Source organism: Acinetobacter sp. YH01010, from assembly GCF_013420775.1.
Taxonomy (GTDB): Bacteria; Pseudomonadota; Gammaproteobacteria; order Pseudomonadales; family Moraxellaceae; genus Acinetobacter; species Acinetobacter amyesii.
This window is the reverse complement of record NZ_VOYF01000001.1, coordinates 114,105-171,775: the sequence shown is the minus strand read 5'-3', so window position 1 is coordinate 171,775 and position 57,671 is coordinate 114,105. Positions and strand designations below refer to the sequence as shown.

General features: G+C 40.7%; 60 protein-coding genes and 1 pseudogene (1 of these 61 only partly in view). 47 read left to right on the top strand and 14 right to left on the bottom strand.

The annotated features are described in order from the left end of the window. The first annotated feature begins 4 nt into the window (after positions 1-4). Positions 5-577 carry an FxsA family protein gene (locus tag FTT77_RS00910; protein ID WP_180042143.1) on the top strand — a complete coding sequence of 191 codons (573 nt, stop codon included), beginning with the start codon at positions 5-7 and terminating at the stop codon, positions 575-577. Between the two features lie 145 nt (positions 578-722). Next, a complete protein-coding gene (locus FTT77_RS00905; RefSeq protein WP_180003124.1) occupies positions 723-1,370 on the top strand; it encodes a LysE family transporter in 648 nt (215 codons plus the stop codon). A gap of 69 nt (positions 1,371-1,439) precedes the next feature. On the opposite strand, the gene FTT77_RS00900 is transcribed toward FTT77_RS00905, so the two are convergent. The 3 genes from FTT77_RS00900 to ahpF form a co-directional block, all read right to left on the bottom strand. Next, positions 1,440-1,634, bottom strand: a complete 195-nt coding sequence (locus FTT77_RS00900) for a hypothetical protein (RefSeq protein ID WP_168379657.1) — start codon at positions 1,632-1,634, stop codon at positions 1,440-1,442. 234 nt (positions 1,635-1,868) lie between these two features. Beyond that, positions 1,869-2,111: a hypothetical protein gene (locus FTT77_RS00895; protein WP_078192893.1), complete on the bottom strand. Its 243-nt coding sequence runs from the start codon at positions 2,109-2,111 to the stop codon at positions 1,869-1,871. 266 nt (positions 2,112-2,377) lie between these two features. Continuing rightward, complete coding sequence (ahpF, locus tag FTT77_RS00890; RefSeq protein ID WP_180108753.1) at positions 2,378-3,943, bottom strand: alkyl hydroperoxide reductase subunit F; 1,566 nt, start codon at positions 3,941-3,943, stop codon at positions 2,378-2,380. 283 nt (positions 3,944-4,226) lie between these two features. On the opposite strand from ahpF, the gene FTT77_RS00885 reads away from it, so the two are divergent. After that, the gene (locus FTT77_RS00885) at positions 4,227-4,445 is read left to right on the top strand and encodes a DUF1653 domain-containing protein (protein WP_180010283.1); all 219 of its coding nucleotides are present in this window, start codon (positions 4,227-4,229) and stop codon (positions 4,443-4,445) included. 57 nt (positions 4,446-4,502) lie between these two features. Further along, positions 4,503-5,096 carry an O-methyltransferase gene (locus tag FTT77_RS00880; protein ID WP_373685365.1) on the top strand — a complete coding sequence of 198 codons (594 nt, stop codon included), beginning with the start codon at positions 4,503-4,505 and terminating at the stop codon, positions 5,094-5,096. Positions 5,097-5,181: 85 nt separating this feature from the next. On the opposite strand, the gene FTT77_RS00875 is transcribed toward FTT77_RS00880, so the two are convergent. The 3 genes from FTT77_RS00875 to ahpC all read right to left on the bottom strand — a co-directional run bounded on the left by FTT77_RS00875 (position 5,182) and on the right by ahpC (position 6,939). Then, positions 5,182-5,388 (bottom strand): KTSC domain-containing protein, encoded by a 207-nt coding sequence (locus tag FTT77_RS00875; RefSeq protein WP_078189026.1) that lies wholly within the window; start codon positions 5,386-5,388, stop codon positions 5,182-5,184. 219 nt (positions 5,389-5,607) lie between these two features. Continuing rightward, a complete protein-coding gene (locus tag FTT77_RS00870; RefSeq protein ID WP_180010285.1) occupies positions 5,608-6,084 on the bottom strand; it encodes a hypothetical protein in 477 nt (158 codons plus the stop codon). A gap of 291 nt (positions 6,085-6,375) precedes the next feature. Further along, a complete protein-coding gene (gene ahpC, locus FTT77_RS00865; RefSeq protein ID WP_005097370.1) occupies positions 6,376-6,939 on the bottom strand; it encodes an alkyl hydroperoxide reductase subunit C in 564 nt (187 codons plus the stop codon). Positions 6,940-7,453: 514 nt separating this feature from the next. On the opposite strand from ahpC, the gene FTT77_RS00860 reads away from it, so the two are divergent. The 10 genes and pseudogenes from FTT77_RS00860 (at position 7,454) to FTT77_RS00815 (ending at position 22,678) form a co-directional block, all read left to right on the top strand. Next, positions 7,454-11,404 carry a DUF3418 domain-containing protein gene (locus FTT77_RS00860; RefSeq protein ID WP_180108752.1) on the top strand — a complete coding sequence of 1,317 codons (3,951 nt, stop codon included), beginning with the start codon at positions 7,454-7,456 and terminating at the stop codon, positions 11,402-11,404. Positions 11,405-11,434: 30 nt separating this feature from the next. Further along, positions 11,435-12,550 carry a beta-ketoacyl-ACP synthase III gene (locus FTT77_RS00855; protein WP_180108751.1) on the top strand — a complete coding sequence of 372 codons (1,116 nt, stop codon included), beginning with the start codon at positions 11,435-11,437 and terminating at the stop codon, positions 12,548-12,550. An 11-nt stretch (positions 12,551-12,561) separates the two neighbouring features. Continuing rightward, positions 12,562-13,329, top strand: coding sequence for a 1-acyl-sn-glycerol-3-phosphate acyltransferase (locus FTT77_RS00850; RefSeq protein WP_180108750.1), 768 nt, complete (start codon positions 12,562-12,564; stop codon positions 13,327-13,329). 212 nt (positions 13,330-13,541) lie between these two features. Beyond that, complete coding sequence (locus FTT77_RS00845) at positions 13,542-15,557, top strand: hypothetical protein (RefSeq protein ID WP_180007355.1); 2,016 nt, start codon at positions 13,542-13,544, stop codon at positions 15,555-15,557. A gap of 96 nt (positions 15,558-15,653) precedes the next feature. Then, entirely contained in the window at positions 15,654-17,369 is a 1,716-nt protein-coding gene (locus FTT77_RS00840) for an AAA family ATPase (protein ID WP_180007354.1), read from the top strand. Between the two features lie 148 nt (positions 17,370-17,517). Continuing rightward, positions 17,518-18,504 (top strand): annotated as a pseudogene (locus tag FTT77_RS00835) (ion transporter). A 181-nt stretch (positions 18,505-18,685) separates the two neighbouring features. After that, complete coding sequence (locus FTT77_RS00830; protein ID WP_078189020.1) at positions 18,686-19,606, top strand: LysR family transcriptional regulator; 921 nt, start codon at positions 18,686-18,688, stop codon at positions 19,604-19,606. Positions 19,607-19,618: 12 nt separating this feature from the next. Continuing rightward, positions 19,619-19,942 carry a gamma-glutamylcyclotransferase family protein gene (locus FTT77_RS00825; protein WP_180007389.1) on the top strand — a complete coding sequence of 108 codons (324 nt, stop codon included), beginning with the start codon at positions 19,619-19,621 and terminating at the stop codon, positions 19,940-19,942. A gap of 253 nt (positions 19,943-20,195) precedes the next feature. After that, positions 20,196-21,206 carry a sensor domain-containing diguanylate cyclase gene (locus FTT77_RS00820; protein WP_180007352.1) on the top strand — a complete coding sequence of 337 codons (1,011 nt, stop codon included), beginning with the start codon at positions 20,196-20,198 and terminating at the stop codon, positions 21,204-21,206. A gap of 305 nt (positions 21,207-21,511) precedes the next feature. Then, positions 21,512-22,678 (top strand): CynX/NimT family MFS transporter, encoded by a 1,167-nt coding sequence (locus FTT77_RS00815; protein ID WP_257223272.1) that lies wholly within the window; start codon positions 21,512-21,514, stop codon positions 22,676-22,678. 32 nt (positions 22,679-22,710) lie between these two features. Here the strand turns inward: FTT77_RS00815 and FTT77_RS00810 are convergent, their stop codons facing one another. Then, complete coding sequence (locus FTT77_RS00810; protein WP_180003104.1) at positions 22,711-23,166, bottom strand: DUF441 domain-containing protein; 456 nt, start codon at positions 23,164-23,166, stop codon at positions 22,711-22,713. Positions 23,167-23,317: 151 nt separating this feature from the next. Here FTT77_RS00810 and FTT77_RS00805 point away from each other — a divergent pair, with 151 nt between their 5' ends. Continuing rightward, complete coding sequence (locus tag FTT77_RS00805) at positions 23,318-24,037, top strand: pseudouridine synthase (RefSeq protein ID WP_180007350.1); 720 nt, start codon at positions 23,318-23,320, stop codon at positions 24,035-24,037. A 133-nt stretch (positions 24,038-24,170) separates the two neighbouring features. On the opposite strand, the gene FTT77_RS00800 is transcribed toward FTT77_RS00805, so the two are convergent. The 3 genes from FTT77_RS00800 to FTT77_RS00790 all read right to left on the bottom strand — a co-directional run bounded on the left by FTT77_RS00800 (position 24,171) and on the right by FTT77_RS00790 (position 26,078). Then, positions 24,171-24,614 carry a GNAT family N-acetyltransferase gene (locus tag FTT77_RS00800; protein WP_168378877.1) on the bottom strand — a complete coding sequence of 148 codons (444 nt, stop codon included), beginning with the start codon at positions 24,612-24,614 and terminating at the stop codon, positions 24,171-24,173. Positions 24,615-24,712: 98 nt separating this feature from the next. After that, the gene (locus tag FTT77_RS00795; RefSeq protein ID WP_078189014.1) at positions 24,713-25,060 is read right to left on the bottom strand and encodes a type II toxin-antitoxin system RelB/DinJ family antitoxin; all 348 of its coding nucleotides are present in this window, start codon (positions 25,058-25,060) and stop codon (positions 24,713-24,715) included. 112 nt (positions 25,061-25,172) lie between these two features. Next, complete coding sequence (locus FTT77_RS00790) at positions 25,173-26,078, bottom strand: pseudouridine synthase (RefSeq protein ID WP_180007349.1); 906 nt, start codon at positions 26,076-26,078, stop codon at positions 25,173-25,175. Positions 26,079-26,213: 135 nt separating this feature from the next. Between FTT77_RS00790 and tsaE the strand changes: the two genes are divergently transcribed. The 4 genes from tsaE to hfq all read left to right on the top strand — a co-directional run bounded on the left by tsaE (position 26,214) and on the right by hfq (position 30,248). Then, positions 26,214-26,693 carry a tRNA (adenosine(37)-N6)-threonylcarbamoyltransferase complex ATPase subunit type 1 TsaE gene (gene tsaE / locus FTT77_RS00785; protein WP_180007348.1) on the top strand — a complete coding sequence of 160 codons (480 nt, stop codon included), beginning with the start codon at positions 26,214-26,216 and terminating at the stop codon, positions 26,691-26,693. Continuing rightward, positions 26,683-28,695 (top strand): DNA mismatch repair endonuclease MutL, encoded by a 2,013-nt coding sequence (gene mutL, locus FTT77_RS00780; protein ID WP_180007347.1) that lies wholly within the window; start codon positions 26,683-26,685, stop codon positions 28,693-28,695. The genes tsaE and mutL overlap by 11 nt, the downstream gene beginning before the upstream one ends. Before the next feature lie 6 nt (positions 28,696-28,701). Then, on the top strand, positions 28,702-29,646 hold the full coding sequence (gene miaA, locus FTT77_RS00775; RefSeq protein WP_180007346.1) for a tRNA (adenosine(37)-N6)-dimethylallyltransferase MiaA: 945 nt from the start codon (positions 28,702-28,704) through the stop codon (positions 29,644-29,646). A 92-nt stretch (positions 29,647-29,738) separates the two neighbouring features. Further along, positions 29,739-30,248: an RNA chaperone Hfq gene (gene hfq / locus FTT77_RS00770; RefSeq protein ID WP_180040220.1), complete on the top strand. Its 510-nt coding sequence runs from the start codon at positions 29,739-29,741 to the stop codon at positions 30,246-30,248. Positions 30,249-30,417: 169 nt separating this feature from the next. Here hfq and FTT77_RS00765 read toward each other — a convergent pair whose 3' ends face one another. Beyond that, the gene (locus FTT77_RS00765) at positions 30,418-31,725 is read right to left on the bottom strand and encodes a peptidylprolyl isomerase (RefSeq protein WP_180108749.1); all 1,308 of its coding nucleotides are present in this window, start codon (positions 31,723-31,725) and stop codon (positions 30,418-30,420) included. Beyond that, positions 31,725-34,196, bottom strand: a complete 2,472-nt coding sequence (locus FTT77_RS00760) for an LPS-assembly protein LptD (protein WP_180108748.1) — start codon at positions 34,194-34,196, stop codon at positions 31,725-31,727. The genes FTT77_RS00765 and FTT77_RS00760 overlap by 1 nt, the downstream gene beginning before the upstream one ends. Before the next feature lie 120 nt (positions 34,197-34,316). Here FTT77_RS00760 and FTT77_RS00755 point away from each other — a divergent pair, with 120 nt between their 5' ends. The 28 genes from FTT77_RS00755 to pyrF all read left to right on the top strand — a co-directional run bounded on the left by FTT77_RS00755 (position 34,317) and on the right by pyrF (position 56,349). Next, positions 34,317-35,330: an aminoglycoside phosphotransferase family protein gene (locus FTT77_RS00755; protein WP_180007342.1), complete on the top strand. Its 1,014-nt coding sequence runs from the start codon at positions 34,317-34,319 to the stop codon at positions 35,328-35,330. Then, a complete protein-coding gene (gene murU, locus FTT77_RS00750) occupies positions 35,330-36,019 on the top strand; it encodes an N-acetylmuramate alpha-1-phosphate uridylyltransferase MurU (RefSeq protein WP_180007341.1) in 690 nt (229 codons plus the stop codon). Before FTT77_RS00755 ends, murU begins: the two co-directional genes overlap by 1 nt. A gap of 84 nt (positions 36,020-36,103) precedes the next feature. After that, positions 36,104-36,736 carry a 16S rRNA (guanine(527)-N(7))-methyltransferase RsmG gene (rsmG, locus tag FTT77_RS00745; protein WP_180003083.1) on the top strand — a complete coding sequence of 211 codons (633 nt, stop codon included), beginning with the start codon at positions 36,104-36,106 and terminating at the stop codon, positions 36,734-36,736. Between the two features lie 24 nt (positions 36,737-36,760). Next, on the top strand, positions 36,761-37,543 hold the full coding sequence (locus tag FTT77_RS00740; RefSeq protein WP_078188958.1) for a ParA family protein: 783 nt from the start codon (positions 36,761-36,763) through the stop codon (positions 37,541-37,543). Beyond that, positions 37,540-38,427 carry a ParB/RepB/Spo0J family partition protein gene (locus FTT77_RS00735; RefSeq protein ID WP_168378888.1) on the top strand — a complete coding sequence of 296 codons (888 nt, stop codon included), beginning with the start codon at positions 37,540-37,542 and terminating at the stop codon, positions 38,425-38,427. The genes FTT77_RS00740 and FTT77_RS00735 overlap by 4 nt, the downstream gene beginning before the upstream one ends. A gap of 31 nt (positions 38,428-38,458) precedes the next feature. Next, positions 38,459-39,100 carry a MotA/TolQ/ExbB proton channel family protein gene (locus tag FTT77_RS00730; protein ID WP_078188956.1) on the top strand — a complete coding sequence of 214 codons (642 nt, stop codon included), beginning with the start codon at positions 38,459-38,461 and terminating at the stop codon, positions 39,098-39,100. 13 nt (positions 39,101-39,113) lie between these two features. Further along, positions 39,114-39,536 (top strand): biopolymer transporter ExbD, encoded by a 423-nt coding sequence (locus tag FTT77_RS00725; protein ID WP_168378890.1) that lies wholly within the window; start codon positions 39,114-39,116, stop codon positions 39,534-39,536. Beyond that, entirely contained in the window at positions 39,536-41,263 is a 1,728-nt protein-coding gene (gene msbA, locus FTT77_RS00720) for a lipid A export permease/ATP-binding protein MsbA (protein ID WP_180007340.1), read from the top strand. Before FTT77_RS00725 ends, msbA begins: the two co-directional genes overlap by 1 nt. 3 nt (positions 41,264-41,266) lie before the next feature. After that, complete coding sequence (gene lpxK / locus FTT77_RS00715) at positions 41,267-42,280, top strand: tetraacyldisaccharide 4'-kinase (RefSeq protein WP_168378892.1); 1,014 nt, start codon at positions 41,267-41,269, stop codon at positions 42,278-42,280. A 3-nt stretch (positions 42,281-42,283) separates the two neighbouring features. Then, positions 42,284-43,045: a 3-deoxy-manno-octulosonate cytidylyltransferase gene (kdsB, locus tag FTT77_RS00710; protein ID WP_180108747.1), complete on the top strand. Its 762-nt coding sequence runs from the start codon at positions 42,284-42,286 to the stop codon at positions 43,043-43,045. A gap of 13 nt (positions 43,046-43,058) precedes the next feature. Further along, entirely contained in the window at positions 43,059-44,042 is a 984-nt protein-coding gene (locus FTT77_RS00705) for a DNA polymerase III subunit delta' (protein WP_180108746.1), read from the top strand. A gap of 15 nt (positions 44,043-44,057) precedes the next feature. After that, entirely contained in the window at positions 44,058-44,399 is a 342-nt protein-coding gene (locus FTT77_RS00700; RefSeq protein WP_111885061.1) for a PilZ domain-containing protein, read from the top strand. Between the two features lie 31 nt (positions 44,400-44,430). Next, on the top strand, positions 44,431-45,204 hold the full coding sequence (locus FTT77_RS00695) for a TatD family hydrolase (protein ID WP_168378895.1): 774 nt from the start codon (positions 44,431-44,433) through the stop codon (positions 45,202-45,204). 42 nt (positions 45,205-45,246) lie between these two features. Then, a complete protein-coding gene (locus tag FTT77_RS00690; RefSeq protein WP_168378896.1) occupies positions 45,247-45,861 on the top strand; it encodes a TetR/AcrR family transcriptional regulator in 615 nt (204 codons plus the stop codon). A gap of 9 nt (positions 45,862-45,870) precedes the next feature. After that, the gene (locus tag FTT77_RS00685; RefSeq protein ID WP_180010304.1) at positions 45,871-46,428 is read left to right on the top strand and encodes a type II secretion system protein; all 558 of its coding nucleotides are present in this window, start codon (positions 45,871-45,873) and stop codon (positions 46,426-46,428) included. After that, entirely contained in the window at positions 46,418-46,810 is a 393-nt protein-coding gene (gene gspI, locus FTT77_RS00680) for a type II secretion system minor pseudopilin GspI (protein WP_078188947.1), read from the top strand. Before FTT77_RS00685 ends, gspI begins: the two co-directional genes overlap by 11 nt. A 46-nt stretch (positions 46,811-46,856) precedes the next feature. Beyond that, the gene (gene gspJ, locus FTT77_RS00675; protein WP_180003180.1) at positions 46,857-47,486 is read left to right on the top strand and encodes a type II secretion system minor pseudopilin GspJ; all 630 of its coding nucleotides are present in this window, start codon (positions 46,857-46,859) and stop codon (positions 47,484-47,486) included. A gap of 39 nt (positions 47,487-47,525) precedes the next feature. Further along, complete coding sequence (gspK, locus tag FTT77_RS00670) at positions 47,526-48,473, top strand: type II secretion system minor pseudopilin GspK (RefSeq protein WP_078193662.1); 948 nt, start codon at positions 47,526-47,528, stop codon at positions 48,471-48,473. A gap of 130 nt (positions 48,474-48,603) precedes the next feature. After that, a complete protein-coding gene (locus tag FTT77_RS00665) occupies positions 48,604-49,200 on the top strand; it encodes a 6-carboxytetrahydropterin synthase (protein WP_168378899.1) in 597 nt (198 codons plus the stop codon). A 36-nt stretch (positions 49,201-49,236) separates the two neighbouring features. Next, positions 49,237-49,950, top strand: a complete 714-nt coding sequence (gene ung / locus FTT77_RS00660; RefSeq protein ID WP_168378900.1) for a uracil-DNA glycosylase — start codon at positions 49,237-49,239, stop codon at positions 49,948-49,950. Beyond that, entirely contained in the window at positions 49,947-51,068 is a 1,122-nt protein-coding gene (locus tag FTT77_RS00655; RefSeq protein WP_180026944.1) for an enoyl-CoA hydratase/isomerase family protein, read from the top strand. The genes ung and FTT77_RS00655 overlap by 4 nt, the downstream gene beginning before the upstream one ends. Before the next feature lie 7 nt (positions 51,069-51,075). Beyond that, positions 51,076-51,627, top strand: a complete 552-nt coding sequence (gene tadA, locus FTT77_RS00650) for a tRNA adenosine(34) deaminase TadA (RefSeq protein ID WP_180088567.1) — start codon at positions 51,076-51,078, stop codon at positions 51,625-51,627. A gap of 26 nt (positions 51,628-51,653) precedes the next feature. Then, on the top strand, positions 51,654-52,085 hold the full coding sequence (locus tag FTT77_RS00645) for an SRPBCC family protein (RefSeq protein WP_078188937.1): 432 nt from the start codon (positions 51,654-51,656) through the stop codon (positions 52,083-52,085). A gap of 17 nt (positions 52,086-52,102) precedes the next feature. Further along, on the top strand, positions 52,103-52,786 hold the full coding sequence (gene cmk / locus FTT77_RS00640; protein WP_180108745.1) for a (d)CMP kinase: 684 nt from the start codon (positions 52,103-52,105) through the stop codon (positions 52,784-52,786). 107 nt (positions 52,787-52,893) lie between these two features. Then, positions 52,894-54,573 (top strand): 30S ribosomal protein S1, encoded by a 1,680-nt coding sequence (gene rpsA, locus FTT77_RS00635; RefSeq protein ID WP_078188933.1) that lies wholly within the window; start codon positions 52,894-52,896, stop codon positions 54,571-54,573. A 162-nt stretch (positions 54,574-54,735) separates the two neighbouring features. Further along, on the top strand, positions 54,736-55,038 hold the full coding sequence (locus FTT77_RS00630) for an integration host factor subunit beta (protein ID WP_067767464.1): 303 nt from the start codon (positions 54,736-54,738) through the stop codon (positions 55,036-55,038). A gap of 24 nt (positions 55,039-55,062) precedes the next feature. Then, positions 55,063-55,428 carry a lipopolysaccharide assembly protein LapA domain-containing protein gene (locus FTT77_RS00625; protein WP_180108744.1) on the top strand — a complete coding sequence of 122 codons (366 nt, stop codon included), beginning with the start codon at positions 55,063-55,065 and terminating at the stop codon, positions 55,426-55,428. Positions 55,429-55,668: 240 nt separating this feature from the next. Beyond that, positions 55,669-56,349, top strand: a complete 681-nt coding sequence (gene pyrF, locus FTT77_RS00620) for an orotidine-5'-phosphate decarboxylase (protein ID WP_180007332.1) — start codon at positions 55,669-55,671, stop codon at positions 56,347-56,349. 80 nt (positions 56,350-56,429) lie between these two features. Here the strand turns inward: pyrF and FTT77_RS00615 are convergent, their stop codons facing one another. Together FTT77_RS00615 and FTT77_RS00610 are read right to left on the bottom strand one after the other, a co-directional pair. Further along, positions 56,430-57,338, bottom strand: a complete 909-nt coding sequence (locus tag FTT77_RS00615) for a lysine exporter LysO family protein (RefSeq protein WP_180007331.1) — start codon at positions 57,336-57,338, stop codon at positions 56,430-56,432. 49 nt (positions 57,339-57,387) lie between these two features. Then, on the bottom strand, positions 57,388-57,671 hold the 3' end of the coding sequence (locus tag FTT77_RS00610; RefSeq protein WP_180108788.1) for an NAD(P)/FAD-dependent oxidoreductase. 1,246 nt of this gene lie beyond the right edge of the window; only the last 284 of its 1,530 coding nucleotides appear in the window; its start codon lies off the right edge, out of view; it ends in the stop codon at positions 57,388-57,390.

The following is a 57,671-nucleotide window of genomic DNA, read 5'->3' as shown; positions in this document are numbered from 1 at the left end:
TTTCATGAAATTATTTCTTCTGATTTTAGCAGGCTTGATCCTGGAAGTGTTTGTCTGGATCGGTGTGGGCGACCTCGTCGGCAGCATGTGGTATGTCTTTTTCTGGTTCGTGGCGGCCTTCTTTATAGGGATGAATATTATCCGTAAATATTCATCAGGTCTGATGCCTCAAATGCAGCAAATGCAAGCGGGTCAAATGAGTAATGATCCAGCTTTAACTGGAAATTTACCTAAAATTTTGGCTGGTTTCTTGTTGCTGTTGCCGGGTCTAATCTCAGATATTATGGCACTACTTATTTTGATTCCACCTGTACAAAGTGCCATGAAAGCGGTCATGATGAAAACCATGATGAAGCGTCAGCAAGCCATGATGGAAAAAATGATGGGTGGCATGATGGGCGATATGGGAGGCATGGGCGGTGCTCAAGGTCAGAACCCATTTGCAGATATGATGCGTCAAATGCAAGATATGCAAAATCAGCAATCAGGTCGTGATTCATCCGTTATTGATGGTGAAGCTCGTGAAGTGACGCCAGATGCGAAACAAATTGAACTGAAAGATGTCAATAAAAAATAAGTAACTCAGTATGAAAAGCCGAATGTGTATTCGGCTTTTTTTTGCGTAAATTTTGATACGGCCTAAAAATAAACCTTGTGTTGCCAACAAACAAATTGAACAAGCGATATAATCTTCACGTTTTAATTCAAATGAATCAGCTTGCATGTCACTGTTATTCACCATCTGTGCGCTTCATTTTGTTGCGCAGTTGAGTCCCGGTCCAGATGTATTATTAATTGCTAAAAGTGCAGCATCAACAACGCGTGCAAATACCTTAAAAATTATTGCGGGGATCTCTGTCGGGATTGTGGTGTGGGTCGTTTTAACCTTATTGGGCTTTACGGTTCTGGTTGAGCAATTTCCATGGATACAACAAGTTTTAATGGCTGTTGGTGGATTTTTCTTGGCGAAAATGGGTTGGGCGATGTTTAGTGGTGGGCTTAAAAGTTTAAATCAAACAGCCAATTTAGAAGATGGGCAGGCCTTAAGTCAGCAGAATACTGAAAATTATTTCTTATTAGGTTTATTTACAAATTTAGCCAATCCGAAAACATTGATTTATTTTAGTAGTGTGTTCTCACTGGCGTTGAGTTCATCAGCCAGTAGTAACCTAAAAGCACAGCTTGCTGTCATCATTCCGATTCAAACCTTTATTGTGTTTAGTTTGTTTATGATGATTATGTCTTTGCCTAAAATTAAAGCACTCTACCAACGTTCGGGTAGTTATATTGATGTGGTTTCAGGGGCGTTATTTTTAATTTTTGCGATTTGGCTGTGGTTCGACGCAATTAGAATGTTCAATCTTCAATAGCTGCAAACATATTGCTGTCAGCAAAGCGAAAGCCAAGTATTAAAACTTGGCTTTTTTTATGTCCAAGTTCTATTGCTCTGGATTGGTTTGATCTTGGTCTTTAGACGGTGCTGTATTTGATGGATCTTGTGCAATATCGGTGGTTTCAGCATGATCACGATAACGGTTTGGCTTGAGGGTAGTTTCGGTATTTTCAGAGCCTTTGTATGATCGGCTACGATTGGCGCGTTCACGTAAACCGCCTTTTTTGATTAACTGCACCATCATCTAGAACCTCATTGCTATCGCCATAGTTTAAAGAATTTTCCTCGTGAAGATAAGTAAGCAGGGCGATGCAAGCGCATAAAAAAGCCTGAAATCATTCAGGCTTTCATCATTTTAATTTCTCGCTTTGAATGACTTTAAAGCAACTGGATAATAGCGCTTAAATACGGATTGTCTAATATTTAGGTATTGCCAGCCTGTTCATACGGCTGTATTTGGCTGTTGTAAAAAAGCTTAATTTTTACCATCCTGCTTGAGTACTTCAAAGATGTTAAGTTGGGTTGTCGCTTCAGTATCGTGCTGTTGCAAATACACTTGAACACTCTTAAATAGAATGGCAACAGCCAAACAACTGAGTATGCAAAATATCCAAAAGCCATATGGGCTACGGATATTATGCGAGCCACATTCGGAACATTCTTTATCGCTTGAAGCCAATACTTTATTGCAACAAGCACAGTGATATTGATAGTGCATTGCGTTTCTCCATTTAGTCGAATTTGACCAACATTCTTGTTGTTATTGTCAACCATCAATCCGTGATGATTGTTTTATCTTAATGTGCAAATAAGCTGCTGTACAAGTTTTAAACGGTTTGTTTTGCTCATTATTGTGTAAGTGAAAAGCGTCAGAGAGTTAAATATTTGTTTTATTAATAATTTATAAATGAAACAAGACATGAATTTTCAGTCATAAAAAAAGCCAGTTCGAAAACTGGCTTTTGCTGTTCTGTCTAAATTGAATTATTGACCAGAGCGGATGATGTAATCAAAAGCAGACAATGAAGCTTTCGCGCCTTCACCTGTTGCAATGATGATTTGTTTGTACGGTACTGTTGTACAGTCACCTGCAGCAAATACACCTTTCACATTGGTTTCGTTACGCTCGTTAATTACGATCTCACCACGGTTTGAAAGTTCAACCGCTGTTTCTTTTAAGAAATCAGTATTTGGTAACAAACCGATTTGTACAAAGATACCAGCCAATTCAATCGTTTTGATTTCATCAGTTGCACGGTCTTTGTAGTTCAATGCAGTCACTTGTGAACCATCACCGACCACTTCTGTAGACAATGCATTCATGATCACAGTGGTATTCGGTAAGCTGTTTAACTTGTCTTGAAGGACTTGGTCAGCACGAAGCTTAGTATCAAACTCAACAAGTGTTACATGTTCTACAATACCAGCAAGGTCAATCGCCGCTTCGACACCTGAGTTACCACCACCGATCACTGCAACACGTTTACCTTTAAACAATGGACCGTCACAGTGTGGGCAGTATGCAACACCACGAGTACGGTATTCTTGCTCACCTGGAACATTCATCTCTCTCCAGCGTGCACCTGTTGAAAGAATCACTGTTTTAGATTCAAGTTTTGCACCATTCTCTAAAGTTACTTCAACTAGACCATTGGCTGTTTGATCTGCACCTTTGATGTCTGATACACGTTGCAAGTTCATGATGTCCACACCGTACTCACGTACATGTGCTTCCATTTCAGCAGCAAACTTAGGACCTTGGGTCTTTTGAATCGACGTGAAGTTCTCAATGTCCATAGTATCCATGACCTGACCGCCCATGCGTTCAGCCACGATACCGGTTTTAATACCTTTACGTGCTGCATAGATTGCAGAAGTATTACCTGCAGGGCCACCACCAATCACAAGGACATCAAATGCTTCTTTGGCATTTAGCTTTTCAGCATCTTTTGCAGCAGAGTTGGTGTCTAATTTGGCAATGATTTCTTCCAAGGTCATACGACCTTGACCGATGTGATTGCCGTCTTGGAATACCATCGGTACAGCCATGATTTTGCGTTCTTCCACTTCTTCTTGGAAGAATGCACCATCAATCATGGTTGCAGTTGTGCCAGGGTTGTAAATTGCGATCAAGTTTAGTGCTTGAACTACGTCAGGACAGTTATGGCAGCTGAGTGATACAAATACATCAAAATCAGCTTTAAGACCTAAACCTTTAATGGTATTCAGTACTTCGTCAGAAACTTTCGGTGCATAACCTGAAGTTTGTAGCAAAGCTAGAATCAAAGACGTGAACTCGTGGCCCATCGGTAGACCTGCGAAGAATACGCGTGGTGTTTCACCTGCTTTTGCAATACCAAAGCTTGGCGCACGGCTGTTGTTACCGTCAAAACGTGCAGTCACTAAATCAGATAAAGCAGCAACTTCAGTCACCAATTCTTTAATTTTGTCTGATTTGTCCGTGCCGTTTAAAGTTGCGACGATTTCAATCGGGCCTTCAAGGCGTTCAAGTAAGGTTTTTAATTGAGCAGAAGTATTTTGATCTAACATTGCTAACGTCTCCAGAGGAGTAAATTTATTTGATGAGAGAATGATAGAACAAACCATTAAATAGGTGAAACGGTTTGTTTTTATAAAATTAATCGGTTTTACAAATCAAGTGATTAAATTTCTTTCTAAATCATAAGAATATACCGATGTGAATGCAGTCAATATTGGGCCACTATCGAGAAATACAAGTTAAATAGTGGAAAAATAAACGAATTCATCGCGCTTTAAGCGAGAGAATGCTAGAGTCAACGCAATTGTATTGAGAACTTTTTAAGGAAATGACATGCAGGTTAAGAAAGGGATTTATCAGCATTATAAAGGTCAGTTGTATCAAGTCTTTCATGTTGCAACACATAGTGAAACGCGTGAAAAAGTTGTGGTCTATCAGTGCTTGTATGACGACTATTCCATGTGGGTCAGACCCTTAGAGATGTTTATGGAAACCGTTGAAATTGATGGTGAAGTAATTCCACGTTTTAAGCTGATCCAAGAAACCCACTAAGTAGATATTTAGTACTTCAATTTATAAATATGAATGAAATAGCAAAAGGATAGAATCATAAGCATGGATGCAAATTTTAAAAACTATACGCAACAACTCTATGCAGACTTTAGTGCTCACGATGCTGCGCAAAATCACCGACTTGCGCGTTACCGAAATATTGAGCCTGAGTCTGCACTGTTTTTGGCTATGCAAATTCGCTTAAAACAAGCCAAACAAATCTTGGAAATTGGAACATCTACAGGCTATTCCACGCTGTGGTTAGCAGATGCTGCGCAGTCTACACAAGGGCGGGTCGAAACCATTGAAATTGATGCAGCGCGTATCGAACAAGCTAAACAACATGCGGCAAATTTAAGCTTAGCCGAATACATCGAATTTCATCAGGGCGATGCACTGCATTTTTTACAGCAGTTAAATCAGCGTTATGACTTCATTTTATTAGATGCAGAACGTGATGCATATGTGGCGTATTGGCCATATTTAGCTGAATTGATACAAGCTCAAAGAGGCGTGTTAGTCGTGGACAATGTGCTATCACATGCCAATGAGGTCGCTGAATTTATCCAACGTGTTGAAGCGGATGATCGTTTTATCAGTACGACATTAAATGTGGGTGCAGGGCTTTTTATGGTGAGTTGGCGCAACTAAAAATCAGGGCATTCAGCCCTGATTTGATCGAAAATATTTTTTAATTAATAAAATACTGTTGCTATAGCGCTAAGCTTGTAGCGGTTTAACCCTGTAAGCTTACTCGTGAAAAATGTAGATCATATTCTAGATATTTGTGGACAAATGCCGTTTTATCACTACATCGAAGTAAATTATCATAAATAAAAGGTGAAACTGGATAAAAGAGATCCCCAGAACCATTCGCATAAAATATTTTTAAGTAACGTGAAGAAGAACTGTATTTCCAAGAAGTTACAACAGTTGTTGTCATAAGCCACCCCCTTATTGCGTTGTTATAGTCATACTGCAGTTAAAGGTTTATCTCATTTGAAATTAAGACAAATTCAGGGCGTGGAGTATTGCAGAATTGTTAAAAAATAATGTTTTATCTCACATTTTTTTTCATTTCTTTATCAACTAATTTGATAAAAATAATGCCAGTTCAGAGAAATGCCATAAGCGTCATTCTCCCATATTAGTGTAAGGAGAGTTAAAAACTACGGCATTGTTCTGATTTATTGCCTTTGACTTGGTTGTTGCTGCCATTAATTGAAAAAGCATTTTCAAGACAAATTAAATTACCTGCGATTTCATTATTATTTAGCACAATATTGCCATTATTTTTCTTTAATGTGAGGTCGCCTGAAATTTGGTTATTGAGGAGTTGGATGTTTTTCCCTGTCGTAAAATCGACATTTCCACTGATATTGTTATGATTGGCAATGATCTTAGTAAAATTTTTATTCGATTCAATATTGCCTTTGATGTGGTTGTCATGCAGTTCAACACTGGCGCCATTTTCTAAAATAACGTTGCCATGAACAATTAAACCTTCAAGCTGACAATTTTTTTTGACTTTAATATCTTCACGAATACTTTGGTTTTTAATTTCACCTTCGCAGTTCACGGCAGCAAAAGTCGTAAACGAACATAAAATTAAACTGATCGAGACGAAATATTTTTTCATGGGCTTACATCTTCCTGAAATAAGCAATTGACCTAAAATTCAAGTTAAAAATACTGAAATACCGACAAAGATGTAAGTCTAAACCATCAGGTATGAGGCGCATTTTTATTATATTTGTGTAAGTGCTAAGTTGATGAATATCTATAGATAGATGGAAAGTGCTAGGGCGTTATAGCTGTATGAATAAAGTGTGAACTGCGTAGGGTGTATAGAGGTACATACTCGCCAATAATAGGCATAAAAAAACCACGCTAAAAGCGTGGTTTTTGAATCAGTTCAATCTAATACAGATTAGATTTTACCAACTAGGTCGATTGAAGGAGCAAGAGTTGCGTCGCCTTCTTTCCATTTAGCTGGGCAAACTTCGCCTGGGTGAGCGTGTACGTATTGAGCTGCTTTAACTTTACGAAGAAGTTCTTGAGCATCACGACCGATACCACCAGCGTTGATTTCAACGATTTGGATTTTACCTTCTGGATCGATAACGAAAGTACCACGATCAGCAAGACCGTCAGCTTCGATTAATACGTCAAAGTTTTTAGCAAGAGTCCAGTTCGCATCACCAACCATTACGTATTGGATTTTTTTGATTTCTTCTGAAGAATCGTGCCAAGCTTTGTGAGTGAAATGAGTGTCAGTAGAAACTGAGTAGATTTCAACACCTAGTTTTTGGAATTCTGCATAGTTGTCAGCAAGGTCACCAAGTTCAGTTGGGCAAACGAAAGTGAAGTCAGCTGGGTAGAAGAATACAACAGACCATTTACCTTTAAGATCAGCTTCAGTTACTTCGATGAATTGACCATTTTGGAATGCAGTAGCTTTAAACGGTTTAACTTCAGTATTAATTAAGCTCATCATTGTCTCCATGATTGAGGTTTGTTTTTGATTTCCAATAGGGTACAGAAATTTTTCTTATTGCTGAAATAGTATTTTTACATAACTAATATCGGAAAATCCGAATTAATAGTGATTTACTCATTTCCCAATAGACCAGTATTTCATCTCATTTAACCGCAGTTGTGTGAGGATTAAATGACAGGAACTACCCTAAACGTCCTACACAGACATGAAGTCACACCCCTTAAAATTCAAGGGTAAAATTTAAAAAAAGTGATTTAAATTTTTCTATCGTTGATTTAATCCATCTTTAGGTATGCCGATTCGCTCATCAGCGAAGCATTTCTTTTGTTCAATTAGGCGGATGAAGGGGGATATGGCGAATTCATCCTATTTTTCAGATTTGAGATCTAAACCGCACCACGCCAGTCGCGCCAGATAAATTCACTTCGGGTTTTCAATTGTTGCATTGGGAAATGCGATGAAACCGAGTAGAATATCGGGTTTCATGTAGTTGTAAGGCGTATTCTTGGTGGCGAAAGATTTAAATGTAGATCAGATGGTGATGGCTCGTGATGTTCACCGTTTAAATCGATTGCGTAAGGGAAAAGACGCCAACGAAAAGCAGCATAAAGAACTGTTTGAAAAGTCGAATGCGAAAGTGCGCGAACGGATTGCCCGCATTCCAAATATTAAATTAAATCAAGACTTACCTGTTACGCAGTATGCGGACAAACTAATTGAAGCGATTCAGCAGCATCAAGTGATTATTGTGGCAGGTGAAACCGGTTCGGGTAAAACAACACAATTACCGCAAATTGCCATGCTTGCTGGGCGAGGTTTAACAGGCTTAATTGGCCACACTCAACCCCGTCGACTGGCTGCACGTAGCGTTTCGCAACGTATTGCAGAAGAAGTGGGCGAAAAGCTAGGGGAGTCGATCTCCTTTAAAGTTCGTTTCAATGAACAAGGTTCACAAGATTCAATCGTTCGTTTGATGACTGACGGTATTTTATTGGCTGAACTGGCTAATGACCGATTCTTAAATAAATATGACACGATTATTATCGATGAAGCGCATGAACGTTCGCTGAATATCGACTTCATCATGGGCTATCTCAAACAGCTCTTGCCTCGTCGTAAAGATCTCAAAGTCATTATTACTTCAGCAACTTTAGACGTAAATCGATTCTCGAATTACTTTAATGGGGCACCTATTTTTGAGGTGGAAGGTCGAAGCTTCCCTGTAGAGTTGCGTTATCGTCCGATTTCTGAGCTGAGCATTATCAGTAGTGATGATGATGAATTTGACGATTTTGAAGAAAATTTACCCCGTGCCGTGGTTTCGGCCGTAGAAGAATGTTTTCAAGATGCGCAGGAAAAAGGTCATCCTGAACATGCTGACATTTTGATTTTTGCCAGCACTGAACAAGAAATTCGTGAGTTACAGGAAACACTGCAAAAGTTTGGGCCACATCATACCGAAGTTTTACCTTTATATGCTCGATTGGCTTTGGCAGAACAGCAAAAGATCTTTAATCCATCGGGTGGTGGGCGACGTATTATTATTGCCACCAACGTGGCAGAAACTGCTTTAACTGTACCGAATATTCGCTACGTAATTGATAGTGGCTTTGCACGGATATCCCGTTATAACTATCGTTCACGTGTACAACGTTTACCGATTGAGGCTGTATCGCAAGCGGCAGCAAATCAACGTAAAGGTCGTTGTGGTCGTATCGCACCGGGTGTGTGTATTCGACTGTATTCAGAAGAAGACTTTATGAGTCGTCCTGAATTTACCGAGCCTGAGATTAAACGAACCAACTTGGCCTCGGTTATTTTGCAAATGCAAAGTTTGGGCTTTGGTGAATTAGAAGACTTTGATTTTATTGAGCCGCCAGATCATCGTTTGGTGAATGATGGTCGTAAGCTTTTGATTGAGCTTGGGGCGATGGTTGAGAAAGGGAAAGCCCCTCTTTCGCAAAGAGGGGTTGGGGGAGATTCTATTGAAAGTAATCCCCCTAAATCCCCCTTTACAAAAGGGGGACTTCCTCCGGCGAAGGGTGGTGGTTTAACCAAAATTGGTCAGCAAATGGCGAAAATGCCGATCGACCCACGTCTTGCAAGGATGATTTTGGGTGGAGCGCATTTTGGTGTATTAAATGAAGTCTTGATTATTGTCGCTGCTTTAGCGGTACAAGATCCACGTGAACGTCCTGCGGATAAACAAATGCAGGCCGATCAGAAACATGCTTTGTTCCGTGAAGCTGACTCGGATTTCTTGTTCTATATCAAATTATGGGAAGCTCTAGTCGCTAACCGTGACATGAGTGAAAATAAGCGTCGTACATTTGCACGCAATCATTTCCTCAGTTGGTTACGCCTCCGTGAGTGGAAAAAAACCCATGAGCAATTGGTGGATTTGGCTCAGGGCTTAAAACTGTCCTTTAATGAAAAGAAGGCCAATTATGAAAATCTGCACCGTGCGCTATTAACGGGTTTACTTTCATTTATTGCCAATAAAACCGATGAACGTAACGTGTTCATGGCGGTGCGTCAGCAAAAGGCACGTATTTTCCCTGCATCAACCTTGCATAAAACCAATACACCTTGGGTCATGGCTTTTGAGATGGTTGAAACCTCTCAGGTATATATTCGAACGTTGGCAAAAATTGAACCTGAATGGATTTTGTTGGCTGCAGGCGATTTGTTGAAGCATCATTATTTTGAACCCCATTGGTCCAAAAAATCTGGTGTAGTCAATGCCTATGATCAAATTTCTTTGTTTGGTTTAATTATTGAGCCACGCCGTCAGATTAATTATGAAAAAGTAGATCATCCTGCGGCGCATGAAATTTTCCTACGCGATGCGTTGACGACGGGACATTTGGGTATTACGCCACCGTTCTTAAAACACAATTTATTAAAACTCGAAGAAGTTGAGCGCGTTGAAGATAAACTGCGTCGTCGTGATTTAGTAGTGGATGAAGAAACCATCTACCAATTTTATGCTGCAAAAGTGCCTGAAGAGGTGGCAAGTCGTCGTAGTTTTGAAGACTGGCGTGCAACTGTAGAACCGAAAAATCCACGGCATTTATTTATCGATGATGATGCACTTTGGATGAATGACCGTCCAACGACCCAGCAATTTCCAGACTACCTACGTAATGGTGAACTGCGTTTGGCTGCAAGTTATCGTTTTGACCCAAGTCATGATGAAGATGGCGCAACGGTCAAAATTCCAGTTCAAGCTTTGCCGCAAGTGGATGAAAATATTTGGTCATGGGGTATACCTGGTTGGCGACAAGACCTGATTGAAGCTTTACTTAAAGCATTGCCAAAAGATAAGCGCCGTCATTTGGTGCCAATCCCAGATACAGCGCGTAAATTGATGGATCGTGTCGATGCCGTGCATTTGCGCGAGCATATTTTTAGTTTCTTGGCGTTCCAACTACGTGGTGAGCAAATCACAGATAAGGACTTTTCTTGGGAACGCGTTGAGCAATATCTGCTGCCTTTAATCAAAGTCATTGATGAAAAAGGCCGTGTGATTGAGCAAGGTCGTGACCTAGATGAACTCAAAGCTCGCTGTCGTACTGAAACTCATAGCCCAGTCAAACAGTTAAAAGGTGAGTTTAAAACCTTCCCTGATAATTTTGTGTTCGAAGCATCACAAAAAGTCACGGGTGTGCTGGTGAAACAATACCAAGCGCTTGTTCCAGTCAAAGGCTTTGCGGAGTTGGATGCCAAAGACGAATCTGGTGTGGTGATTCAGACTTTCAATGACCAATTTGAAGCAGTCAAACAACACCGCGAAGGGATCATTCGTTTGGTTCATATGCAGCTGGGGGACTTAGTTCGTCAGTTGAAAAAACAGATTTCTAAACCCTTGGCATTGGCTTATTCACCGCTAGGTGACAAAGCAAAACTAGAGCAAATGTTAGTTTATGCCACACTTCAGCTTGCAATAAATGAGCTACCTGTCAATGTGCAGGAGTACCAAAACCTAATTTTAAATGTAAAGAAATCTTTCTTAACCCATGGGCAGCAAGCGTTAGCCGTTTTAACTGAAACCTATATTCAATGGCAGGATATACGTCGGAAATTGTTGGTTTTAGATGATTCTGTGTTTGGAAAGAACATTGATGACATTGAAGATCAACTCGATTTGATGCAACTTTCAGATTTTGTTTATGGCAAAACTTCCGATGTGTGGCTCGAATTTCCAAGATATTTGAAGGCATTAGTCTTGCGTTTAGACCGCTTGCCAAATAACCTACAAAGGGACAATTCTGCCATTGATCAAGTTGACCCATGGATGGAAAAATTATTTAAGTTTAAAAATGACACTCGCCTTAAAGAATTGTATTTCATGGTTGAGGAGTTACGCATCTCTATTTTCTCTCAACCAATGAAGACCAAGATGCCAATTTCTCCATCCCGCTTGCAAAAAGTATGGGATAAGCTCGGAATCAGTTAAGATATAGGTAATTTCTAAAAGGAGTTTTACATGGGCATCCGCATTACGGGTACAGGTCTTTATCATCCAGAAGACGTAATTACTAACGAAGAGTTAGTTGAAGCTTTAAATGCTTATGTGGAACAGTACAACAGCGACAATGCTGAAAAAATTGAAGCCGGTGAGCTAGAAGCGCGCCGTGGTTCAAGTGCAGAATTTATCGAAAAAGCGTCTGGCGTGAAAGCACGTTATGTTGCTGAAAAAAGCGGTATTTTAGATCCAAAACGTTTACGCCCAGTGTTACATGAGCGTCCAAATGATGAAATTTCGCTACAAGCGGAATGGGGCGTAGCTGCTGCAAAGCAAGCGATGGAAAATGCGGGTGTGACTGCTGAAGACATCGATGTTGTGATCTTGTCATGCTCTAACATTCAACGTGCATATCCAGCCGTTTCAATTGAAATTCAAACTGCGTTGGGTATTCAGGGTTATGCCTATGACATGAACGTTGCATGTTCAGCTGCAACTTTTGGTATCAAGCAAGCCTATGACGCGATCAAATCAGGCGCTCGTCGCGTGTTATTGGTAAACGTTGAGATTACATCTGGGCATACAGATTTCCGTATGCGTGACTGTCACTTCATCTTTGGTGACGTTGCAACGGCTTCGATCATTGAAGAAACTGAAACCAAAGCTGGTTTTGAAGTGTTGGATATTGACCTGTTTACACAGTTCTCAAACAATATTCGTAACAACTTCGGTTACTTAAATATGAGTGAAGTCGATGCTGACATCGACAACAACCGTTTCCGTCAAGACGGTCGTAAAGTATTTAAAGAAGTGTGTCCATTAGTGGCGAAAATGATCACCAAGCAATTGGATGACAATAAAATTGCGGTAACAGATGTAAAACGCTTCTGGTTACACCAAGCAAATGCCAGCATGAATGAATTGATTCTGAAACTGGTTGTGGGTAAAGAACATGCTCAGCCAGACCTTGTACCAATCATTCTTGATGAATTTGCCAATACTTCATCAGCAGGTGTCATTATTGCGTTGCACCGTACAGCAAATGAAGTAAACCATGGCGAATACGGTGTGCTTTGCTCATTTGGTGCAGGCTACTCAGTAGGTTCTGTACTTGTTCAAAAACATGATGCTGCCTAAGGTCAGCACATTTGCAGGTTGAACATGATGCAAAATGGATAAAGCGTTTAAGCGCTTTATCCCGCATGTATTTCACGCCGACCTTTTTTGGCGCTGAATATATTGATGCATCAAAACCTGCAATGTATGTAGGGAATCATACAATTTACGGTGTACTCGATTCACCGTTGATTATTGATTATCTCTACAATGAACATAAAGTGGCTGTGGTCAGTATCGCTGATCATAGCCATTTTTATTTGCCCGGTTGGCGTGGCATGGTCAAAAAGTTCGGTGCAGTCCAAGGCATTCAGGACTATGTCAGAACAGTGATGCAACAAGGTTATTCCATTTTAGTTTTTCCCGGTGGTGGTCGAGAGGTTTTGAAGCGAAAAGGCGAAGCCTATCAACTGATTTGGAAGCAACGTTATGGCTTTTTAAAACTGGCGCAAGAATTTAATTATGATATCGTGCCTTTTGCCGCTTTAGGTGGAGATGAAGTCTTTGAACTGGGTTTTGATGCCAGTGTGATTGTTGAACATCGTTGGTTTAAACAACTATTAAAAATACAAAAAATCGATAAATTATTACGTCATGGTGATGTGATTCCGTCTTTACCCAAGCGTATTATCCCCAAGCGCATTCCATTCTATTTTCAATTTTTACCCCGTCAAAGTTTGAGTCATATTCAGAGTGTGGAGGATTTAAAGCTCTATCGAGAGGCACTACAACAAGATATTTACAATGCGATAGAACAGCTTAAGAAAATCCGTTCAGAACAATATTCTACAGATCAATAATAGTGACTACTCTTCAACTTCATTCATTTTTATTCGTCACAGCTCAAAATTATGGTGAATTTTGTCACAACAATAGCTTTTAGATTTTTTTATTGAACGCCTTTGTATTGACCTTTTGTACAGCTATTCGGCTGATTAATGGCAGTAGTCGGAGCATTAAACTTTGACTATAGTGAAGGTTGAAAAATAATCAACGATCGTTAGGGCGGAAGATGGAAAAGAAAAGCTTGACCCCGCAGCTTGAGCATATTGCTCGGCAACTTATTCGAATATCTCCAAGTTTAAAGCAGTTGTATCAAGAGCAAATGGATCTTGCTACAGCACTCAATTCACAAAATATCTTTAAAATTGAACAAGAGCAGCACCGCATTCAACTGTGTAATGGACTGTGGACCTTACAGCTACAAAGTCGTGAATCGATTGGCTATCAGTTTCCTAGAAGTCCATTTAGACCCATCAAAATTGCTGAATTGCATACGACAGTGCCATGTATTGAAGTAGTAGAAGATTTCTTATTTCATGAATTGTATTTTTTTACTGGCGACCTAAAGCCGCAACATTCACTCTTGCTCAGAGAAAAAGCACAGCAATTTAGACAATTGATCTTACAGTCGATTTTTCAACATCTAAATGGGCCAGCGCGTGTTCAGCAGTTTTTAGCACAGATGACAGCAGTTGAAGCGCAAATTTTTGATCAGCTGATGCAAGAGCAGCAGATTTATCAGACACCGCTATTACAAACGTATATCGAATGCCAAATCTGTCTACCACATTGGTTGATGCAAAAGATTGAGCAGATGTTTGCGCTTCATTCACTTACAGAAGCTGAAATATTGCCGATACAGCTCTTGATGGATAGTTTGGACGAGATTTGTTTTGCTACAGCACAATTTTTAGATCCAACGATTTACCGGATCATGAGTTTGAGTTATGAAGATCGGTTCAATTTACAAGAATTAAATGAACATATAGAAGATATTATTTTGTTGCTCGACCATGCATATGAGCGTCCCAATTTGTTGGGTTTTATTCGTTTGATGCATCGGGATGTTTGGGCAGAGCAGGACATATTAAGCCACAGTAATTTTGTGCAAGCTACAGCAATTTGGCAAAAAAAATGTGGAAAACTCCCTTTACTCGATAACAACCGTGCAGTGCGATGGATGTTCAAGCAGTCAGTCGAAGTGTTGGATTGGCTGAGTCGTAATTTTCAACACAGTAATGTACGAGTGGCTGTGACGGCATTAAGTTTTGTCGATACGCAGCATATTCATCCCGCATTGATTCTTACAACCTTACAACATTTTCAATTTGTTGCAGCGCGCTTATTTATTCAAAATTGTCATACGATTGCGCATGAACATGATTGGTTTAATCATGAAAAAAATCTACAGTTTGTTTTACAGCGAAAATATCAGCAGCATGATGACCATCGTATAGTGATCAGCCCATCGATTTTGTATTTAGATGAGTGGTTGATCTTAATGCGACAGGTGTTAGGCGCAGAGGATCAGGCCATAAAAAAAGTCTATCTACCTTTGAGCCGTATTATGCAGGCCTATCTGCAACATTTAGTACGTTGTACGCAGCAATTACCGCAGGCTTTGATGGATTATATCCGTCCAGAAACCCAAGAAAATCGCCAGTTTTTAAGTATGTTACGACAGCATAAAATTCAACTGCAGGATTTTCGAAATTTATTTTATTTAAAGCATGCTAATTTAAGAGTATCTGTATTTGATGCATATGTGCGTGACTATGTTAGTGCGACTTATTCTACAGGTCATACAGTCCCTAAAAATATTACCTGGAATGGGGTCTTTCATCAGGCGGTGCATTGGCATGCTAAGCAACAAAAGCAAGAAATGTTAACTCAATTAAAGCGTAAATTTGCGACAACAGTCTGGCAGCCATTTACAACAGAAGACAAAATATATTTTCAAGATTGGGTCTTTGAAGAATTAAAAACCATCGATCGAATTATTGATGAATCTATTCACTTTAAACATTGTTTGGCATCAAGTTATAGCGCCAGTATCATTGCAAGAGTATATGTAGCTTTTCATATGTACCATCCCATTTTGCATGTATCGATGACTTTGGGCTGTCATGTGCAAAACCACATTTTGGTTTTTGATCAACTTGAGTATTCAAATAATACCCAAGCAGAAATAGAAAAAGTAAATATCGCCAAAGAATTTTTAAATAGGTTCAATAGCTTAAAGTAAGATTGGCGAAATACGGATTTAGGAAACTGTGTTGTGCGCTTAACTTTTGAGTCAAAAATCGTTAGGCTATAGCCGTTCTTTTACGGTATAGGTCTTATGAAACAAGAAACTGCACTCAAGCTGCTCAAAGCAGGCGAAAATGTGTTTTTAACAGGTTCGGCTGGTGCAGGGAAAACTTATACTTTAAATCAGTACATCAATTATCTAAAAGCGCGCAAAGTGCCGGTGGCAATTACGGCTTCTACAGGGATTGCTGCAACCCATATGAATGGCATGACAATTCATACATGGGCAGGGATTGGGATTAAAGATGCGATTTCCGAAGATGAGTTAAAGCGCTTAAAAGAACGTAAATATTTAAAAGAGCATTTGGAAAATGCCCAAGTTTTAATCATCGATGAAATTTCGATGTTGCATGCCAAGCAATTAAACTTGGTGAATAAAGTTTTAAAATTTTTTAAAGACAGTGAAGATGCTTTTGGGGGGATTCAAGTCATTGTTGCAGGTGACTTCTTCCAGTTACCCCCTGTGGGACGCAAAGGTGAATTAAACCGTGACAAGTTTTGCTTTATGTCTGAGGCATGGGTAGAAGCGAAGTTTCGCGTGTGTTATTTGACCGAACAACATCGTCAGGGTAATGACTATCTCAATGATATTCTAAATGCGATTCGTGCTCAGCAAATTACGGGCGATCATTTGCATGCTTTAAGGCAGACAAGTTCACAAAATATAGGTGAAACCTTTACGCGCTTGTATACCCATAATATGGATGTAGATAGTATTAACTATAAACATCTAAATGAAATTGAGCAAGAATCTCGCCAGTTTGATGCCCAATGTGATGGTAATGATAAACTGATCGAAACCTTAAAATCTTCAGTGCGTGCGCCGGAAACTTTGACCTTAAAGAAAAATGCCAAAGTGATGTTTGTAAAAAACAACTTTGACGTGGGCTATATCAATGGCAGCCTCGGTGAAGTGATAGGTTTTGAAGAAGATGATGAATATGGCATCTTGCCTAAAGTAAAACTTACGGACGGCACGACCTTGGTGGTCGAACCTGAAACATGGTCTGTCGATAATGATGATGGTAAAACCATTGCCAGTTTCCAACAAATTCCACTGCGTTTGGCCTGGGCGATCACCATTCATAAATCTCAAGGGATGACTCTTGCAGCGGCTGAAATTAACTTGACGCATACTTTTGAAAAGGGTCAGGGGTATGTGGCATTGTCTCGTTTAAAAACATTAGATGGTCTGCGTTTACTTGGCTTTAATGAACAAGCCTTAGAACTCGACAGTTTGGCGATTAAAGCCGATCGACGCTTTCAGGAACTCTCTGACGAAGCGGAAACCAATTTTGCAGAGGCTGATTTAACCGTACAACATAAAGCCTTTATTCGCCACTGTGGCGGAACACTGAATGAAGTGGAAATCGAGCGCAATGAAAAGAAAATTGCCAAAACTGGTGTGAAACAAAGCTTTGCCACAGCGACTTTAGATCAAACTCGTGAGTTGTTTGAGGAAGGTTATGAAATTCAAGATATTGCTGTGGAGCGTGGTTTAACACCAGCTACGATTATTAATCATTTGGCTCGTCTGCAAAAAGAGCAAGGTTTGGATATCTCGGTGGCACATCCGGGAGAAGATGTGGTTGAGCAGGTGCGTAAAATCTATAAACGTTTGGCGAAACGACAAGACCCAGCACATTATAATGATGACGGCACGGTTAAGTTGCGTCCAATTGTGGAGTTAACCAGTCCACGCATGGGATATGACCAAGTTCGTTTGGCTTTATTATTTGTGGAATAATGGATATATGGTGCATACGAAAAATACTGATGAATAAAGTGTGGTTAATATCGTTCAATAGATTTAACAGTAGACTGTCTAAAGGATTCGTATTTTTCCTAAGCGATGGTTTACACTGTAGCAAGTTAATTTGCTAACGATTTGAATTATGACTTTTAGTGCATGGTATTCACTGCGTAAATTTGTCTATAACAATTTACATAATGATGATTATGAAACTAAATTTAGTCATTTTCTCAACTATGCTTTGATATTGCTGATTTTAGGTAATGCTGCTGCGGTTTTACTCGAATCGGTCAATGATATTTATTTGTCTTATTAAGTTTACTTTGATTTTTTTGAAAATTTTTCAATCATTGTATTTAGTGTTGAATACGTATTGAGGCTTTGGTCGATTGCAGATAAAGACCCATTTTACTCCGCTTGGCGTAATCGTTTGAATTGGGTAAAAAGTGGTGGCGCAATTATTGATTTATTGGCAATTTTACCTGCATATCTAAATTTCTTTGTCCATTTTGATTTGCGTTTTTTACGTATTTTACGATTACTGCGTTTATTAAAATTAACTCGATATTTTGTGTCGTTGCAAATTTTGTTACGTGTCATTGAACGTGAAAAAGGTTCATTTCAAGCTGTTGTTTTTATTTTATTTATTATGATTATTATGGCCGCAGCTGGGGTGTATTTAGTTGAGAGTAAAGCACAGCCAGAGGTCTTTAGTTCTATTCCTGCGTCCATGTGGTGGGCTGTTGTTACTTTAACGACGGTCGGTTATGGCGATGTAACACCGATAACCCCTGTTGGGCGGATATTAGGTGCAATGATTACGATATTAGGGGTTGGCTTGGCAGCATTGCCAGCAGGTATTTTAGCCAATGGTTTGGCACATGAATTGGAGCAACGCAAACAACAATTAGAACTCAGTTTTCGTGAGTTGATTCAAAATCGTGAAATTGATTTTGTACTTGAGCCTGAAAAAATCGAAGAAATCCGAAAAACAGTGGGTTTAACCCGTGAGCAAACACAGGATATTATTTGGCAATTGTTACGTGAGCAAAAAGAGGAATCATTAAAGCAGGAGCGTGAGCAGTATGCATATTGCCCGCATTGTGGAAAAAAATTACCTGATTTGTAATGTGAAAAAAACACATTAGCTAAAGATGATTCAGTAAAACTTGATGAAGTATATTCATGTGAATAAAAAATAGTTAAATAAAATTTATGATGAATATGATTCATAAATATCATGATATGATAAATATAATTTAAAAATACTGATTTTCAGCTCATTCAGTATGTCGTTTGTGGAACTCATTATGTTGGAATTACGCCATCTCAAAACATTATTGGCACTCAGAGAACATGGTTCTTTGGTCGCTGCATCTAATGATCTGTGTTTAACGCCTTCTGCGCTTTCACATCAGTTGAAAGAGCTTGATCATTGGTATGGGGTAGAGGTGGTGAACCGACGGACACGTCCTGTGACCTTTTCGAATGTTGGGCAACGTTTACTACGCCTTGCCGATGACATTTTGCCGCAAGTTCAAATTGCGCAATCGGACATTACACGTATTGTGCATGGTCAAACCGGCCGAATTATTTTTTCTTCTGAATGTCATAGTTGCTTTGACTGGCTCATGCCGTTATTGAATGTCTACCGTCAACAATACCCCGATGTAGATTTAGACTTTGCCTCTGGCTTTGAAGCCAATCCGCATGAACTATTACAAACGGGCGAGTTTGATCTTCTGATTACGGCAGATCCGATCAATTTAAAAGGTGTGGAATATTTCCCTATCTTTGAATATGAGTCTCGTTTGGTACTGTCAAATACGCATCCCTTGGTTCGTGCAACAAATGTGACTGTTCAAGAATTAGCAGAAGAAACGCTTATTACCTATCCGGTCGATAAACATCGTTTAGATATCATGGCGAAATTATTTTTACCGGCCAATATTCAGCCTAAACACGTCCGTACCACAGATTTGACCCAGATGCTGATTCAGTTGGTTGCAAGTGGTCGTGGTATCGCGGCATTACCTGATTGGGTGGTAAATGAATATGAACAAAAAGGTTGGGTGACCTCTCGACGCTTAGATTGTGTTTCACCTGAAGGTTTAAGACGGACTTTGTACGCCGGTTATCGTACCGAAGAGGCTGAAAAAAGCTACTTTGAAGGCTTCCTAAAACAGTTGGCGAAATTCTCACAAAAACGCAATCAATATTATTCCAACTAAGGGGGATCTATGATTCAGAGTCTTTTTGTATACGGGACATTACGTCTAGGTCAGCCCAATGCTAATGTGATGGAGCGCATAGGTGGTGTGTGGAAGAAAGGTGCGGTTTGGGGTGAATTAGAACATAAAGGCTGGGGTGCGGCTATGGGCAGTCCGGGCATTCGTTTATCGAAGGCAGGTCAAGCCATTGAAGGCTATGTTTTTATCTCTGAAAACTTAGCAGCTCATTGGGCTGCTTTAGATGAATTTGAAGGTGCTGAATATCAACGTGTGGCTGTTGATGTGCAATTGGAAGGCGGAGAATGGATGCAGAGTGAAATTTACGCGTTGAAATAATATTCAGGGGGAGAGTCGTGAAATACGTGGGGCATCCATACATCATGACTTCCCCAACCTTCGAAATATGTATCGATGATTCTGCTTGCTCTGTTGTTTCCTTGAGTGCATTTTCTTTCGAAGAGCAGTATTTGAAAGAGTTGTATCTAAAGTGCTTGAATGCGCAGAAATTACTTTAAGATTGCTATACAAGTGGATGAATAATTTTTAGAATTGAGCTGTATCTCACATTGAACCCTGTTTGAACTCAATCATGCCCAATTCTATAGAACCCTCACCAACTCAACTCATGTCTGTGATTCAAACTCAGACAGCTATTGCCAAACTGGGTTTAGATCTAAATGCAGTGATGACCGTAGTGGCAGAACAGGCGCAGCAGATTACACATGCTAAAGGTGCAGTTGTAGAGTTGGCTGAAGATGGTGATATGGTCTATCGTGCAGTGTCTGGTGGGGCGAGTCATTTACTGGGTTTAAGACTACATATTGAAAATAGCTTATCAGGTCTATGTATTGCGCAAAAACAAACATTGTATTGCCAAGATTCGGAAACAGATGCACGGGTAGATCGCGTGGCATGTCGACGTGTCGGGTTGCGTTCGATGGCTGTGGTGCCATTGATTCACTGTGATGAAGGTGTTGGTGTTTTAAAGATTTACTCTGACCAAGTCGATGCCTTTCAGGAAGCTGATTTACATATATTGAGTTTGATGTCTGAGTTGATCGCTGCGGCGATGTACCATGCAACACGTTTCGGTGCGACAGAGTTATATAAATTGGCGACTCAAGATAGCTTAACCGGCTTAGCCAATCGGGCTTTGTTTGTCGACTTTTTACGCCAAGGTATAGAAAAAGCTCGCGCGCAGAAAAAAGTACTGGGTATCTTGATGATTGATATGGATGGTCTGAAGCCGATTAATGATCAGTTTGGACATCGCATTGGGGATGCTGCACTGAAAGAAATTGCACAGCGCATTTTGCGTGAAACACGTCAAGATGACTTGGTTGCACGCTTGGGCGGTGATGAATTTGCTGTGATTTTAACCAATATTGCCAACTTAGAGCGTGCGCAAACGGCGATGAATCGAATCGCAGAAAGTTGCGGACTGCCATTTGCATTCGAGCAAATGAGCTTGAAAATTGGTGCCAGTATTGGCATGGCTTTATTTCCAGAGGATGCCGAATCCATCGATCAATTGGTCGAAATGGCAGACTTGAAAATGTACGCCAATAAGCGTGAACGGAAACAAGTAAATATTGAATAACTCACTGCTTAAATAATTCACTAATTGTTAGGCAGGTGAATTCCTTCACTACCGCCAAATTATTGAAAGTATCAGAAAAAACATTTTTGATGGGAATACGTGTTGTCTCAAACAATTGCAGATGACATCACGGAATATCATTGTTTAATTTAAATCAAAGTGCGCTTAGCATGTGACGGTGCAAGATGATTAAATAATTGAAAAATCATCTAAGGTCATTTGTTTTTTGACTCAAAATAATATTTTGAATTGTTAAGCTGTGCACTATTGCATGGCGAAAAGAGCATGACAATTCAATGAAAGGGATGTCAAAAGATTTATTCATTATTGCGGCAGGTTTTGTTGCTGCAATGCATATCGGGAAATTACCGCCCGCAATACCTGTATTACAACAGCAACTTGGTATTAGCTTTATTCAGTCTGGTTTATTGCTCTCACTAGTACAGGGTGCAGGAATGTGCTTTGCATTGTTGATTGGTAGTTATATCCAAAAAATTGGATTTAAACTGTGTATCTTATTGGGCTTAAGTCTATTGACGATAGCAAGTGCATGGGGGAGCTTTGCACAAAGCTTTGATGTCTTGTTGCTACTGCGTGTCATAGAAGGATTTGGCTTCTTATTGGTGACACTCACAGGGCCTGCATTTATCCGTCAGCTTGTACCGCTACAGCACATCAGCGCAAAGATGGGGCTGTGGAGTGCCTATATGGGTGGAGGTATGGGCATTGCCTTATTGGTTGCGCCATTTCTAATTGCTCAATATGGTTGGAGTGTGGTTTGGCTCAGTTTCGCTATGATTACTGCAGCATTACTACTCTGTATCGCTATGTTTATTCCTCAGCCTAATGTGGCGCTGAATACAACACCTATTATTGGTCTCATTCGGGATACTCTGAAACATCCTGCAGCATGGCTTTTGGCGCTCATTTTTGGGACATATGCAGGGCAGTGGTTTGCATTAGTGGGCTTCTTACCGATGATTTATGCCCAAAACCAAATTTCAGCAGAACTGGCGGGTGCTTTAACAGCCAGTGTTGCCGTTGCGAATGCTGTGGGCACATGGGGGTGTGGACTGCTATTACAGCGTGGTTTTCAAGCTAAAACTTTAGTCCAACTGGGTTTTGCTGTTTTGATCATTTGCTCCTTAGGGTTTTATCTCTCTAAAGATGCGTTACCTTTTTTACTGCAATATTTAACGGTGTTTAGTTTTTCGCTTTTTGGAGGCTTGGTTGCTGCGACGGTCTTTGCGCAAGCACTGCATTTTGCACCTTATCCTGCGGCAATTAGTACGACGGTCGGCATGATTTTACAATGCTCTGCCATATCACAATTTGTTCTGCCACCTGTGATTGCCACTGTGGTTTCACAAACTGGCGCGTGGTTTTGGGCGGGGATCTTGATGTCAGCATTATCATTCGTTGGAATCATGCTTAGTCGACGTTTATTTCAAATGCAGCATGGCTCAAATTAAAATTTTGTTAAACCGCTATGTCAGCAACGGCCTTATTGTTTAATCCCAATCAGTAGCGACAAGATGCCTGCTGCAATGAGTGGGCCGACAGGTACACCACGCAGCATGGCAACACCTGCGACTGTCCCAATCAATAGTCCGGCAACCACATCTGGCTGATTGGACATCAGTTTGACACCACGTCCGCCTAGCCATGCGACAAAGATGCCAATGGCGATTGCGACGAGGGATTTCCAACTTAAAAAGGATTTTAAAATCGAATCACCGGGTATTTTTCCGCTAGCGATCGGCGTGAGTACGCCAATGGTTAAAATAATAATGCCAATGTTTAAGCCATATTGTTGCAGATAGGGGAAAAATTCACTTAAAGGCGTGATGCGGAAAATAATCAAGACACCTGCTGCTATGGTGATCGCTGTATTGTGGCTAAAGATGCCACAAGCCAATAACACCAATAACACGATCAGATTTAAATCCAACTGAGACATAGGATATTCGTGAGAAACTTCAATAAATAATCAATAGTGTAGCGCAGAAACATTAAAAACTGGCGTTCAAGATTATTTCCGCTATTTTTCCTGCAAGTTGGCTCGTGGTTCAGTATAAAATAGCAATATATGGTGTTTATTAGGTTGTTCTATGTTTTTGGAAAAAATGCTGCAATCACAAGGTTTTGGTTCGCGTAAATATTGCCAACAGTTGATTAAAAATGGTGCGGTCGAAATACACGGTGAGATTGTAGATAATCCAAAGCAAAAGCTGGACTTGAATGATTTAACTTACAGTGTGCATGGACAGGACTATACCTATCGTGAGCATGTTTATATCGCGTTAAATAAACCTCAAGGTTATGAATGTTCGCATCAGGCAACCCATCATTTTAGTGTTTTTGAATTATTTGATGATGTGCTGTTAAATCGTGGTCTGCAATGCGTCGGGCGACTGGATCAAGACACCACTGGACTGTTGCTGCTCACGGATGATGGTCAATATCTACAAGCGCTTACACACCCTAAAAAGCATGTTGCCAAAGTGTATTCGATGCATACCGCAGATCCTGTGACACCTGAGCAAATACAACAATTAGAACAAGGCGTGGAGCTTCGAAACGAAAAAGGCATTTTCGCTGCAACCGATGTACAGCTATTGGCTTCACATCAATTGCAAATGACTGTCCATCAAGGGGTATATCATCAAGTGAAGCGGATGTTGGCGGCTGTCGGCAATAAAGTTGAAACATTACATCGTGCTCAAATAGGACAATTAAAGCTTGAAGATATTGCTGAGGGTGAATGGATCTATTTGAATGCAGCGCAAATTGAACAATCGAAATTTCGTGAAAATCTAAATTCACAGTAATAGGTACAGGGCTTTGATACGTCATCATTTGAAGGATGAATGTGCGGTATTAAAGCCCATAAATATGTCTGCTAATTATTTAAAGATGCGTTTCTAATATGCGTTGATGATGTTTTTAATGCCGAGCAAGGCATTAGCGAATAAAGTAATGATAAGTTTGAAATTCATCATCTTTAATGAAGCCCATCGATTCATAGAGCTGATGTGAGTGATAGTTATTTTTTTGAGTTTCGAGGCTGATTCGAAGCGCACCTTCATGTTGAGCAAAGAGAACCGCGGTATCGATCAATTGTTTGGCTGAACCCTGACGACGATATACAGGGCTGACATAGACATCATCTAAAATATAGTAGGTTGAACAAGCCACAGATGAAAAGCCCAAATACAGTAAGATAAACCCAGTAATCACATCATCTTTTAAGCAAATAAAAATTACGCTTTCATTATTTTCAAAACGTTGTCTTAGAAATTTATATGAGATATCAAGATTAGAAGAGGTGCCATAAAATTGGCGATATTCATCAAATAAAACAGCAAGTGGATGAAGGTCTGCTTCTGTTGCGCGTCGAACGATCATTTTTTTCTATACTCCATGCTATTTTTATCAGTCTTGCATGAAGCATATCGAATTTTCGAAATTGGTTGATTTATAAATTGTTTATAAATGCGACAGTGTTAAGTTTTGTCACCTTCACCCAAAATTGCATTGAGCTCTTCAAACAAGTCGAGATGATCATCATCTAATAATGGATCATTATTTAAAATTTCTAATTCCGCAGGGCTAATTTCAGTGGTTGAAATGGCTTGGGCTTCTTGTTGTTTTAATTTGCGTAACTTAATCAATTGTTCAATATTGATATTTTGGTTTTCAATAGAGAAGGGGATTGATTTGGTTAAAACAACTTGTTTAAAGAATAGACGTACAGCCTGTGCAGGTGTAATGCCTAATTGTTTAAACACGGCAAAGGCCTGTTTCTTTTCCTGTGAATCGAGGCGGATTTGGTAGACTTCAGTTTTTCTCATATTCTTAGAAAGCTTTAAAATACTTAACTTTTCGCATTTATTCTAATCAAAACTGTTTTAAATTCAAGAAAGTTTGGCAGTATTTTATCAATTTAATGTAATGACAATCGATTTACAGTGTCAATTCATAGGCAGAACTGAATTGAAAAGCCTGCTCTGTCACAGGATCGATAAACTCAAGATGTTTCGCAAGTAGTTGTAAAGGTTGGCTGAAATCGTCATCTGCCTTATGTTGTACTACTGGATAAAAGGGGTCATTTTGAATTGGAATGCCCAAAGCATTTAAATGTACACGAAGTTGGTGTTGCTTGCCGGTATGGGGATTTAATTCATACTTAGCGCGGTTTCCATGCTGCTGGATCAGCTGAATGAAGGTTTCGCTGTTAGGTTCACCATCTACTATTTGCATTGTATAAAAAGGTTGACCTTTTTCCATGCGATAGCGAGTTGTGATTGGGAAATTTAATTCATCTCGATAAGCTGCAATGGCATGATAGGTTTTTTGAACGTTTCGAGTGGCAAACATTTGTTGATACAGCCCACGGCTTTCGACACATTTGGAAAACAGCACCACACCTGCAGTTTCACGGTCTAAACGATGAATCGGCGTTAGCTGTTCAAGCTGCGTTTGTTTTTTGAGTCGAACCAATAAGGTTTCTTGTACATACTGACCGGTTGGACTCATGGTGAGAAAATGTGGTTTATCGACCACAATGAAATGATCATTTTCAAACAAAATCTGATGCTCAAAAGGAACATGGATTTCATGCGCTAAGAATCGATAATAATAAACATGACGATTGGCTTCAAAAGGACTGTCTATCGTTAAAACGTCACCATTTGCGGCATAGACCAATCCATCCTTAAATCGTTGTTGCCACTCTGCTGCTTGGATATGAGGAAATTGTTCACACAAATATGCATAGACGGTAGAGGCTTGCGTGTGTTGACCGTCAAGGAAGACTTTGCTGGCACTAACACCATTGATCATTGGGGGAGTAAATTCAAAACTGTGCATGAAGAAAGATCTAAAAACTGAGCAAATAAAGCAGAGAACACATCATGAAAAATGCTCAATCTGTAGTGTGAACATATCCATTTTAGCCAGTGCGATGCTATCATATTTAATTCTTATGTACATGTTGTGAGTAATATGCAGTATTCATTCAGTCTGGAACTTAATAGTGAAGTCGATACCCAAAACTTAGCTACCGTACTGGCGACGCATTTTACGACGGGTGTAGCGTATTTAATTGGTGACTTGGGTGCAGGAAAGACCACGTTAACACGTTATTTTTTACAACACTTGGGTCATCAAGGTGCGGTAAAAAGTCCAACCTATACATTAGTTGAACCTTACAATATTCAAGGACAAGATATTTTTCATTTTGATTTATATCGTCTGAATGACCCTTATGAGCTTGAACTTATGGGTATCCGTGATTATTTAGAAACGCCGAACGCCCTATTTTTATTTGAATGGCCATCTAAAGGGGGCGACGAAATCCCTGAGGCTGATTTAATTATTAATATTGAAAAGTCTGCGGATGAAACCACCCGTACAGCGACTTTAAGCTCTTCTTCAGAAACTTTGCAAAACGCTTTGGAGCAAAAATTTAACCATGCTGAATGAAATCAGTGCCCGCCGCATTCGAACGCTTGATCCTGCCTTAGCCAACCAAATTGCCGCAGGGGAAGTGATTGAACGTCCTGCTTCTGTGGTCAAAGAATTACTGGAAAATGCCATTGATGCAGGGGCGACTGAGCTGATTGTTCGTATTGAACAAGGCGGCAGTACACTGATTGAAATAATAGACAATGGTCGGGGTATTCACCCTGAAGATCTACCTTTGGCGGTCATGCGCCATGCCACAAGTAAAATCCAAACTGCTGAAGATTTGCATGCCATTGTAAGTCTAGGTTTTCGTGGGGAAGCCTTGGCTTCGATCGCTGCGGTGTCTCGTTTGACATTGACCAGTAGCCAAAATGATGACGGTGTAGGCTATCAGGTCGAAGTAAATGGCACCGCATTTGATTCGCAAGAAATTCAGCCTGTGGCAGCGACGCAAGGCACCACCATCCGTGTGCAAGATTTATTTTTTAATGTGCCTGCACGGCGTAAGTTCCTCAAAAAACCGGGGACTGAGTTTGGACATATCGAAGAAATTGTCCGTCGTTTGGCACTGACCCATTTTGATATACGTTTTGTCCTTGAGCATAACAATAGTATTAAGCTGAACTTGCCTATTGCAGACAGTGGCGCGCTCCGTTTTCAGCGGGTACAACAATTATTAGGCCGTCAATTTACTGAAAATGCGTACTGGATAGATGCTGATAGCGTCAATATGCGTCTCAGTGGTTGGTTAGGCCATCCTTCAGATGCACGTGCGCAGGCCGATATGCAATATGTCTATGTGAATGGACGTATCGTAAAAGACAAGACCGTTTCACATGCACTTCGCATGGCTTATGACGGTATTTTGCATGGGCATCAACATGCCGCTTATTTGTTGTTTATGGAAGTTGATCCAGAAAATATCGATGTGAATGTGCATCCAACCAAGCATGAAATACGTTTTCTAAATCAACGTGAAGTACATGAGTTTGTGCGCCATTTTGCCAAATCGACTTTAGCGCAATTTCAAACCGCGACAGCCGAATTGTCATCTGCAATGAAACTCGACGGGCAGGCACACGAAAATATTATTCCGCAGCCGCGTCATCAGGAACAATTTTCATTACATCAATCTCAGCCAGTTGCAGAGCAAGGCTCAAATTTTGTCAGTCCAGAGATCTCAGGCGGACTCACTGACTTTAGTTCACCTGCAACAGTGCAATATGCTTCTAATCATGCGCCAACAGGGCAGGAAGCTTATACACAGCAATATTCAAATGCGTCGAACAATAGTGCTGGATATCAGTCAAATTTAGCGGGTTCCAGACAGCTCAATAATGCATTGCAAAGTTATTTGGCGCCTTTACGTCAAACTGAGTCGTTAAATGATCCGGATACCGCATTGGCTGAACATATTCAGCAGAAAGTCGATGAGCATCCTTTGGGGATTGCCATTGCGCAATTGCATGGTATTTATATTTTGGCCCAAAACACCGAAGGTTTAATCATTGTTGATATGCATGCGGCACATGAGCGCATTGTTTTGCAACAAATGAAAACTGCTTGGGATAAACCTGAGTTTTGGACATCGCAGCAATTGCTGATTCCTAAAGTCGTGAGCATCAGTAGGATGCAAGCGATGCGCGTCGATGAGCTCAAAGAACAATTGGCACGCCTAGGTTTAGAAATAGATCAATATGGCGATGAGCAAGTTATTGTCCGAGGTGTTCCTGCCATTTTGCATAAAGCAGACTTTGATGCGCTGATTCCAGATTTATTAAATGATTTAGACCCAAGTGATCAGGTTGCAGGGTTACTACAAAAGCGCGATCAAATATTGGCAGGCATGGCCTGTCACGGCGCTGTACGCGCACACCGTATTTTAAGTCTATCTGAAATGAATGCATTACTGCGTCAGATGGAACAAACTGAATTTGCCAGCCAATGTAACCATGGACGTCCGACGTGGCGTGCGTTTCCATTGGCACAGCTAGATAAACTTTTTGCTCGGGGAGAGTAGTTTTACATGTCAAATCAATTGCCGGTCATCAACTTAATGGGACCAACTGCAAGCGGTAAAACCGCCTTGGCATGTGAATTATACGAGCAAGGTGGATTCGAATTAATTTCTGTCGATTCTGCTTTGGTTTTTCAGGATATGGATATTGGTACGGCCAAGCCGAGTAAAGCTGAGTTGGAGAAATATCCACATCATTTGATTGATATTATCAGTCCGCTAGAAGTGTATTCGGCAGCGAACTTTGTGGAAGATGCGTGTGTGCTGATTGATGATATGCATGCACGAGGTAAAACACCGATATTAGTCGGTGGTACAATGTTGTATTACAAGGCTTTATTGGAAGGGTTGTCTTCAAATTTACCAAGTGCAGACTATGCCGTACGTGCTGAAATTGAAGCCAAAGCTGAGTCGCAAGGTTGGGATGCTGTATATGCAGAATTGTGCAATGTAGACCCATTGGCAGGTGAAAAATTTAAACCGAGTGATAAGCAACGAATTATCCGTGCGCTCGAAGTTTTTAAGTTAACCGGTAAACCCATTACTCAGTTACAAGCTGAGCAACCTAAAAACGTACCATACCGATACAATTTTCATAATTACGCATTATTGCCCGACCGATTAGAATTACATGAGCGTATAGCTCGACGTCTAAAAATAATGTGGGAAATTGGATTTTTAAATGAAGTGAAAGCTCTCATTGAAAAATACGATTTAGATGAAAATTTACCCTCTATGCGCTCAGTTGGATATCGTCAAGCTTTAGATTTTTTGAAAAATAGTGATCAAAGTAGCGAAAAACAGCGTGAAATGGAGGATAAGGCACTTTTTGCAACACGACAACTTGCAAAACGTCAATATACTTGGTTAAGATCTTTGCAAGAAACGCATAAATTTACTACATATTTAACTGCGCAGCAGGCTCAAGAAGACTTGCGAAAGTGCTACGGATAAAGCAAAATTTACAGACTACCTTTTTGATAATTTTTAATTGAAAAGTAAAGGTAGCTTTTGCGCTGATTTTTATTATTTTTTGGAGTTATAACATGTCTAAAGGTCAAACTTTACAAGATCCGTTCTTAAATTCTCTCCGTAAAGAACGTATTCCAGTGTCGATCTTCCTTGTAAACGGTATTAAATTGCAAGGTCATATTGAATCTTTCGACCAATACGTTGTTTTATTAAAAAATACTGTAAGCCAAATGGTTTACAAACACGCTATTTCAACTGTTGTTCCAGCACGTAACCCACGTCCTGCTGGTGCTCCTGCTGGTGCTCAAGGCGCTGCTGGCTTCGGTGGTCAACAAGGCGGCTTCGGCGGCCAACAAGGTGGCTTCGGTGGTCAAGGTGGCTTCGGTGGTCAAGGTGGCTTCGGTGGTCAAGGTGGCTTCGGTGGTCAAAGTGGCTTTGGTGGTCAAGGTGGCTTCGGTGGTCAAGGTGGCTTCGGTGGTCAAGGTGGCTTCGGCGGTCAAAGTGGCTTCGGCGGTCAAAATGCTGGTTTTGATGGCGAAACTAAATTTGAAGATGCTCAAGACGACGAAAACAACAATCGTTAATTGAGTTAAAAAAACCTCCCAAATGGGAGGTTTTTTTTGCCTATAAAAAGAGTAGATGGTTTAAATACTGGTTTTTTAATAATTACTACAACTAATAATTACTACAACGCTGAATAATGATAAGAATCGACATAAAAAACCAGCCGAAGCTGGTTTTTTGTTTATTCACTTATTTCTTTTTACGATCTAGAGCAGGGTCTTTAATTTCAACATAGGCATTGTTGCGTATTTCACGTAACCAGCTGTCCAGTTCAGTGTCAAATTGACGCTCACCTAAAATCTGACGTGCCATACGTTCTTGTACTTCATGTGTCATGTCTTGTTGACGTGTATCTGTTACTTGCAGGATGTGCCAACCAAACTGAGATTGGAAAGGTTTGCTGATTTCACCTTTCGCTGTTGATTTCATCATCGCTTCAAATTCTGGAACCATAACACCTGGGCTAACCCAACCTAAACTACCACCATTGGCAGCAGAACCGGTGTCATTCGAGAATGTTGAAGCCAAGACAGCAAAATCTTCACCTTTTTGCAGGCGGTTATACAAGCTGTCTATCATTTGTTTTGCGTTTTCAGGACTCACCACTTCAGAAGGTTGAATCAAGATATGGCGAGTTTGGTATTGTGGAACAATGGCTTTTTGTTCGCCACCTTTACGGTCAACCAATTTTAAAACATGAACGCCATCACGTACTGAAATCAGTTCAGTGGTTTGACCGACTTGCAAAGGTGCTACACGTGCAGCAAGTTCATCTGGAATATCAGATAAGTTGCGGAAGCCCATATCTGCACCGTCAACTTTAATGTCTTTGGTGCTGTATTTGTTGGTAATCGCTTTAACATCGTTACTTGCTGCCAGTTCTTTGCGAATGTCTTCAGCGATTTTAACGGCATTATCACTGCTAGCAACGCGTACATGTAAGACGTGGACTTGATTACCTAGCGCAGCTTGACCTTGTGGTGAACTTAAGAAGTTTTTCACATCTTGGTCACTGATTTGAATACGAGAAGTGACCAACTGTTGGCGTAGGCGTTGTAACGCGATGTCTTCAGCGATACGTGCACGTAAACCTGCATAGGTATTTGGTGCAACAGCATCTAATTTTTGCTGAAACGCTTCTAAGCTTGGAGAGCCGGCATCTTTCGCAACTTTAAGTACGGCTTCATTGAGTGATTTTTCATCCGCTTTGACGTTATAGCGTTTCACTTGTTCAAGCTGTGCTTGGCGCGTAATCAGCTGTTCTAAAGCTTGTTGCTGCAAGTATTCGGTCGGTGGGATGGTTTGTTTTTTTGCTTGAAGTTGGTGAGTAATTTCGGCAATGCTTTGATCAAGATCACTACGTAGAATCACGCTATTGTCAACGACAGCTACAATTTCATCTTTAGGTTGCGCAGCAGCAAATACAGATACAGAAGTCAATAGGCAAAGTGCCAAGGCTGACGCTTTAAAAATTTGTTTTAACTGTTTTGTCTTCATTAACGTTCTGTCCAAGATTGATTAATATTGTTAAAACCCAACACTCGGTTTTCAAGCAAAGAGGTTAATTTATTGTTGAAGCCACCTAAACCTTTTAGGGTGAACTCCGCCATAATGGCACGTTTTGGTTTAACATCTGAAGATGTTACATTATCTAAATCGTTATAGTACGAACGACCATAAACTGAAACACCCCAGCAGCATGACTCGTAGTTCACACCAAGTAAATATTCACGCGCAATACTGTTGTCGAGGTCATATTGTGCATGACCGATAATACGCCAGTTATTGTGTATAGGTTGAATAAACGATGCTACTGCTTGGTCATAGCTGTCTTGGCGGTTCGGAATGTCTTTACGATAGAAATAACCGACATTGTATAAATTGCCTTTATTTCCTGTGTAATACATTTGAATATCGCGCTGAGCATTATCACCATTCGCCATCCATGCAGAATTGGCATTGACACTGATGCTGTCAGATAGTTGGCTAGAAATGCTCACGACAGGGCCAGTATGGCGTTCGGTATCAAATTTATCAGAGACGTTGTTTAGCGTGACGCGGCGGTCTTCAAAATAGAAACTTTGACCAACGCTAGCTTTTAAACGCTCAAGACCAACATCATCAAATAAACTATAGCTCAAGCCTAGAGATGCGAAGTTGTTGTCTTCTAAACGGTCATTACCATAGAAGCGACGCGGGCTAAATAACTGGTCATAGTTAATTGACGCTGTGGTTGAGTCAAAGTTCGGGTTAGTGTCTTGGTTTTTGTATGGAGAATACGCATAGAAGAAGCGTGGCGTTAAGGTTTGTAGATAACGACCTTCGCGCTCCATCACAAGACCCGCATCTAAAGTAAATTGCGGTACAACGACCGACTTACTTTCATTTGATGAACTAATGTTTTGTGCATTAACGGTGTCTTGATCGTAAATCGTGTTGACATTACGAATCGTTGCTTCAGGAATCACAAATGACCAAGGAGTACGATAGTTATAACGCACACTAAAGTCGTTATAAATACGGGCGCCGCTTGGCTCATACATTGGCGAATCGCCAGTATTGTTTGGAATATTATTACTACGTAAGTTCTTTTTGAAGTAAGCCGTATCATTGTTAAATTCGTACTGTAAGCCGAGCGGATTACCAGTCTTGTAGTTCAGTAGGAATTGTGGCAAGCGCGCATATGGACGGTCTTCATCACTGACAGTTTTATCCAGTGTTTGGAAGTCTTCCACTTTAAGCTGTGCTTTTAGGCCAGGGATACCATTTTTATAATTGAGTTCCCATGCACGGCGTAAGTTCAGGTCAGTTTTTGAGTTTGGATTATTATTGAGATCTGAGAAATAGTCTTTATCAGATGCATAATTGTATTCTAAATTTGTCGTGAATTGATCGTTAATTTTCCAGTTATGTAGGAAATGTAAGTCTTTACGATCCTGATCATCATACTTTTGGTCGGATGGTAAATACCCCCCCCACACCATCCCTGAACCAAAGTTTTTGGTCAAATAACGGAATTCACCTTCCATCATTGCGCCACGGTCTGCAATATAACGTGGTGTTACTGTAGCATCATAGTTTGGCGCAAGGTTTAGGTAAACTGGTACTGCAAGTTCAATACCGCCATCATTGGTAAAACCAAAGCTTGGGGTCAAAATACCTGTGGTACGGCGGTCATCAATCGGGAAGTTGAAGTAGGGTACAACCATCACAGGAACATCTTTTACATAAAGTGTTGTCCCCTTGGTTTCGCCACGACCGGTTTCTTGATTCAGCTTAATTTTGTCTGCTTGAATTTTCCACGTTGGTTTTTCATCGGGTGGACAGGTGGTATAAACCGCATTTTCTAATTCAAGGGTTTCGGTTGAAGTACGTGAAATTTTCTCAGCGCGACCGTGTGCATGCTGCTGTTCAGCAATAAAGAAACTGTTATTTAAATCACCCTGTTGGGTTCTTAAATTGTAATCAATCGAATCACTTTGAGAAATCAGCCCAGACTGTGCCATTTGTACGCGGCCAGAAGCATTGGCGTAGGTTTGGGTTTTATCAATTTTGATTTGATCGGCACGAATTTGACGACCTTCTTGGTCAATCAGAACATTACCTTCAAGAATGGAGTCGCCATTCGGGTCAAAATGACCATAGTCTGCGGTAATGGTAGAGGTTGCATCTTCAGGTGCGACTGCTTTCGTTGTTGGAGCAACTGGGGTAATCCAGGTGCCTGTACAAAACGCAGAACTTAATTGATTAGTGTTGCGAATCTGTGCTTCAGGTGCAGATTTATCGACATAATATTGTTCGAAGAACTGCTGCCCCGGATAAGCTTCTGAAATGCTTTGTTTGAGTTGTTCTGTATCGTCATCCGTGGACGGGTTTGAAACAGGTGCTGCATAGCTTGGTAACGAGCTACCACATAGAAGGGTTAAGATCGCAGTCGCTAAAGGATTAAATTTAAACTGATGCTTCATTTGTCTCATTAACCAGGTATGCTTAATCGCAATTAATTATTGTCGCATCATAGAGAAAAAGTTGATAAGTAGCTACACTTAGCACTTTAAAAACTCAGCCTGTATTAGAATTTATCGCAAATGAATACACAACGTGAACAATTGATACAAACATGGATTTCATCTGTACTCGATTCAGATCAATTTGAAATTAACTTCTTAGCAGGCGATGCAAGCTTCCGTCGTTATGCACGAATCAAATTGAATAATAAAACATTTATGCTCATGGATGCACCACCAGAAAAAGAAGATTGTGGTCCTTTTGTGTCGATTGATGAATTTTTTGATGCACATGACGTGCGTGTACCACATATCGTGGCCAAAGACCTTGATCAAGGCTTCTTATTGTTAGAGGATTTTGGTGATGTTTTATTGTCCACGTTGTTGAATGATCAAACAGTAGACGCACATTATGCTCAAAGTTTTAAACAGTTGATTCAATTACAGTCAATTGATGGTACTGCTCATTTTCCTGCATATACCTATGAAAAGCTGATTTCTGAAATGGAGCTGTTAACCGATTGGTTATTGCCATCTCTACAAGTGCAGCCTACTGAAGAAGAATCGGCACTGATTAAACGTACCTTTGCTATCTTAGCCAATGCTGCATTGGCTCAGCCTCAAGTGATTGTGCATCGTGATTTTCATAGCCGTAATTTGATGGTACTTGATGGTGAGCAAGATCAGGGTGTGATTGACTTCCAAGATGCTGTGATTGGTGCAGATACTTATGATTTGATTTCTATTACACGTGATGCCTATGTGCAGTGGAATGCAGATCGCGTTTATGCATGGTTTAAGACGTTCTATGATTTGCTACCTGCATCGGCAAAAGAAGGTCGTAGCTTTGAGCAATTCAAACAAGACGCAGACCTCATGGCGATTCAACGGCATATCAAAATTTTAGGTATTTTTGTGCGCTTATTTGAGCGTGATGGTAAGTCGGGTTATCTCAAAGATTTGCCGCGCGTGATGTGGTATTTACTCGAAGAAAGTAAACCGTATGCAGAATTACAACCTTTTATGCAATTTATTCAGGCTAAAGTATTGCCGAAATTTGAAGCCAAATACGGCACTTATGAGGTTGTTGCATAATGAAAGCCATGATTTTAGCGGCGGGTCTCGGAAATCGGATGCGCCCTTTAACATTGTATAAGCCAAAGCCGTTGCTTGAAGTGGGTGGAAAACCACTGATTGTTTGGCATATAGAAAAGCTAAAAAAAATTGGCGTAACTGAAATCATCATCAATTCTGCATGGCTTGCAGATATCCTGATTGGTACTTTAGGTGATGGTTCGCAGTTTGGTGTAGATATTCGTTGGACACGTGAAGCGGAAGGTTTGGAAACAGCTGGTGGCATTATTAATGCTTTACCTTTGCTTGGGACAGAACCGTTTATTTTAGTCAATGGTGACGTTTGGACGACTTACGATTTTTCAGCCTTGCTCAATGTTGAGCTAAAAGATGATTTGGCACACTTGGTTTATGTGACTAATCCAACGCAACATCCAAAGGGTGATTTTATCTTGGATGCAGGGCGTAGTTATACCTTTGAGCAAGAACATGCAGGCGAGGCACTCACCTATAGTGGGATCGCTGTCATTCATCCAAATATGTTTGATGGATTGGAAGCGGGCAAGCGTCCGCTCGCACCTTTATTGAAAGAAGCTATGTTGGATGGAAAAATTTCTGCAGAGAAAATGCAAACTGCGTGGGTTGATGTTGGCACACCTGAGCGTTTAAGTGATCTAGATCTACAGATTCGCCAAGGCATGTACGATTAAGTGCATATTCGCTAAGCGTTAGCTACTGTTCCACGGCTTAGAAATCGGTATACTTCAGTTAATTTTTATTGAGATGTCTTCTTTATGCATCCTTTTTTTCAAGACTTAAAGCAAGGTAGTCAAAAGCTTGGCTTAGATTTGAGTGAAGAAGCATTAAATCTATTGCTGAAATACCAAGATGCCCTAGTGCTGTGGAACAAAGCGTATAACTTGACTGCTATTCGTGATCCTAAAGAAATGTTGGTTAAGCATTTATTGGATAGCTTAAGTATCCTAAATGATTTGCCTGCAGGTCGTTTATTGGATATCGGTACGGGTGGTGGCATGCCGGGCATGATCATTGCACTGTGTCAGCCTGAACGTGAATGTGTGCTTTTAGATGCCAACGGTAAAAAAATTCGATTCTTAAAACAATTTATTGCTGACTTAAAACTAAAAAATGTCATTGCGGTACAAACACGTGTCGAAAATGAAGACAGCATTAATGAACTGGGGCAGTTTGATGTGATCACCAGTCGTGCTTTTGCATCGTTAACGGATTTTGTGGATGCGTCTAAACCGTATATGCATGCGCAAAGTATTATCGCGTCGATGAAAGGCTTAATTCCTGAAGAAGAAGTTGAAACACTAAAAAGTGATTTCAAGATTGATATCGTTGCATTAAAAGTTCCACGACTTGATGAGCAGCGTCATTTAATTTTTCTTAAACGTATTTAAAATTTTCAAAGGACTGGGGTTACCATGGCTCAAATTATTGCGATTGCAAACCAAAAGGGTGGCGTAGGTAAAACCACAACGGCTGTGAACTTGGCTGCATCTCTAGCCATATTAAAAAAACGAGTTTTACTTGTGGACATGGATTCACAAGGCAATGCCACGATGGGTTCGGGCATTCAAAAAAATGATTTGTTGTATTCAGTCACGGATGTCTTACTTGGTGAAGTGCCGATTGAAACCGCTATTTATAAAGCGGAAGTGGGCTATAAGGTTTTAGGTGCAAACCGTGACTTAGCTGGCGTTGAGCTTGCAATTGCAGATCAAGACGGTCGTGAGTTTATTTTACGTGAAGCATTGGCAAGCGTCGAAAAAGACTTCGACTATATTATTGTCGATTGTGCACCAAGTTTAAGTTTGATCACTGTCAATGCACTTGCAGCGGTACGTGCTGTGCTGATTCCAATGCAGTGTGAATATTATGCCTTGGAAGGTTTGGCTGATTTAACCCAAACCATTGACCGTATTCAGCAAGCATTGAACCCAGATCTAGAGATCGTGGGTGTGCTGCGTACTATGTACGATGCGCGTAATGCCTTAACACGTGATGTGTCTGCTGAGCTTGAACAATACTTCGGTCAGAAACTTTATGACACGGTTATTCCGCGTAATATTCGTTTGGCTGAAGCGCCTGCGCACGGTTTGCCAGTGATTTATTTTGAAAAAAGCTCGAAGGGTGCAGTTGCTTATTTGAACTTGGCAGCTGAGATGTTAAAAAAAACCAAAGTAAAAAAAGGAACTAAAGCATGACCGTAAAAAAACGCGGACTGGCTAAAGGTCGTGGTCTGGATGCCTTACTCGGCTCAATTCAAAAAGAAAAACTACAGCTCGAAGCAAAAGCTTTAGATCATGGACAGTTAAAACAAATTGATGTGCATTTATTGAAACGCGGCGAGTATCAACCGCGTCGTTTCATTAAAGAACAAGATTTACAAGAACTTGCTGCATCGATTGAAAAGCATGGTGTCATGCAACCAATCGTCATTCGTCCTGTCGAAGATGAAAAGCATCCCTACGAAATTATTGCTGGTGAGCGTCGTTGGCGTGCGGCTCAGCTTGCAGGTTTAACTGAAGTTCCTGCCATTGTTCGTGACTTGAGTGATCAAGTGGCAATTGCCTTGGCATTGATTGAAAACATTCAACGTCAAGATTTGAACCCAATCGATCAAGCCATGGCTTTACAACGCTTCCATGACGAGTTTGGTTTAAGTCATCAAGAGATTGCCGATACGGTAGGTAAAGCACGTACCACGATTAGTAACTTACTACGCCTCTTGTCTTTAGCGGATCAAGTCAAAGACTTTATGCAGCAAGGTTTGCTCGATATGGGGCATGCACGTGCGATCTTGACGTTAAAAGCCAAAGATCAGCTTAAAGTTGCTGAAATGGTGATTGAAAAAAGTATGTCTGTACGTCAAACCGAACAATTTGTTCGTGATTTGAATGCACCAAAACAACAAAAAGCGAAACCAAGTGTTTCATCAGACATTCAGCAACTGACACAACGTCTCTCTGATCGTTTCAGTGCAGATGTGAAAATTGATCATAATAAACAAGGGAAAGGCAAGCTGGTGATTAGCTACCATACTCTTGAAGAGCTAGATGGCATTTTAAATATTTGTCTAGCTGAATAATTTTTAAATTCGATTTATTGGGGAAAATCAAATGTGGGAATTAGTCAAAGCGGGCGGGTGGTTAATGATCCCGCTCGTCATTTGTTCGATCTTTACGGTAGCCATTACCATTGAGCGTTTTATTCGTTTAAAAAAATCAATGGTGTTGCCAAAAGACTTGATGATGAATGTGAACACATCGGTGAAAGATGTGGTGCAGCAGCTAAAGCAAAGTCCAACTTTACAGCAAAGTACATTGGGTCGTGTATTGGGCGCAGGTTACGCTAGTAAAGATCAAAACGAGCAATATGCACGTGCGCAAATGGAAGTCACAGCGTCACAAGAAATTGGTTATTTAGAAAAAAATATCAACTTTTTGGGCACTTTAAGCGCTGTTGCACCTTTACTGGGTTTGTTGGGTACGGTGATCGGTATTATTGAAGCATTCTTAATGATTGATATAGGCACCAATAGTGATCCAGTGTTGATGATGCCGGGTATTTCTAAAGCCTTGATTACCACTGCTGCCGGTATGTTAATTGCTGTACCTGCATTATTTGCACATCGCTATTTCCAACGTTTGGTTCAGGAATATGTGGCTGAGTTAGAACAGCAGTCGACGTTATTTCATGCCGCTTTGTTTTATAAAAAAACACCTGAAGTAGAAAGTCAGGACATTCAGAAAGCCAGCTGAGTGGAGACTGCGCATGAAATTTAAACGTCGTCAGGTTGAAGATATTCATATCAACCTCACACCGATGATTGACTGTTTGATGTTCATTTTGGTGTTCTTGTTGCTCTCGACTACCTTTAACCAGATGAGTCGAATGAACCTGACTTTGCCAGATGCACAGGGTGTTCCACCTAAAAACTATGATCAAAAGATTGAAGTTGTGGTGGATTCAACAGGACATTATTCTGTCAATGGTCAGTCATTGGCGAGTAAAGAAGTCTCTGATTTGAATACTGCAATTAAACAGACAGCCAATGATCGTCGTGATTTAATGTTTGTGATTGCCGCAGATGCAAAAGCAACACATCAAGATGTGATTCGGGTGATGGATGTTGCAGGTCAACTTGGATTTGTGAATGTCAACATCAGTACCAAAGTTCCAACTCGAGGTTATTAGTGAAGCACGATTTTAAGGTCTATTTACGCCTATTAAGTTATTTAAAACCTTTTTGGGGAATCGGCCTGCTGGTTTTGCTTGGTTTCGGTATTAATGCTGCGACAGAAGTTTCTGTCGCAAAATTATTGGAACGCATTATTGAAGCCATTCAAAACAAAGATCAAAGCTTTACAACCTTATTTCCACTCTTGGTGGTTTTATTGATGTTCTTCCGTGGACTCGGTTTGTTCATGGGGGGATATTTTACCGCAGTGATTTCTCGAAACTTAATCTTTAATATTCGTCAGCAAGTGTTCGCAAAACTCATGCGTTTGCCTTCGCAATATTATTTAGATAATTCGAGCGGTCATATCACTGCAAAAATTATGTATAACGTTGAACAGTTGACGGCGGCATCGTCTGAGTCACTAAAAACGATTGTACAACAGGGTTTGATTACCATCGCATTATTGGGTTATTTGCTGTATACCAACTGGCGTTTAACTCTGTGTATTTTGATTTTTGGCCCAATTATTGGGCTGATTATCCGTAAAGCGTCGAAACGCATGCGTAAATTATCCATGCAAGTACAAAGTACCATGGGTGACGTTAACCATGTGGTGCAAGAGACAGTACAAGGCAACTTGGTAGTGAAGGGCTTTGCAGGGCAAGATTATGAACAAAAACGTTTTTATGAAAGCTCAATGGAGAACTTACGCCGCGGCTTAAAAATGGTTGTGGTGCAGCAACTCAATAGCCCAATTGTTCAGCTGATTATGTCGATCGCGCTCAGTATCGTGATGTATATCGCGCTACGCCCAGAGATTCTACAAGATACAACAGCAGGTGAGTTTGTAGCGTATATCACTGCCGCAGGTATGCTGAGTAAGCCGATTAAAACCTTAACGGATGTCAATGAAAAACTACAACGAGGCATGGCAGCAGCTTATTCAGTTTTTGAATTGCTTGATATGCCTGAAGAAGTAAATAACGGCACGCTGAAGCCTGCTTTGAAAGGTGATGTCGAATTTAAAAATGTTAATTTGATCTATGCCGATGGTCACCATGCGATTCATGACTTCAATTTAAAAGTGAATGCAGGGCAAACTGTTGCATTGGTTGGGCGTTCAGGTGCAGGTAAAACCTCACTGGTCAATCTGTTGGTGCGTTACCAAGAGGTATCCTCAGGCCAATTGTTGCTTGATCAGCATGATATTCACGACATAGAGCTCAATAGCTTGCGTACTCAGATTTCGATGGTCAATCAGCAAGTGGTTTTGTTTAACCGTACAGTGCGTGAAAATATTGCTTATGGTCAGCTCGAGCATGCAACAGATGAACAAGTCATTGCTGCTGCCAAAGCTGCATTTGCACATGATTTTATTATGGACTTACCGCAAGGTTATGACACACCATTGGGTGCCCAAGGTTTAAATCTATCTGGTGGACAACGTCAACGGATTGCAATTGCTCGTGCGATTTTGAAAAATGCACCGATCTTAATTTTAGATGAAGCGACCAGTGCGCTAGATAACGAATCTGAATTTTTCATTCAGCAAGCATTTGACGCTGCGATGCAAGATCGTACTACGATCGTGATTGCGCATCGTTTATCAACCATTGAAAATGCAGACTGTATTGTGGTGATGGATAAAGGGCGTATTATTGAACAAGGTTCGCATACGGAATTGATGGCACAACGTGGTGCATATTACCAACTTCATCAGCGTAATTTTGAGGAAAATTAAGTCATGTCTTTTACACAATTGATTCAGGATGCTTGGAATGAACAGGCAAAGTGGCTCGTTGTGTTTAGACCTTTGTCATGGCTTTATCGTGGCGGCTTTTTACTCAATAAAAAACTCTATCAATCAGGTATAAAGCAAAGCTATAAAGCGCCCATTCCAGTCATGGTCATTGGTAACATCACAGTCGGTGGAAGTGGTAAAACCCCTTTGCTCATTCACTTGGTTAGTTATTTAAATAGCTTAAAGCTGCGTGTTGGTGTGATCAGTCGTGGCTATGGTGGTCAAGGACCATTTCCGGCCTATGTGGATTTAGATTCGACGGCTGAAATCGTGGGTGATGAACCGAGCTTAATCGTTCAGTCTACAGGTGTGCCGATGGCGGTCGGTCCAAATCGCCAACAAAGTATTGAGTTGCTGCTATCTAAGCATGAATTGGATTTGATTATCTGTGATGATGGTTTGCAGCATTGGGCGCTTCAACGCCAGTTGGAGTGGATCGTACTGGATAATAACCGTGGTTTAGGCAATGAAAAATTATTACCTGAAGGTTATTTGCGTGAACCGAAAAAGCGCCTTGCCAGTGGAACGGTCATTGAGCATTCAGCAGATCCAAGTTCTCCACTGAATATGCACCTAGAAGCGGCGCAGCCTTATTTGCTCAATAAAGATCTTGTGACGACATTTGATGCAAATAAAGATTTTTATGCCGTAGTGGGTATCGGTTTTCCGCAACGATTTTATAAAACCCTAGAAAACATGGGGATTCATCAATTTCAATGTCATGAATTCCCAGATCATTATGAATATGAACTGAGTGATTTGCAATTTGAAGATGCCAATCCCATCATTACCACTGAAAAAGATGCAGTTAAAATTTTAGCGATCCTCAAAAATAATCCAGATTTTAAAAGAGAAATATGGGTTGTTCCTGTAGATGCAGTGTTGTCACCTGCGTGTTATGAAACTTTGCATGCGCAGTTGAAAAAACTGGGTCTGAAACTTCCCGAAGGCATTTAATTTATGAAACATATTGTTATTCCTGCACGTTTTTCAAGTTCACGTTTACCGGGTAAGCCTTTACTTGAAATTCATGGTCGTCCGATGATTTTACGTGTGGTCGATCAAGCCAAAAAAGTTGCAGGATTCGATGATCTTTGTGTCGCTACAGATGATGAGCGTATTGCAGCAGTGTGTCGTGCAGAAGGGGTTGATGTGGTACTGACCTCTGCAGAGCATCCATCAGGGACAGATCGTTTAAGTGAAGTTGCATGCATCAAAGGTTGGGCGAGTGATGACATTATTGTCAATGTGCAAGGTGATGAACCTTTGCTTCCCGCTCAATTGGTAAAACAAGTTGCACAATTACTTGTTGATCAACCGACATGTTCGATGTCGACGCTCTGTGAGCCGATTCATAGTCTAGATGAGTTTCAACGTGACAGTATCGTCAAAGTGGTTATGTCAAAGCACAATCAAGCGCTGTATTTTAGCCGTGCGACTATTCCTTATGACCGTGATGGTGCAAAGCAAGCTGAACCAACCTTGCATGATCAGGCTTATCGTCATTTAGGCCTATATGCATACCGCGTAAAACTCCTACAAGAATATGTCACTTGGGATATGGGTGTGCTGGAAAAATTAGAAAGCCTTGAACAATTACGCGTTTTGGAAAATGGTCACCGTATTGCCATTGCTGTGGCAGAAGCGAACCTTCCACCGGGCGTAGATACTCAAGCTGACCTTGATCGTTTGAACCAAATGGATGTTTCGAACTTCGAATAAGGTTAAACGATTTATGCAAAATGAAATTGTGGCGCAAGTGTACCCTTGGCAGAAAAATACATGGAATACATTAACCAGCCGTTTTCCACAATTGGGACATGGCGTGCTTTTGTATGGCAAAAAAGGCTGTGGTAAAGAGGCATTTGCAAAACAATTTCTTGCATGGGTGCTGTGTCAAAAACGTGATGAGCGAACTGAGCCGTGTGGTGAGTGCGGGAGTTGCCAGTGGTTAAAGTCAGATACACATCCAAATTTTGTCCATATCAGTACAGATGAAGACAATAAAAAGCAAAACGCCAAAATTAAAATCGAGAAAATTCGTGATTTATTGCCTTTTGTACAGCAAACCGTAGACGGTTGGCGAGTTGTGTTGATTGAGCCTGCTGAAGCATTAAACATTGCATCATCAAATGCATTGCTGAAAACATTGGAAGAGCCGGGCGAGCGGATTGTGATTATGTTATTGGCAGAGCATTATTTGAAATTGCCGGCAACCATTCGCAGTCGAATGCAGCACTATGCATTGGATCGTATTGAACCGGAACAATCACAGCAATATTTACAGCAGCATTTGCCCGATAGTGGTGAAACCCAGCGCAAAGTTCTCATGAACTTAGCTAGTCAAATGCCATTACAAGCGATTTCATTGGCAAGTAGTGAATGGCTAAATATGCGCCAAGAGTTTCTACAAGATTGGCAAAAACTTGTGACACAAAAAAATATGCCGATGGCAATTGCGACCAAGTGGAATAAAGCTCTGAGTTTTAGTGATTTTAGTCAAATGTTTGAATACTTGTTGTCCGATATAATTTGTGTCAAGCTAAATCAATCCATAAAAAATATAGATTTGGATTTTGGGGTGTTGGCAGAGCAATATTCGCTCGAAACACTCTTTGGGATTTATACAGAATTACAGCAGTCTAAGCAGTTCATTGAGCAGAACGTACAGGGGAATCTGGTCGTAGATGAGCTTTGTATCAAACTGATGAATGTTTAATTAAGGGGAAACATCATGCAACCACGTATGGGCGGGATTGTTCACGCTAATATTCCAGATGTGGAAACACTTTTTGCGAGCTACATGCCTTATGTCGTTGGTGGCGGTTTATTTGTGCCATCAAAGCAAGCTGTGAAAATGGGTGATGAGGTTTTCTTATTGGCGACTTTGCCTGAACAAAGTATAAAAATTCCTTTGACAGGAAAAGTGATTTGGATTTCGCAAAAGCAAAATGGCATTAAACCACAAGGCTTTGGAATTCAATTAAGCGGCGAAAAAGGCGTTTATTTCAAAACAGAAGCAGAACGTTTACTTGCAGGGCTTAAATCTGAGGGGCGTAGAAGTTACACTATGTAGTTACAACAGTGAAGACTTGTAGGTACATATTGTGTTTGTAGATACCCATTGCCATTTAACCATGCTTGACTTAAGCCCTTATGAGGGTAATTTAGATCTTGCATTGGATCAGGCTCGTCAAGCCGGGGTCTCAAAATTTATGAGTATCTCGGTTGATCTAGATGACCATATCGAACTTTCAAAAATTGCTTCACGTCATGCCGATGTGGGTTATTCCGTTGGGGTACACCCATGTGAAGATCCTGCAACGATGGCTCGGGCAACAGAAGAATATCTCATTGAATTAGCACAACCTGAAAAGGTTTGGGCGATTGGTGAAACAGGGCTGGATTATTTTCATAGTACAGACTTTATTGCAGAGCAAAAAGAATGCTTTGCCCGCCATATTCACGCATCACAAGCTGTAAAAAAACCAGTGGTTGTTCATACCCGTTCTGCAAAGCATGATACGGTGGATATTATCCGTGCAGAGAAATCTACTCACGGTATTTTGCATTGTTTTACTGAAGATTGGGAAACGGCAAAAGCTGTCTTAGATTGTGGATATTACGTGTCATTTTCAGGCATTGTTTCTTTTAAAAATGCACAAGATTTGCGTGATGTGGCCAAGCAAGTACCACTGGATCGAGTGCTGATTGAAACTGATAGTCCATACCTTGCACCGATGCCCTATAGAGGAAAGTCTAATGAACCAAAATACGTTCCCTATGTAGCCAAAGCCTTAAGTGATGTATATGATAAGTCAATTGAAGAGATGGCTTTCATTACAATGCAAAACTTTGAAAATCTCCTCAATCTTAAGTAAATAATTTGAATTGATATAAGAGTAAGAGAGTATAGGGTGAAGATGGATCGTCAAGCTCAGTTTAGAGCAAGAGAAGCATTAATTTTCCAAGTGGCAGAGCAACTGCTATTGGAAAATGGCGAAGCAGGGATGACACTAGATGCGCTAGCGGCAGAACTCGACTTGGCAAAAGGGACGTTATATAAACATTTCCAAAGTAAAGATGAACTATATATGTTGCTCATTATTCGTAATGAACGCATGTTATTGGAAATGATTAAAGACACCGACAAAGCTTTTCCTGAACACCTTGCTTTCTTTATGTTGCATCACTTACATCACCCAGAACGTACAGTGTTGTTTCACCAAATTGAAGAGCGTTTATCGACAACGGGTGTGGGTATTCAGCACTTGTTTAGTGAACTATATCAAGTGCGCAAACAACGCCTACGATTGATCATTCGTATGACTGAGCGTTACTTGGAGTCGATTCAAAGTAGCATGCCAGTACGTGATTATCTTGCTTCGATTTGGTCACTTACACATGGTGCTGCAGCAATTTTGAACTCTAGTTTTTATCAGCGTTATTTGGGTTCAAGAGACACCTTGCGGGTTGCTTATATTGATCAAGCCTTGGCCTTACCAAAACAAGTGCATGCGGTTGCTCAATTCGCTTAAAGGCTGCTTATGAAAAGTGCATCACCATCATCGGTTCGTGGCTTCACCCTCGTAGAATTGATGGTGGTGATTGTGATTATGGGCATCATGGCCTCATTGGTGCTTTTGAATATCGGTGGAACAGATCAACGCAAAGCCATGCAAGCACGCGAAGTGTTTGTGATGGATCTGAAACGAATTTTACGCGATGCAAATGATCAAGCTTTGATATTGGCCTTACAGCAAAACGCTGGAACGGATGTCAACACGCAAAGCTATGCGGTACAAGAATATTTACCAGAACAAAAACGTGTAGAAAATAGTATTTTAAATCAGAATAATAAATGGCAAAACTATAAAGATTTTGAAACCCGAGTATTACCTGAAAATGTCTCTTTTACGATTCAGCCTTTAGATCAGCAGTATGCAAATGCCAATAATGATGATTTGTTAAATACCAATGCACCCAAGTTGATTTGGTTGGGCAATGGTGAGGTAAAGCCTGTGCGTATACAGTTTTATTTTGAAGAACGTCCCATTGGTAATGAAATCGAAATCGATCATTTAGGGAAAGTTAATGCGGGCTAAAGGGTTTACGCTACTTGAAGTCATGGTGGCATTGGCGATTTTTGCGACTGCGGCAATGGCTTTGTCTAATGTTGCGATGCAATATACACAGTCGACAGCACACGCAATTTTAAGAAATAAAGCACAATTTGTCGCGTTGAATGAAATCGCTAAGATGGAAATCAATCGTGAATGGATGACGGGTACTGCATCTAAACAAGTCACTGAACAAGGCGAACAATGGCAAATTGACAAAAAAGCCCAAGCCACCATTAGTCCAAATGTACAACGGATTGATATCCAAGTGAGTTTGATGAATGCTGAAACAGGCGATGTTGAAGCAGGGATTAGCAGTTTGGTGTTCTTTAACTATAAGGCTCCGTTGGATGAAAATAATAACTAGAAAAAAACGTACATCTCAAGATATGCCTGTGCTTGTACAGCAAGGAATGAAGAATCAAGCAGGATTTACCTTAGTTGAGCTTTTGGTTGCGATTGCTATTTTCGCAGTGCTGTCTGCTTTGGGTTGGAAGGTTTTTGATTATGTCTCGAAAGTGAAGGAACGAAACGCAACCCATGAGGCAAGGCTTAGTCAGTTGCAAGATGCCCATCAGCAAATTCTCAGAGACACAGTACAAGCTGTGCCCTTAACTGCCAATATTAATGGAGATATTCAACCAGCGTTAGTATTGCAAAATGGCCGATTTAATTTCAGTAAGACAGGTGTCACTGATCCATTAAATCAGGGCATTGCACCTGACGAGCGAGTGGAATATCAATACAAAGCTGATGAAAAAAAATTGTATCGGCTAAAATTTAAAAATCTCAACCAAACGGGGCATGATCAGCCAGATTCGAGTGTTTTACTGGATAATATTGAACAATATAAAATCACGGTACTCAATCCAAATGAGTTGGACAGTTGGCCAGATTCAGCTGCAGATATGAATAATGAAAAAACCATACAACTGTTACCACGCGGCATTAGGATGCAACTCACAGTCGATGGGACAGACTATGAATGGCTATTCAGTTTGTTAAATACTGATTTTTTATTGGATAAAAATAAGAATGGTTAACGGTCAGGTTGTGGGGTCATTTGAAGTTCGGAGTTGCTTATGAAACAGCAACGCGGCATTGCTTTATTAACCATCCTGATGATGGTGGCTTTGGCAACCATTGTTGCAGCAGGCATCGCAAAACAACAAGCCAATACTTCTGAAAATACCGCCTACGTGATGCGCCAAAATCAATCGATGTTATATGCGAAAAGTGCCGAAGCATTTTTTGCCGAACTTCTGGTAAATGATGCTGAAAATGCAGGGCAGGTGGATCATTTACAAGAAAATTGGGCTCAGCCCATGCCTGCTTTTCCAGTGGAAGGTGGAACTGTTGCAGGTGTGCTCCAAGATGAATCTGGCAAATTTAACCTCAATAGTTTGGTTTCAGAGGAGGGTGTGGTAAATGACAAAGCAAAGTTATGGTTTGAAAAAATATTGCAGCGTGTTGGTTTACCCGCAGAATTAAGTCAAGCTGTGATCGATTGGCAAGATGAAGATGATGAGACCTCTGGCCCGATGGGAGCTGAACTGGCGTACTATCGTGGTTTAAATAATGCGGCACTACCGCCAAATGCAAAATTTCATAGTGTGGAAGAGTTGAAATCAGTCCGTGGTTTTGAAGGTGCTCAATATAAACTGATTGCACCCTATGTGAGTAGCTTGCCCTCGCATGAAACAACGGTAAACATTAATACCGCTCCTGCATTTTTGTTGGCAACCATGGATGATCGTTTAGATGTCAATGCAGTCGAACAAGCTTTGCAACAAAAAGCTGCCAAATTTGAACATTTTGAAAATATCAATGATTTATGGGCAATGGAGCCATTTGCACAGGTGAGCACAGAAAATCGAGAAGTTTTAAACTCACAATTGGGTGTGCAGTCGAACTATTTTAAAGCGCAAATTGAAATTATTTTAAATGAAAGAAAGCGTCAATTTACCAGTGAGTTAGTGCGAAAAGATAAAGATGTATATGTGGCTTTTCGCAGTATGGCACCATTTTAGGTCTTAAATATCGCTAAATTTTCATGATGCCTTTTCCCAATTGTGCTGAACAGCAAAATTAATGCCTCTTGTTAGACTTTTGCATTATAATCTCTGAGAACCCATAGATTATTTGATTGCATTACGACATATGTTAATTCGTAAGTTATTTAAGTTTGAAAACGCGCATATCGTGCGTAATTGCACGTCAGACCGCTGCAAACGTTCCATTCATGGACACAGTTATAAAGTCGAACTATTACTCAAAGCGTCGAAACTTGACCATGGACAAATGGTTTACGATTTCGGTTTGCTCAAAGGGGTTATTAAAGACTTATTTGACAGTTTTGATCATGCGATTTGTTTTTGGCAACATGATGATGCCGAGTATATTCGTGCCTGCAAGCAGTTCAGCGCACGTTGGGTTGAACTACCCGTATCGCCTTCAGCAGAACAGTTTTCACGGATCTTCTTTTACTTGGCACAACAAGTTCTAAAATCAACAGAAACTCAAAATGGTGAGGGTGATGTTGAAGTGTATTCTGTGATCGTACATGAGACGGACACAGGCTATGCGCAAAGCTTTTTAGAAGATATCGACAACGCACAAATGGGGCTGTTGCAGTTAGATCAAATCGTCTTTTCCGAACAGGTTCAGTCGGAATGGAACGATTCCCAGATGTATGAAAAATTAAAACAGGGTCAAAAATTTTTAAACCCTGCAGTTGATTTACAAGTTAAAATTTAAGTAAATATTTGGTTTTATTAGGATTGGTTAACAGTGATGTCTTTAACAGAAGAGCAACAAGCAAAACTCGCTAAAGTGCAGCTTGATGCTAGCTGGAAATATGGCCTAAGTGAGTTTTTGCTTAGCCCCCGCATGGATGAGTTAAAAGACTTTCTGCTACAACAAATGAAACAGGATAAAGTGATTTATCCACCGAATCCGCTGATTTTTAATGCCTTAAACACGACGCCTATGGCGAATGTAAAGGTGGTGATTTTAGGCCAAGACCCGTATCATGGGCCAAATCAGGCACATGGCTTGAGTTTTTCGGTACAAAAGGGGGTTGCATTACCACCTTCTTTACGTAATATTTTCCATGAGTTAAATACCGACCTTGGGGTGCCTGTGTCAAAACATGGGGACTTAACACGCTGGGCAGAACAAGGTGTTTTGCTTTTAAATGCGGTACTGACTGTTGAGGCTGGGCAACCAACTTCACATCAAAAACGTGGCTGGGAGGATTTTACAGACCATGTGATTGATGTTTTAAATGAGCAACGTGAGCATATTGTCTTTATTTTATGGGGGGCATATGCACAGCGTAAGGGACAACGCATTGACCAAAATAAGCACTTGGTGCTAAAAGCCGCGCATCCATCTCCTTTGGCTGCAAACCGCGGTGGTTTTTTTGGTTGTAAGGTGTTCTCAAAAAGTAATAATTATCTTAAACAAAATGGCATTGAGCCAATAGACTGGCAGCTGGACGCATGACTTATTCTCCCGTTTCAAAAAATTATCACCCAGATCTGATTGTGGAAGAAGCGAAAAAGGGCTGGCGCATTGTTCGCCTGAATCGCCCAAAATCGCTTCATGCATTAGATGAATCTATCTGTACAGCATTGCTTGAAGTCTTTCAGGACTTTCAACATGATGATGCTGTTAAAGCGATTTGGTTGGATTCCACTACGCCGAAAGCATTTTGTGCAGGTGGCGATGTACGCAAATTGCGACAATTGGTGGTCAATGATGAAGTTGAAACGGCGAATAAATTCTTTGAACAAGAATATGCCCTAGATTTGCTGCTGCATAACTATGCAAAGCCGATTTTGGTTTGGGGCGAAGGTTATGTCATGGGTGGTGGTTTAGGTCTATTTATGGCCGCACCTTTCCGTTTGGTGACACCTTATTCACGTTTAGCAATGCCTGAAATTAATATCGGTTTGTATCCAGATGTAGGTGCGACGCGTTTCCTAGCTGACCGTGGTGCTATTGGTTTGTTTACGGGATTAACAGGCTCGATTATGACCGCAGCAGGTGCTTATGGTATCGGCTGGGCAACCCACATTTGCGATGCACAGCGTGATAACGTACTTGAAACTGTCATCAATATTGATTGGGATCATTATCCAGCGGGCGATTTCCGTGCCATTGATGACACTTTAAATAGTATGCATCGTCCTGTGGGGCCGGGCCCATTACAAAATTCATTAGATGTGATTCAGAGTGTGTGCCGTGGGCACAATTTTGAACATGACTATGAATCAATTATTGGTTTAAGCGATGCACGCAGTGATTGGCTACGCCAAGCCAGTGAAAATCTGCAAAAAGGTTCACCTGCAACCGCAGCATTAACATGGTTATTGTGGCAGTGGGGGAAAAAAGTGCATTCTTGGAATGAAGTGTTTGAACTAGAAACTCAAATTTCAGAGTGGAAAATTCGTCATGCGGACTTTGTGGAAGGTGTGCGTGCACGTCTTGTTGATAAAGATCTCTCCCCAGAGTGGAAAAAAGGTACAGACCTTTCCCTTAAAGGGATTTTGGCTGACGATCCTCCTGTAACCAATATTGACAGTTGGAATGCACTGTTAAGACAGTATGGTGTAATTTAGTTAATTGATGTCTGAACAAAACCAACATAGTGATGAGCATTGGATGCAGCTTGCTTTCGAGCAAGCTGCGCAAGCTGCCGAATTGCAAGAAATTCCTGTAGGTGCAGTGATTGTGAGTCAAAATCAAGTCATAGGTGCAGGGTTTAATGCGCCTATTTCTTTGAAAGATCCCACCGCGCATGCGGAAGTACAAGCTTTGCGTCAAGCTTGTTTAAATATCGATAATTACCGTTTACCTGATGATGCAACTTTATATGTGACCTTGGAGCCTTGCACAATGTGTGTGGGTGCTTTGGTCCATTCAAGAATTAAACGCGTGGTATTTGCGACGACTGAGCCTAAAGCAGGTTCTTTAGTGAGTTCGCGTCAATTGTTAAATTCAGGCTACTATAACCATATCTTTGAGTTTGAGCATGGTTGCCTGCAAGCGCAATGCTCCCAACAATTAAGTGATTTTTTTAAAATGCGTCGTGAACAAAAACGACTGATGAAGTTACAGGAAAAAGCCACTTTGACTGAACTTCATTTAAAAAATCAAGTAAACTCTACTGACAATTAATATTGTCAAATAAAATAGGGTACACCATGAAATCCATTCAAGTAAAAAAAGAATTTAATGCACCGGTCGAGCAAGTTTTTGACTTACTTTCAAAACATTCGACCTATAACGTGGCTTTTGCACCGATTCAAGTGGTGCGCGTCAAAGATTCTGCAGATCCTGAACGTCCTGATGGTGTGGGTTCTGTACGTCGTATGGGCTTTGGGCCAGTGAAGCCGTTACAAGAGCAAATTACCTTGCTTGAGCCAAACCAACGCATTGAATATAAGATTATTAAAAACCCACTGGTGAAACATCATTTGGGTGTGATTCAATTCGAAGCGATTGATGCTGCGCGTACTTTAGTCACTTATACGATTGAATTACAGGCGCGTGCGCCATTCGTTAGTCAATTAATCCTTGCGCAACTGAAGTCAGCGATTAAAATTGGTTTTTCAAAACTTGCAAAAACCGTATAAACAAAAGTGGAAGAACAATGACAGTTCAAATCATTACAATTGATGGCCCAAGTGGCTCAGGTAAAGGAACATTGGCAGCAAAAATTGCGGCACATTATCAGTTCCACTTACTCGACTCAGGTGCGTTATATCGTCTGTTGGGATTGTCATTGCATAAGCAAGACTTAATTGATGCATTAGACTCAAAGCTCGATGAATGCGTAAAAATTGCAACAAATTTAGACATACAATTTGTGACAAATGAAGCAGGTGTTTCGGTGCTTTTAGATGGTGAAGATGTCTCAAAAGTTATCCGTACTGAGAGAGTCGGAGAGTTTGCCTCAAAAGTTGCTGCAATTCCTACACTTAGAACTGCGCTTTTAGAACGTCAGCATGCCTTTGCCCAAGCACCTGGTTTGGTTGCAGATGGCCGTGATATGGCAACTACGATTTTTCCCAATGCTCAAGCCAAGATTTATTTAACGGCTTCTGCTCAGTCCCGTGCAGAGCGCCGTGTAAATCAGTTGCAGGCTATGGGCGTGGATGTTAAAATAAACGACATTTTAGCTAATATCGAAGCGCGTGATAAGCGAGATATGGAACGCACAGTCGCTCCACTCAAGCCTGCGCCAGATGCCTATTTTATTGATAGTTCAACTTTGAGTATTGATGAAGTATTCACGCTGATGACGAATTACATCGATCAGCAATTAGCAAACTAAAGAATTTTCAGCAGAAGCATAGCTTGATCAGTCTTATACGGACTATGTAGACGCTTAATTAAACCGGCCTTGTCTGATCCAAGACCGCTGACTTTACTAGGTATATCATGACCGAATCTTTTGCAGCCCTCTTTGAAGAAAGCGAATTAAACCTCAACGTTGAAAAGGGTGCTGTCATCCAAGGCGTTGTAGTAAACATCGATTCTGACTGGGTAACAGTTGACACTGGCCTTAAATCAGAAGGTATTGTTGACCGCGCTGAATTCTTAAATGAACAACGTGAACTTGAAGTTCAAGTTGGCGACACTGTTGACGTAGTTGTTGAAGCTCTTGACAACGGTATGGGTCAAACAGTTTTATCACGTGAAAAAGCTAAACGTGCTGAAACTTGGACTAAACTTGAAAAAATCTTTGAAGACGGCGAAATCGTTACTGGTGTTATCTCTGGTAAGGTTAAAGGCGGTTTCACTGTTGACATCGGTCCAGTTCGTGCGTTCCTTCCAGGTTCTTTAGTTGATACTCGTCCTATTCGTGATACTACTCACTTAGAAGGTAAAGAGTTAGAATTTAAAGTAATCAAACTTGATGCTAAACGTAACAACGTTGTTGTATCTCGTCGTGCTGTTATGGAAGCTGAATCTTCAGCTGACCGTGAAGCTCTTCTTGCTCAGCTTGAAGAAGGTCAAACAGTTACTGGTACTATCAAAAATCTTACTGACTACGGCGCGTTCGTTGACCTTGGCGGTATTGATGGTCTTCTTCACATCACTGACATGGCTTGGAAACGTATCAAGCACCCTTCAGAAGTTGTTGAAGTTGGTCAAGAAGTTACTGTTAAAGTACTTAAATTCGACCGCGAACGTAACCGCGTATCTTTAGGCCTTAAACAATTAGGCGAAGATCCATGGTTAGCGATCATGAACCGTTACCCTAAAGGTTCTATCGTTAAAGCTCGTGTAACTAACTTAACTGACTACGGTTGCTTCGCTGAAATCGCTGAAGGCGTTGAAGGCTTAGTACACGTTTCAGAAATGGACCACACTAACAAAAACATCCACCCATCTAAAGTTGTTCAGATCGGTGACGAAGTTGACGTTATGGTTCTTGAAGTTGATGAAGAGCGTCGTCGTATTTCTCTTGGTATCAAACAAACTCGTGCTAACCCATGGGAAGAGTTTGCTAAAGAACACGACAAAGGTGAAAAAGTTTCAGGTACGATCAAGTCAATCACTGACTTCGGTATCTTCATCGGTTTACCAGGCGGTATCGATGGTCTAGTTCACTTGTCTGACATTTCTTGGAACGAACAAGGCGAAGAAGCTATCCGTCGTTACAAGAAAGGTGACACAGTTGAAGCGGTTATCCTTTCAGTAGACGCTGAAGGCAACCGTATCAGCCTTGGCATCAAACAAATGAACAGCGATCCGTTCAACGATTTCTTAGCTGCTAACGAACGCGGTGCGCTTGTTAAAGGTACTGTAACTGCAGTTGACGCTAAAGGCGCTACTGTTAAGTTAGCTGACGAAGTTGAAGCGACTCTTAAAGCATCTGAAATCAACCGCGACCGCGTTGAAGATGCAACTAAGTTCCTTGAAGTTGGTCAAGAAGTTGAAGCTAAAATCATCAACGTAGACCGCAAATCACGTTCTATCAACTTGTCTATCAAAGCGAAAGACGAAGCTGAAGAAAAAGAAGCAGTAGCTAACTTGAACAAGACAGCTACAGCAACTTCAGACAATGGTCCTAAGACTATTGGTGATTTGATCAAAGCTCAAATGAACCACTAAGTAAGTGTTTGAATTGTATTGTTAATGTAAATTAATTAATATATTTTACACAATTACTGTAACGGTAGCGTAGTAAGTGATTATTACGCTACCGTTTTGTATTTAAACAGGTTATTATCAGGAAACTGATCCTAGGTAGCTTGATAATTAAAGAGGTCGCAGATGACTACTGAAGCACTTAATAAGTCTGACTTAATAGAGCGTATTTCTCTTAAAAACCCACACTTAGCTGAACCCTTAGTGGAAGAGGCCGTTAAGATAATGATCGATCAAATGATCGAAGCTTTGTCTACAGACAACCGAATAGAAATCCGTGGTTTTGGTAGTTTTGCATTACATCACCGTGAACCACGTGTGGGTCGTAACCCAAAAACAGGTAAATCAGTTGAAGTGGCAGCAAAAGCTGTACCGCACTTTAAACCTGGTAAAGCTTTACGTGATGCGGTAAACGAATCTGCAAACTAATTCAAAACATTGTTAGGGGTGTTTATGCGTTACGTATTGGTCGTAATTCTACTGGTCCTATTTGGATACTCATTGGCTTTGGTTCTACAAAACGGAACTGAACTTTCGGTCGATTTGTTGTTTACACAAGTGCCTGCAATGCGTTTAGGGCTTTTATTGCTATTAACCTTGTCATTAGGTTTGGTGTTAGGTCTTTTATTGGCAGTGCAAGTATTTCGAGTATTTCAAAATAACTGGGAAATTAAACGTCTACGTAAAGATATTGACCGCCTACGTAAAGAGCAAATTCAAACTGCTCAACTGGCTGCTGCTGAAGCGGCTGTACATACGCGTCATGAAAAGACAGTTTTAGATATTGATGCGAATGAGCGTCCTTCTAACCCGTTATAATTGGGTTTTAGAAGTAAATTAACTACTTTTATGAGTAGATTTAAATTTTATATTTAACACTCCGGTGGATCATCGGGGTGTTTTTTTATGGGCTGAAAAAATAAAACGCTTATCTCAAATAAAATAATGAGATAGCTCAATTCAAATTAATCATTTCAAATGACATGAGTTTTATGACTTTCTGATCAAGTTGAATCCATCTATAATGCACTAATTTTGTCAAAATGAAGGGTAAGTCTCTTGAGTATCATCGTTGCACTAGATGCTAAAAGCCAATATGACGCACTTACAATTGCAGAGCAGTTAGATCCTGCATTATGTCGAGTTAAGGTTGGTAAAGAGTTATTTACCCATGAGGGTCCAAGTGTCGTTAAGGCATTGCATGATAAAGGTTTTGAAGTATTTCTAGATCTAAAATTCCACGATATTCCAAACACTACAGCGCAAGCAGTTTGTGCAGCTGCGGATATGGGTGTGTGGATGGTGAATGTTCATGCTTCAGGTGGTCGTAAAATGATGGAAACCTGTGTTGAGCGTTTAAAGACGGGTAACTATAACACTCAGCTGATTGCAGTAACGGTATTAACCTCGATGGGCCGTGAAGATCTTGCGGATTTAGGTTTAGATGTTGAACCCTTTGAACATGTGAAACGTCTTGCGACTTTAACGAAAGAAAGTGGTTTAGATGGTGTAGTGTGTTCGGCACAAGAAGCAAAAATGCTGCGTGAAACTTTGGGTGCTGACTTTGCTTTAGTGACACCGGGTATCCGTCCAGCAGGTTCTGCTGCTGATGATCAAAAACGAATTGTGACACCTAAACAAGCCATGCTTGATGGTTCTACACATTTGGTGATTGGTCGTCCGATTACCAAATCGGACAATATGCGTCAGACTTTAAAAGATATTTTGGCGACTTTGTAAGAATCCCACCCGACCTCCCTTTGAAAAAGGGAGGAGAAAGTCCCTCTTTTTTAAAGAGGGATTTAGGGAGATTAAAATCGTTAAAGCACCGCCAATATACTCACCAATATAGGTGCAAGTACAGAAAGGATAAAGCCGCTGACCATGGCATGTGGAATAAAATCATTCCCACAGGCTTGTTTGACCATAGGTAGGGTGACATCCATAGCTGTTGCGCCCGCAGATGAAATTGCAGAGCGTGGGTAACGCCAGCCAATAATATACATAAACACAATCGCAAAGATTTCTCTGAATAAATCATTCATCAACGCAATACTACCTAGATGCGCATTTTTTAATTCAGTTACGACGATACCTGTCATCGAATAGAAACCATAGCCTTGTGACAGCATAATCAAATCTTTCAAGCTGATTTGTGGCAATAGATAGGCAGCAGCAAAAGCGCCCAAAAGTGAACCGACGATACAACCGAGTGGAACAAGTAGAATTTTCCAATTTAACCAAGAGCGATCGAGCGGTGAGTAGGCGAGATCAAGCCCAATCAGAAACATGAAGACTAAAAGTAGATCCCAAGTACTAATATGTGGCTGAAGACTAAAATGTGCTGCCATTTCGGCAAAAGCATAACCTAAACCTAATGCAATAAAAGCATAGCTAATATTGATGAGTGAGCTTGTCACTAACTGCATGGACACTTTGCCATGACTGGGTTTATAGCCTAAAAGCTTAAATAAAATATAGCAGCAAATAAAAGCACCCACTGAGGTCAATAGTGCAATAAGTACTGATGAAGAAAGGATTTGCAGAGGTGCTGGAATAGTGTGTAATGTTTCAGAAAATTCGATCGCAATCGCAAATAACAAAATATAAGTAAAATACGGCAGCAGTTTAAAGGCGATTTTTTCAAGCCAAGTGGGTAGGCGACGTGCAAGAATAAAACCAAGCCCTAAACAGGCCAAGAGCTGGAAAATCAGCCAGAAAGATTGCATACAAAAATAGGCAGATAATGAATACCTGCCTATTATGACCTGTTATTGCTTAAGCTGCATGACTAGATTTTGTTTTACTGAGGAGTCGAAAATCGGCTGGATTTATTTTTCGAGTAGCGAGCCAATATTTCCATGTATAAGTCGGCCAAAGTGCAAAATTTTTACCGCCATTTTGTTGATACCAACTCACACAGCCTGATTGCCAAACTGTTCCATCAAGCATGTCTTGTACATGAGTGTTAAATTGATCTTGCACCTGATCTTTGACGGCGATGGCTTGAACATTAGATTTTGAAACCAATTGCATCATTTGTAAGATGTAATCGACTTGTG

Bases quoted from the DNA above. Each gene is read 5' to 3' on its own strand.
- cmk (WP_180108745.1), top strand. From the start codon at position 52,103: ATGACAGTTCAAATCATTACAATTGATGGCCCAAGTGGCTCAGGTAAA.
- FTT77_RS00735 (WP_168378888.1), top strand. From the start codon at position 37,540: ATGACCGTAAAAAAACGCGGACTGGCTAAAGGTCGTGGTCTGGATGCC.
- FTT77_RS00830 (WP_078189020.1), top strand. From the start codon at position 18,686: ATGTTGGAATTACGCCATCTCAAAACATTATTGGCACTCAGAGAACAT.
- gspJ (WP_180003180.1), top strand. From the start codon at position 46,857: ATGAAGAATCAAGCAGGATTTACCTTAGTTGAGCTTTTGGTTGCGATT.
- FTT77_RS00855 (WP_180108751.1), top strand. From the start codon at position 11,435: ATGGGCATCCGCATTACGGGTACAGGTCTTTATCATCCAGAAGACGTA.
- gspK (WP_078193662.1), top strand. From the start codon at position 47,526: ATGAAACAGCAACGCGGCATTGCTTTATTAACCATCCTGATGATGGTG.
- FTT77_RS00895 (WP_078192893.1), bottom strand. From the start codon at position 2,111: ATGCACTATCAATATCACTGTGCTTGTTGCAATAAAGTATTGGCTTCA.
- FTT77_RS00870 (WP_180010285.1), bottom strand. From the start codon at position 6,084: ATGAAAAAATATTTCGTCTCGATCAGTTTAATTTTATGTTCGTTTACG.
- FTT77_RS00705 (WP_180108746.1), top strand. From the start codon at position 43,059: ATGCAAAATGAAATTGTGGCGCAAGTGTACCCTTGGCAGAAAAATACA.
- FTT77_RS00615 (WP_180007331.1), bottom strand. From the start codon at position 57,338: ATGCAATCTTTCTGGCTGATTTTCCAGCTCTTGGCCTGTTTAGGGCTT.
- FTT77_RS00800 (WP_168378877.1), bottom strand. From the start codon at position 24,614: ATGATCGTTCGACGCGCAACAGAAGCAGACCTTCATCCACTTGCTGTT.
- miaA (WP_180007346.1), top strand. From the start codon at position 28,702: ATGTCAAATCAATTGCCGGTCATCAACTTAATGGGACCAACTGCAAGC.
- kdsB (WP_180108747.1), top strand. From the start codon at position 42,284: ATGAAACATATTGTTATTCCTGCACGTTTTTCAAGTTCACGTTTACCG.
- rsmG (WP_180003083.1), top strand. From the start codon at position 36,104: ATGCATCCTTTTTTTCAAGACTTAAAGCAAGGTAGTCAAAAGCTTGGC.
- FTT77_RS00845 (WP_180007355.1), top strand. From the start codon at position 13,542: ATGGAAAAGAAAAGCTTGACCCCGCAGCTTGAGCATATTGCTCGGCAA.
- FTT77_RS00910 (WP_180042143.1), top strand. From the start codon at position 5: ATGAAATTATTTCTTCTGATTTTAGCAGGCTTGATCCTGGAAGTGTTT.
- FTT77_RS00740 (WP_078188958.1), top strand. From the start codon at position 36,761: ATGGCTCAAATTATTGCGATTGCAAACCAAAAGGGTGGCGTAGGTAAA.
- FTT77_RS00840 (WP_180007354.1), top strand. From the start codon at position 15,654: ATGAAACAAGAAACTGCACTCAAGCTGCTCAAAGCAGGCGAAAATGTG.
- ahpC (WP_005097370.1), bottom strand. From the start codon at position 6,939: ATGAGCTTAATTAATACTGAAGTTAAACCGTTTAAAGCTACTGCATTC.
- FTT77_RS00730 (WP_078188956.1), top strand. From the start codon at position 38,459: ATGTGGGAATTAGTCAAAGCGGGCGGGTGGTTAATGATCCCGCTCGTC.
- ung (WP_168378900.1), top strand. From the start codon at position 49,237: ATGTCTTTAACAGAAGAGCAACAAGCAAAACTCGCTAAAGTGCAGCTT.
- rpsA (WP_078188933.1), top strand. From the start codon at position 52,894: ATGACCGAATCTTTTGCAGCCCTCTTTGAAGAAAGCGAATTAAACCTC.
- FTT77_RS00810 (WP_180003104.1), bottom strand. From the start codon at position 23,166: ATGTCTCAGTTGGATTTAAATCTGATCGTGTTATTGGTGTTATTGGCT.
- FTT77_RS00820 (WP_180007352.1), top strand. From the start codon at position 20,196: ATGCCCAATTCTATAGAACCCTCACCAACTCAACTCATGTCTGTGATT.
- FTT77_RS00905 (WP_180003124.1), top strand. From the start codon at position 723: ATGTCACTGTTATTCACCATCTGTGCGCTTCATTTTGTTGCGCAGTTG.
- FTT77_RS00700 (WP_111885061.1), top strand. From the start codon at position 44,058: ATGCAACCACGTATGGGCGGGATTGTTCACGCTAATATTCCAGATGTG.
- FTT77_RS00790 (WP_180007349.1), bottom strand. From the start codon at position 26,078: ATGCACAGTTTTGAATTTACTCCCCCAATGATCAATGGTGTTAGTGCC.
- murU (WP_180007341.1), top strand. From the start codon at position 35,330: ATGAAAGCCATGATTTTAGCGGCGGGTCTCGGAAATCGGATGCGCCCT.
- mutL (WP_180007347.1), top strand. From the start codon at position 26,683: ATGCTGAATGAAATCAGTGCCCGCCGCATTCGAACGCTTGATCCTGCC.
- FTT77_RS00900 (WP_168379657.1), bottom strand. From the start codon at position 1,634: ATGGTGCAGTTAATCAAAAAAGGCGGTTTACGTGAACGCGCCAATCGT.
- FTT77_RS00795 (WP_078189014.1), bottom strand. From the start codon at position 25,060: ATGAGAAAAACTGAAGTCTACCAAATCCGCCTCGATTCACAGGAAAAG.
- tadA (WP_180088567.1), top strand. From the start codon at position 51,076: ATGTCTGAACAAAACCAACATAGTGATGAGCATTGGATGCAGCTTGCT.
- FTT77_RS00655 (WP_180026944.1), top strand. From the start codon at position 49,947: ATGACTTATTCTCCCGTTTCAAAAAATTATCACCCAGATCTGATTGTG.
- FTT77_RS00805 (WP_180007350.1), top strand. From the start codon at position 23,318: ATGTTTTTGGAAAAAATGCTGCAATCACAAGGTTTTGGTTCGCGTAAA.
- FTT77_RS00815 (WP_257223272.1), top strand. From the start codon at position 21,512: ATGTCAAAAGATTTATTCATTATTGCGGCAGGTTTTGTTGCTGCAATG.
- FTT77_RS00885 (WP_180010283.1), top strand. From the start codon at position 4,227: ATGCAGGTTAAGAAAGGGATTTATCAGCATTATAAAGGTCAGTTGTAT.
- FTT77_RS00690 (WP_168378896.1), top strand. From the start codon at position 45,247: ATGGATCGTCAAGCTCAGTTTAGAGCAAGAGAAGCATTAATTTTCCAA.
- FTT77_RS00625 (WP_180108744.1), top strand. From the start codon at position 55,063: ATGCGTTACGTATTGGTCGTAATTCTACTGGTCCTATTTGGATACTCA.
- FTT77_RS00685 (WP_180010304.1), top strand. From the start codon at position 45,871: ATGAAAAGTGCATCACCATCATCGGTTCGTGGCTTCACCCTCGTAGAA.
- ahpF (WP_180108753.1), bottom strand. From the start codon at position 3,943: ATGTTAGATCAAAATACTTCTGCTCAATTAAAAACCTTACTTGAACGC.
- FTT77_RS00665 (WP_168378899.1), top strand. From the start codon at position 48,604: ATGTTAATTCGTAAGTTATTTAAGTTTGAAAACGCGCATATCGTGCGT.
- FTT77_RS00725 (WP_168378890.1), top strand. From the start codon at position 39,114: ATGAAATTTAAACGTCGTCAGGTTGAAGATATTCATATCAACCTCACA.
- FTT77_RS00875 (WP_078189026.1), bottom strand. From the start codon at position 5,388: ATGACAACAACTGTTGTAACTTCTTGGAAATACAGTTCTTCTTCACGT.
- FTT77_RS00765 (WP_180108749.1), bottom strand. From the start codon at position 31,725: ATGAAGACAAAACAGTTAAAACAAATTTTTAAAGCGTCAGCCTTGGCA.
- FTT77_RS00755 (WP_180007342.1), top strand. From the start codon at position 34,317: ATGAATACACAACGTGAACAATTGATACAAACATGGATTTCATCTGTA.
- FTT77_RS00645 (WP_078188937.1), top strand. From the start codon at position 51,654: ATGAAATCCATTCAAGTAAAAAAAGAATTTAATGCACCGGTCGAGCAA.
- FTT77_RS00630 (WP_067767464.1), top strand. From the start codon at position 54,736: ATGACTACTGAAGCACTTAATAAGTCTGACTTAATAGAGCGTATTTCT.
- hfq (WP_180040220.1), top strand. From the start codon at position 29,739: ATGTCTAAAGGTCAAACTTTACAAGATCCGTTCTTAAATTCTCTCCGT.
- gspI (WP_078188947.1), top strand. From the start codon at position 46,418: ATGCGGGCTAAAGGGTTTACGCTACTTGAAGTCATGGTGGCATTGGCG.
- lpxK (WP_168378892.1), top strand. From the start codon at position 41,267: ATGTCTTTTACACAATTGATTCAGGATGCTTGGAATGAACAGGCAAAG.
- tsaE (WP_180007348.1), top strand. From the start codon at position 26,214: ATGCAGTATTCATTCAGTCTGGAACTTAATAGTGAAGTCGATACCCAA.
- FTT77_RS00760 (WP_180108748.1), bottom strand. From the start codon at position 34,196: ATGAAGCATCAGTTTAAATTTAATCCTTTAGCGACTGCGATCTTAACC.